Below are 55416 nucleotides of genomic sequence, written 5' to 3' on the forward strand. Positions count from 1 at the left end.
AGACTTCCCTCGACCATCGAGCGCACCGGCAACCCGGCCGGTCACTCCCACACGCCCTGACCCGCGTCCAAGATCATCGGGCTGGACCGGCCGGGCACCGAGACCTCGTCGGTGGATCAGGGCTTAGAAGTGGGCAGTGAACAACAACGCTGCCCGGCGGAGCACCAATTCAGGCCGGTCGACGAGATCGGCGATCAGGCGCTGGCGAAACTCCTCGCAGTATTTCTCGTCGAGTTCGTCAAAGAACCTGCGGGTGCCGTGGGTACCGTACCAGCGCCACATCGTCTCGGGCTCGTCCAACGCGAGTTCGACCTGGAGGTGCTGCTCGGCTACGTCGCGGAAGCCAGTCATTGCAAGGAGGCCGCGTGCATCGAAGGGTGCGTCCGTGCGGCCGTCGCGAGGCAGGTAGCGCGAGTATTCGGCGAAGAGTTCGTGGCTGCGATCGCCGGGCTCGAATCCCCTCGGCGGTGGGCCCACGACAGTGAAAGCCAGTAGCCCGCCAGGCACCATGACCCGTTTGAACTCGCGCAATGCAGCCTGCGGATCGTTCAGCAAGTGGAGCACGAAGCCGGCGGTGACCACGTCAAACGTGCCGTCGTCGAACGGAAGGGCCCCGGCTTCGGCCACCTGGACGGCTGGTAGCGACTCGGACAAGCGCGCCACCATCGCGGCTGACCCATCCACCGCACACACCTCATAGCCACGACGTCGGGCCGCAAGCGCGATCGCTCCCGCCCCCGCACCGACATCAAGCAGCCGTGCCCCCGCGGCCGGCGCGGGCAACGCGGCAACGGTCAACTCGCCAAACGAGGAAAAAAACGGCACCACGGTGTCGAACGAGTCTGCAACGCGGTCGAACAACGCGATCCAGGGATCATCCACGAACGACGATCATCCGCGCAGTCGAGATGAACTGTCCACGCAATTTGCCGCAGCCGACGTCCTCGGCTGCAGGTCATCGGCATGAGCGAGCGTGCAGGATGGGTGAACCATTGATCGCGCCGATCGCGGCTACTTGAGCGTTTACCTTGACTATCGCGAGCCGACCGCGTTGAGCGCTGCGGAGATGGGTTCGAGGTCGGCGATGAGCTGGTCGCGCTCGCTCGGCCCCAGGCTGGAGTACGCCGCTGCGGCAAGGTCGTCGGTGATCGACTCGATCCGCTCTTTGGTCTCGCGGCCGGCGTCACTGAGCAAGCCGGAGCCGTCGATGAGGCCACGGACGCGCATCCCGTCCACAACCGCGGCCAGCCGGTCCGCGGGCAGGTGGTGGACCCTGCCGAACTTCTCCGGGGGGAGGCCCTCGGACAGAGCGTGCAGCACATGGGCCTCCGTCTCGCCGATGCCGGCCGCGACCAGGGCGGCGATGTGACCGTCCCCGCGGTGCTCGCGCAGCAGGGTGGCCGCGTGCCAGAGCCGGGCCACGGGCTCCTCGGGCGCAGTCGACGCAGCACGAGAACAATCATCGAGACGATCGTCGTCCCCGTCGCGAGGCCCAGCAACAGAAGGATCATGCCTACGCCGTACATGCCGGTGTCGTCAGCCGAGGCCGCGCGACGCCGCCGTTAAGGTTGCGAAAAGTGGCGATCAGGTGAGACGGCTTCCGCGGGCCTGCGGGTACCGGGATCCTGCGGCGGGCTCTGCGATCTGAGAAAGCCCCGCCTTGCGCTGATGTACGGCGCTGGCCGTGACGAGTGTGAGGGCGAACGTCGTGCACATCGCGAGCATGGCCGGCAGGCCCTTGAGCGCGTCGGCGGAAACCCAGGGCGGATCTGCGATCCCCTGGCTCAGGGGCCACACGCTGAACAGCGAGACCCAGTCCGCGGCGACCAGTCGAGCGGCGATCGCGTAGAGCACAGTCGTCAGTTCGAGCGTGGCGAGACCGCCGACTACGAGGACCGTCACGGCGATGCGGGTGCGTCCTCGCCGGATGAGCACGGTGATCGCGGCACCCAGCGTGAGCATCGCCGCGCACCAGCACAGCGCGGACAGGAGCGTGGCCGAGCGCGTCTCGCCGAGCATGTCACCGGCGATGGGTAGATTCGCGATGGCCAGTATTCCCACGGTCAACGACGCCGGTACGGTAAGCGCCGGTGCCACCAGGTGGTGCTGCTGGGGCATTGGTAGCGCCAGCGCGACGATCGCCCCGCACACCGCCAGCACGCTCAGCGCGATCGGCACGCTGAGCACCGCAGGACTGACGTCGTAGCCGCCGTCCTTCGCGTACGTTGTGGCGATCATGAGCGCACAGACCGCCAGGGTCACCGCGGTGAGGCCGAATCCCAGCGGTGCGGCGGCGAGCCAGGCCATCCGGCGAAGCTGCGGGCGGGTGCGGGTCCACGTCCAGGTCGCCGCCTGCTCGGTCAGTGCGGATCGGCCGACATCGGCGATGTCGCGCCATGGTCGGGTCGAGTGCGCGAGCAGGTCGGTGAGCTCGGCGCCGTAGCGGTCGCGGATGGGCGCCGGGTAGATCGCCATGGCGAGGCGGATCAACGTCGCGCGCATCAGGCTGTCGCCAATCGACGCAGGCCGGTGCTGGCCATCGTGCGGATGCGCAGGAGTTCGGCCTGCAACGCCTGTGCGCCCAGATCGGTCAGGCGGTACGGCTTGCGGCGGTCCTCGTCCGGCAATTGCTCGATCAACCGATGCTCTTCCAGACGTCGGATGGCGCCGTAGAGTGTGCCCGGGCCGGGTCGCTCGCCGGTCAACGCGGCGATGTCTTCCTGCATCGCATAGCCGTGCTTGGCGCTTTCGGCCAGGCTGATCAGGATCAACAACGCCGGCTCGGAGAACCTGCCGAGCTGCCACAGTCCGGTCACACGTTCCTCCAAGTTGCTACGTTGGGCGTAGCATCGCAGGACGTAGCATCCTCGTCAACCGAGTGCCTACCGCAACGTCATCCACCCTGCTCGGCGCCAATCGCGGCCCGATGACCAGTCATGATCCGTTCGAGTCCGTCGTTTCGCCGGTCGTTTGCCGGCGGCGTCGCTTCATGCTGCTTCGACCGGTGTTTCTCGGCGTGACGAACGCGTCGCGCCGCTGCGACCGCTGAGAGATCCTGTGATTGCCGCAGGAGCGGACGCCTCGCTGGAACTCGCCGGCTGCGCTGCCGCATGAGCCGGGGGACCGTCGATCAGGGCCTCCGGCTCAATGGCAGGCTCGGCGTGCGTGTCATGCCGCTCAATCTGCGTTTGCAGCGGGTTGGGTGTGCCGCCATGACGCGGCATCCGGGCCGTCGTTCGGGTCGGGGATCATCTGGCAGGCAATGCCAATCTCTCCTTCACGGACGAGTCCCTCGATTGCTTCGATCATCGCGGTGATCCCCGGCCGAGGCGTGATGACGAGGTCCGTCGTGTAAAAATACCGGCCTCCTGCGGCTTCGCCGGTATGCGCCCATCGGCGAAGCACTGCATCGATCGCGTCGAGGGTCATGAGACTCACGTAGTAGGTCGGACCCCCGGCAACGGTCACGTAGATGTCCTGGTCCCGAAGTTGTTCAAGGTCATCCCCGTGGTCCGGGAAACGTGCGACGAACCGCTCGCGCTCGATGACGAAGAAGGGTCCGTCTTTCGTGACTTCCATGGTGAGCCTCGTTCGGAGTGTCGACGTGGTCATGATCCCGTAGGTCACGCTCAGTACAAGGTGATGATCAGGTCAAGGTCGCGCGCGGCGACCCCGCGGCAGTGCTCGGCGAAAGCGCGCAGCTGGGCCAGTACGCGGGCGAAGGCATGGTCGTCGTCCTCCTCGCGGTGCACCTTGTACAGCCCGAGGTGGTCCATCTCAGCGACCGAGAACTCCCGGCGAACCGCGGCGACATCGAGCGCGTCGATCCGCTGCACCGCTGTAGCCAGGAACGCCGCCGAAGAGCACCGCCACGCAAAACCCTGGCCGCTCGTGGCGTGCGCGGCAAAGGCCTCGTCGCCGGCGACGATCCGGTAGGCCGTCGTCCGCTCGCGCTCCTTCCAGGTCCGCGCCTCCGCACGGTACGCCACCGGGTCGAGCAGGTACTCGGCCTGCTGGAAGGAACGGTCGCCGAAGTGGCCGACCCAGGCGGCGCCGGCCGGCGCCACGGCCAGCAGCGCCCGGCTGATGTCCGGCAGCGGCTCATCGCCCCATGCGGCACAGAACGGAGGCTGCTCGCTGGCCAGCGCCCACAACTCGGGGTCGGCGCGGATCGCCCGTACCGCATCGGCATCCAGCGGCACCGCGAGACTCTTCAGGGCCATACCCACTACGGGATGCGTGCGACCGCGCAGTCCGTTGCCGTCTCCGACTCGTCCGGACGGGGCTCCGGCTCCTGCTCGGCGCGCCAGTTCGAGATCGACACCACGCCCGGGTCGAGCACCTGGAGGCCGTCGAAGAAGCGGGCAACATCGTCGTGTGTGCGCAGGTAGACCGGGATCGCTCCAGTGCGGAAGGCATGTACCGCCTCCGGCGTCAGGAAGTCGCCGGTCGAGTGCGACAGCACCAGGTAACTGCCTGACGGCAGGGCGGAGACCAGCCGGCTGACGATGCCGTGCGGGTCTTCCTCGTCGGCAATGAAGTGCAGGACCGCGATCAGCATCAACCCGATCGGGCGGCTGAAGTCCAGGATCTTCGCCGCTTCCTGCAGGATGTGCTCCGGAGAGCGGACATCGGCTTCGATGTAGCTGGTCGGGCCGGCGCCCGGCGCGACCGTGAGCAGCGCGCGGGCGTGGACCATGACCAGCGGGTCGTTATCGACGTAGACCACGCTGGACTCCGGGGCCAGGCGCTGGGCGACCTCGTGGGTGTTGTCGGCGGACGGCAGGCCCGTGCCGATGTCCAGGAACTGGCGGATGCCCAGCTCACCGGCGAGCAGCGTTACCGCGCGGCGCAGGAAGTAGCGGTTCTCGATGACGGCGGTGCGAATCGAGGGGAAGAGCGCGACGACCGCGTCTCCGGACTCCCGGTCGGCGGCGAAGTTGTCCTTGCCGCCCAGCCAGTAGTTGTACCGGCGGGCCGGGTGCGGCACGGATGTGTCCAGGCGGGATGCCATCTCCTGCGCGTCTGCCACCGCGGCCCCCTCAGTCGAGTCTGGCGCCAATCGTACGGCCGCGCATCGGAGGCCGACGATCAGGATCGCCTGGCGACCCGCTCACGCAGGGTCGCCAGGCAGTCGCACGGTATGCAAAGGTCCGCGATCGGTGCGGTGTTCAGAGGTTGTAGCCGCCGGAGACCTCGATGTCCTGGGCGGTGATCCAGCGGCAGTCCTCGGACAGCAGCGTCGCGACGACCATGCCGATGTCGTCGGGCTCGCCGATCCGGCCGAGGGCGGTCTTCGCCGCGAGGCCCGGGATCACCTCGGGGAAGCGTTCGAAGGCGTTGTCGGCGATGCGGGTGCGGGTGGAGCCGGGCGAGACGGAGTTGACGCGGATGCCGCGCGTGCTGAGCTCCTTGGCCAGGTAGCGGGTGAGCACCACCAGGCCGCCCTTCATGGTGCCGTAGGCGGAGTAGCCGGGCTCCAGACCGGAACGCAGCGCCGCGTTGCTCGTGGTGTTGACGATCGCGCCGCCGTCGGCCAGCAGCGGCAGCAACGTCTGTGTCAGGAAGTACGGGCCCTTGAGCAGGACCCGCATGAGCGTGTCGAACATGTCCTCGGTGGTGTCCTCGAACAGCGCCATCCGGCCGAACCCGGCGTTGTTGACGAGGAAGTCGAAGGTGTCCCGGGCCCACGTGTCGCGCAGCGCCGCCGCGACGGACTCGCGGAAGGGCGGAAAGGCATCGGTGTTACCGACATCCAGTGGCAGGGCGACGGCCGTGCCGCCGGCCTTGTCGATGAGCGCGAGGGTGTCCCGTGCGCCGGGCTCGTTGCCGTGGTACGTCAGGATCACCCCGGTCCCGCGCCGGGCGAGCTGCACAGCGGCGCTCTGGCCGATGCCGGAGCTGGCGCCGGTGACGATGGCGATTTTCACGGCTGGACCTCCACCGGGCGGCGGCAGTAGTAGACGAAGGCCGGCGGCACGTTCGCCCACACCGTCCGGCTGCGCACGACCTCCTCGAAGCGTGCGCGCAGCGTGCGGCGCAGCCGGCGGGCCGGTGGGGCCCAGCGCGTGTGCGTGTACGCGAAGGTGGTGAACGAGCCGTCGGGCGCCAGGCTGCCGGTCACCGCGTCGAGCAGGTCGTCCTGGCGGCCGGGCGCGAACGCCGCCCACGGCAGACCGCTCACGATCACGTCCGCGCGGCGGTGGCCGCGTTGCGCCAGGATGTCGCGCAGGTCGCGGGCGTCGGCGACGGTGACGTCGACCCCCGGGTAGCGCGCGGCCAGGCGCCCGGCGAACCGGGCGTTGAGCTCGATGGCCACGTGCCGGCCGCGGCCGGCGAGCCGCGCCTGGATGGCCGCGGTGAAGGCGCCCGTGCCGGGGCCGAGCTCCACGACCAGCGGCTCGCCGGCGCCCGGGACGGTCATGGTGACCGCCTCGGACAGCGACCGGCCGCTGGGTGTCACGGCGGCGACCGTGAACGGGTCGCGGAGGAACTCGTGCAGGAACGCGCTGCGCTCGGGTGCGAGGGTGGTCATGACGCCGCCAGCACGCGGGTGAGCCAGTTGTTGCGGGTACGGCGGGCCGCGGCGGAGACGCGGGTGTGGGGGAAGAGGGCGTCGAAGCCGTGGCAGCCGCCGGCCCAGACGTGCAGCTCGGCCTGGCCGCCGGCGGCCCAGATGCGGGTGGCGTAGGCGACGTCCTCGTCGCGGAACACCTCCGCCGTGCCCGCGTCGATGTAGGTGGTCGGCAGGCCGGACAGATCGCCGGCCGTGGCGGGGGAGACGTAGGCGGGCACGTCGGCGTCGCGGAGGTCGCCGAGCACCGACCGCCAGCCGAACTCGTTCATCTCGCGGGTCCACACGCCCGGCTCGCCGGAGTACTGCCGGCTCGATGCGGTGGTGTTGCGATGGTCGAGCATCGGGCAGATGAGCATCTGGGCGGCGATCGCCGGGGTGCCGCGGTCGCGGGCCATCAGCGTGACCCCAGCGGCGAGGCCGCCGCCGGCGCTGATGCCGGCGACGATGATCCTGTCCGGGTCGATGCCCAGCTCCGCGGCGTGCTCGGCGGTCCAGAGCAGGCCGTGGTAGCCGTCGTCGACCAGGGTCGTACCGGTGGCCTCCGGCGCCAGCCGGTAGTCCGCCGTGACCACGACGGCGCCGAACCGTTCGAGCCATTCGAGGGGGATGTCGATCTGGGAGAACCGGTCGCCCATGACCATGCCCCCGCCGTGCAGCCAGTACACGCACGGCGCCGCAGTGGAGCGTCCGACCCGCTGCGGGCTGAAGACGGACAGCGGGATGGCAGCGCCGGTGACGTCGTGCCGCTCGATCGCGCGGCCCTCGAGGAGGGTTTCGACCGGCGGCGAAGGCATCTGGCGGATCTGGGCGAGCAGTTCGGGGGTGAGCTCGGACGACAGGGGCAGGTCGGCGAGCAGCGCCCGCAGCTCGGGATCGATGTCGGGTCGGGTGAGGCTCATGCGGCGCTCCTCAAAGAGAACGTGGGCTTGCCGCCGACGGGGATCAGGTCGCTGTACTGCGACTCGCCTGCAAGCAGCGGCTGGAGCTTCGCGACGAACGCCTGCGCCGGCGCCGCGGCGAAGAACGCGGCGTGTGCCTCCTGGCTGGTCCAGCCCTCGGCGACGGAGACGACGTCGGGATCGGCGGCCGAGCGGCTCACCAGGAAGACGACGCAGTCCTCGTTCGGCAGGGACGGCGCGTCGAGCAGCAGCGCGACCAGCTCGTCGCCGTGGCCCGGCCGGGCGGTCATGACGGCGTGGAAGCCGTGGTTGACGGTCATGACGAACACTCTTGGCCGCGGCCCGGCCGCGCTCATCAGTCATCTGTCAGCGACTTCGCGAGCCGTTGCGGCCGGCGACTTAACGGGCCGGCGGAGTCACCGCTGCGTTAGGTCGTTTGACGGATGTACCGCAGCGGCCTGTGTTCAAGAATCGAGTCCGTGACGCAGCGCATCGCGCAGGCCGGCGCGCGAGGCGACGCCGAGCTTGGGGAAGATCCGGTAGAGGTGCGCGCCCACGGTGCGGTGCGACAGGTACAGCCGCTCGGCGATCTGCTTGTTGGTCAGGCCGGTGGCCGCGAGCTCGGCGATCTGGAACTCCTGCGCGGTCAGGGCCGAAGGACCGTCCGGCGGTACGTCGGTGAGCCGGTACTTCGTGGCGCGCAGCTCGGCGTGTGTGCGTTCGAGCCAGGGCACGGCGGCCATCGCTGCGAACCCGTCGCGGGCGGCGAGCAGGTGCCGGCGGGCCGGCGAAGCCGGCCCGGTGCGGCGCAGCTTCTCGCCGAGGGCGAGCCGGATCCGGGACGCCTCGAACAGCCACCGCTCGGCCGCGGGACCGGCCAGCAGCGCCTCCAGCCGTGTCGTGGCCGCGTCGTCGTCCTCGACCTCGACGAGGACGTCCGCCCCCGCCTGGATGAGCGCCATCCGGGCCGACAGCGCGGCGACGCCGGCGGCCCGCATCGCCGCGACGTGCGCCCGGGCCTCGACCGTCCGCCCGGTGCGCACCGCCGCCTCGACCAGGTCGAACATCACCCAGGTGCTGTGCGGCGCGTGCGAGGCGAGCACGCCGGGTGCGCTCATCGCGGCGGCGTGGCGGAAGGCGGCATCCCAGTCGCCCTGACCCAGGGCCGCGAGGGTGCGCGGATGATGGGCGAACAGGGCGGCGGCCGCCACGCCGCGGGGGAGCGCCCAGTGGGTCATCTCGTCGGCGAGCGCGTACGCCTCGTCGAAGCGGCCCCGGCCGGCGGCGACGATGGCCCGGTTGTACCGGAAGTACCACGCGAAGAACGAGAAGCCGCTCGCGGCGCAGACCCGCTGCCCCTCGAGCGCGAGCTGTTCGGCCTCGTCCCAGCGGCCGACGAGGAAGTCGTCCAGGCACAAATGCATCAGGGCACCGAGGTGCCGGCGGGGCGGTCCGCCGTCGCGCCCGTGCTGCACGAGCCGCCAGGAGGACTCCCGGCAGTCGCCCAGCCGGTCCAGGTAGACCGATGCCGTGCCGATCCGCACGATCCGGGTGGGATCGGCCTCGCCGGGCAGCGACTCGAGGATCGGGTCGATCAGCGGCAGCGCGGAGGCCCCGGTGCGCACGGGATCGGGAAAGGTCCGGCTCGCCAGCGCGAGGACGTCGGGCGGTTGCGGTCGCAGCCGGCCCAGCGCCTCGTAGAACGGTTCCCAGTACTGCGGGGCGCCGCCGTACCAGCACAGCAGCAGCAACGTGTGCATGGCCTCGTTCAGCGCCGGATCCTCGGTCCGGTACCCGTGCCCGCCGGTCTGGATGGCGCCGACGAGGAGGCGGTGCGCGGTGTTCACGTCACCGTCGCCGTTGAGCATCAGGAACGCGGCAGCGTTGGCCGCGTGCAGGGAACCCGCGCTGTCCGGCGCGGCCCGGCGCGCATCGGTCAGCAACGTCTTGGCGTCGTCGATGGCGCCGCTGGCCTCGGCGCCGATGTACGCGGCCTCGGCGAGCCGCCGGCCCCGGCCGGAGTTCGTCTCGCTCAGCTCGGCGGCGCGGATCAGCGCCGCGACGGCGGCGAAGGCGTCCCCGCGCAGCATCACGCGATGCGCCGCTTCCTCGAGCAGCTCGGCCACCGCCTCGTCCGGCCCGGTTGCCGCCGCCGCCAGGTGCCAGGCGCGCCGTTCCCGGTCACCGTGCAGTGCCTCGGCGAGCGCGAGGTGCGCGCAGCGGCGCTCCTCGTGCGTGGACATCGCGACGATCGCCGATCGGATCAGCGGGTGCCGGAACGCGATGCGGGCCTTGGCATCGTCCACCCGCACCAGCTGCGCCCGCTCCGCCGGGGCGAGGTCGCCGAGACCGGGCCGATCGTCGGCCGCGGCCCGCAGGACCCGGACGTCGCCGGCGCCTTCGAACGTCGCGAGCAGCAGCAGCCGGCGGGTCGGCTCCGGCAGCTCGCCGATGCGCGCGGCGAACATCGCCTGCAGCCGGTCGCTGAGCGGGACCACCTCCGCTCGCGCCGCGGCAAGGTCGAGCGTCGTGGGTAGCTCCATCAACGCCAGCGGGTTGCCCTGGGCGAGGTCCAGCAGCCGCTGCCGAATCCGGGCGGTCAGCCACGGGAAGGTGGCGTCGACCAGGCGCCCGGCCGCCTCGTCGTCGAGCGGCTCGACGACGATCTCGGGCAGCCCCCGCGGATCGAGGAGGCTCCCCGTTCCCGTCCTGGCCGACGCCAGCAGGCCGGCCCGGCAGCCGTCCAGGCGGCGGGCGACGAAGCTGAGCACGACGGCACTCGCGCGGTCGATCCACTGGACGTCGTCGACGAGCAGCACCACCGGTACTTCGGCGGCGACCGCCTTGACCAGCAGCAGCGCGGCGTTGCAGACCAGCAGCGCGTCCGGCGGCGGGCCGGCACCGAAGCCGAGCGCCACCGCCAACGCCTCCCGTGGACCGGGCGGCAGGCGGTCGAGCTCGGCGAGTACCGGCAGAAACAACTGATTGAGGCAGGAGTAGCTGACGTCGGCCTCGAACTCCGACCCGGACGCGCGCAGCGGGCGCATGCGCGCCGCGAGCGCGAGCCGCGCCGCCGCGTCCAGCAGGGATGACTTGCCGACGCCGGGCTCGCCCCAGATCAGCCGCGCGCCGCCGCGCTCACACGCGCAGTCCAGGAACTCGGCAAGCTGCTCGAGCTCGGCCCGGCGGCCGAAGAGTTCAACGGTCGCCACGAACACACATGAAACCAGCCCGGGACCCGAAGCGGCTTGCCCAAAGGTCGCGACCTCTAGCCGGATAGTCTCACGTATGGCCCTCGACGAGCTCCGCTGCCTGCTGGCCCGCCACGCGCGCCCCGACCTGAAGACCGGGATCGACGACGTGCTGATCTTCCGGGCCGACCGGCCGTACCCGCCGACGCCGGCCATCTACAGCAGGGTCCTCGCGGTGGTGGCACAGGGCACCAAGGGGCTGGCGCTGGGCGATCGCGTCTACCGCTACGGGGCCGGGCAGTACCTCATCGCCTCCGTCGACCTGCCCGTGAGCGGCCATTTCATCGAGGCCAGCCCGCAGTTCCCCGGCCTCGGGGTCGGCCTGAACCTCGATCCGGCCGCCGTCGCCGACGTGCTCCTGCAGGCGGCACCCGGCGATCTGCCGGATGTCGGCGACGACGTGCCGCCCGGCCTCGTCGTGAGCACCGCGTCCGCCGAGCTGCTGGACGCCGTCGTCCGCCTCGTGCGCCTGCTCGACCGGCCGCGCGACATCCCGGTACTCGCGCCACTGGTCAAACGCGAGATCCTCTGGCGGCTCGTGACCGGCGAGCAGGGCGCGACGGTTCGCCAGTTCGGGCTGCCCGACAGCAGCCTCAGCCACATCGCCCGGGCGGTGCGCTGGATCCGCGACAACTACATGGAGAGCTTCCTCGTCGAGGAGGTCGCCCGGCAGGCTGGGATGAGCGTTTCGGCCTTCCATCGCAACTTCCAGGCCGTGACCGCGATGAGCCCGATCCAGTTCCAGAAGCAGATCCGGCTCCAGCAGGCCCGGCTCCAGCTCGCCGCGGACGCCGGGGACGTCGCCGCCGTCAGCCGCCGCGTCGGCTACGGCAGCCTGTCGCAGTTCAGCCGCGAGTACCGCCGCCAGTTCGGCGCCCCGCCCAGCCAGGACGCCACCCGGTTGCGCGCCGGGTCCGGTGGGGTGCCGGACCCGGCGCGGGCGGGGCGGTCAGCGGCAGGCGGTGCCGTTGAGCGTGAAGCCGCTCGGCGCGGCGCCGTTGCCGGTGTGGGTGGCCTGGAAGCCGATGGTCGTCGAGCCGCCCGGCGGGATGGCGGCGTTGTAGCTGACGTTGGTCGCGGTCACCTGACCGCTCGTCGGCGCGTAGGTGGCGCTCCAGCCGGAGGTGATGTTCTGGCCTGAGGCCAGGTTGAACTTCAGCGACCAGCCGTTGATCGGGGCCGTGCCCGTGTTGGTGATGGTGATGTTGTCGGTCAGGCCGTTGTTCCAGGCGTTGACGGCGTTGGTCACCTGGCAGGTTCCGGTGCCGCCCGTCGGCGTGGACGGACCCGGCGAGCTCGGGCGCGGCGACGACGTGACCGTGGGGCCGCCGCCCTCGCTCACGGTGATGCTGGAGCTGCCGCTGCTCTGGTAGCCCTCGGTGGCCAGGATCTGGTAGTCGTGGCTGCCGAGGTTCAGGCCGAGGCTCGCCCAGGCGTTGAAGTGGTTGGCGGTGGTGATGGTGCCGCCGGTCCGCTTCTGCTGCCGCACGCTCCAGTACTGGTAGAACGTCGCGGTGCCGATGATGGAGGGCTGGTTGACGCGCTGGGTGCGGTAGATGTCGTAGGTGCTGCCATCGGTGGTGACCGAGCCCAGCCGCTGTGCGCCGGTGCTCGGGTTGTAGCTGCCGAAGTTCTCGACGATGTAGTACTCGATGAGCGGGTTGGTCGTCCAGCCGTACAGCGCCAGGTAGCCGTTGCCGTTGACGTTGAACGTGCCGGAGTAGTTCACGGTGTGGCTGGAGCCGGGCTTCCAGCCCTTGCCGACGACGGTGTTGTTGATGTTGCTCCACTGGACGCTGTACGAGCCGCCGGCGCCCAGGTTCATCGTGACGTTGCCGTTGTCCTTCCAGTACGAGAAGAAGTAGCCGTTGTGGGTGCCGGTCGTGTTCGACGTGACGGTCCGGTCGGCCTCGGCGTGGGCTGTGCCGGCCAGGACGACCGAGGTCACGGCGAGCGCGGCGGCGCAGACGCCGCCGACGAGCAGTCTCGCGCGCATTTGCGATCCCCTTCTTCGTGATGCCCTGCTATCAATTGCCGCCGAGCGTCGATGCGTCGCAGATGCGCTGTCAACGGCGAGCCGAGGTTGCGTTTGCGCCTCGTTTTCGAAAAGCCGAGAGCGGTGAAAACGGCTGCTCACGGCCGCTGAAAAAGCGATATCCCGCTGTAGTACGCCGGTCGCGGCATTTTCGAAACGAAAGTTTCAACCGCGATCACGATCGAGAGCATGTTCGAGTTTGTTCGGAGCGGAACGGTTCTGTTCTGTTCGTGGCGATCGTCTTGCGGGTCCGTTACCGATGGTCACACAGGACATCGGTCGGTTTCGGCCGCAGGGAAGGGGAGCCAGTGAGACGGTTCCGAAACGCACTCCGGGCGCTGACGGTCGTCGCGATGGCCGCCGGTGCGGCCGTCGCGGCCCCGTCGCCGGCCGGGGCGGCGACGAGCAACTACAAGGGCGTGAACTGGGCGGACGCGAGGGACAACTTCGTCAACGGCGTGTTGTACGTGTCGGGTCTGAGCGCCTCGGACACCTACGCCTCGGCGACCGCCGTCGCCAACCAGGTGGTGGGCCAGCTGTACTCCATCACCGGCGCCAACACGGTCCGGATGCCGATCAACGAGCCGACCGTGAGCGGCTACTGGGGCACGTACACGGGCGCGATCGACGCCGCCCTGGCCAAGGGCAACGTGATCCTCGCGTACTGGGCCTACAGCAACGGCAAGCCGGCGAACGCGACGGCGTTCAACCAGATGTGGGACACCGTCGTGGCGAAGTACGGCGGCAACGCCAACGCCTACTTCGAGGTCATCAACGAGCCGTACGCCTACAGCACCACCGATCTCAACAACCTCTACAACGGCTGGCTGGCGAGGTACCCGTCGGTGCCCCGCGGCCGCGTCATCCTCGACGGCGCCGGCTACGCACAGAACGTGGCGGCCGTGGGCGGCGACAGCCGGCTCAACAACACGCTGCTGGCCGCGCACGACTACTCGTTCTTCGTCAACCCGCCCTACGAGGACGAGACCGACTGGGCCAACCACATCGGCGGCTACATCGGCTCCTACGCCTCCCGCACCATCGTCACCGAGTGGGGCGGCCCGATGAGCCCGGGCAGCAAGAACGGCGTCAACTACGACACGATCAACTACAGCGTCCCCAGCGGCTCGTTCTTCGCCGACTACATCCGCGGGGTCAGCGGCAAGCTGCGCAGCCTCGGCGTCGGCAGCGTGTACTGGCCGGGCCTGCGCGACGGCGACTGGTACAGCCTGACGACGAGGACGGGCAGCGGCTCCGGCATCAGGCTCACCCTCGCCAACGCCTCGGGGCTGACCCGGCTGCAGTACGCCTGGGGCGTCGGCACCGGCGGTGGCACCTACGTCACGATCCGCAACGGCGGCACCGCCCTCGCCGCCGACGGCATGGGCCGCACCACCAACGGCGCCAACGCCGGCCAGTGGACCCTCAACAGCGGCACGAACCAGCAGTGGGTCATCGAGAACGACGGCAGCTACGTGCGGATCAGGAACCGCGCCACCGGGCTGTACCTCGACGGCATGGGCCGCACCGCCAACGGCTCCGCGGCCGGGCAGTACGGCGACACCAACGCCACCAACCAGCAGTGGACCGTCGTCACCGCCGCCAACCGGGTGCGGATCAAGAACCGGGGCACCGGGTTGTACCTCGACGGCATGGGCCGCACCGCCGACGGCGCCGACCTCGGGCAGTACGGCGACAGCAACGCCGCCAACCAGCAGTGGGCGATCGTCGCGGCCGGCTGAGCACTCGATCCCGTTCACGAAAGGAGCACTTGCATGCGACGACGACTCGCCACCATCGTCTCGGCGATGGCCGCCGTGGTGCTGATCGTCCAGCCCGCGTATGCCGCCACGGTCACGGTCACGCCGGGTGCCGTGTGGACCGACACCGGCGGCAACGTCATCCAGGCGCACGGCGAAGGGGTCACGAAGGTCGGCGACACCTACTACTGGCTGGGCGAGGACAAGACCTCCGGGTCCGCCTTCCAGAACGTGCGGTGCTACTCGTCGACCGACCTCAAGACGTGGCGGTTCGTGGCCAACGTCCTGACGCGGCAGTCCAGCGGGGACCTCGGGCCGAACCGCATCGTCGAGCGGCCGCACGTCATCTACAACGCCGCCACGTCCACCTACGTGATGTACATGCACATCGACAACACCAGCTACTCCGAACGCAAGGCCGGCGTGGCCACCAGCGGCAGCGTCTGTGGCAGCTACACGTACCGCGGCAGCTTCAAGCCGCTGGGCCACGACAGCCTGGACGACAACCTGTTCCTGGACGGCAGCACCGGTTACTTCCTCAGCGAGGACCGCACCAGCCAGAAGCTGCAGGTGTACCGCCTGTCCGCGGACTTCCTCAGCGTCGCCGCGCTGGTGAACACGCTCAACCAGTACGAGGCGCCGGCCATGGTCAAGATCGGCGGCACGTACTTCCTGTTCGGGTCGCACCTGACCGGCTGGTCGACGAACGACAACCAGTACACGACGGCCACCTCGATCACCGGCACCTGGGGCGCGTGGCGCAGCTTCGCCCCGTCCGGCACCAACACGTGCAACTCGCAGACGACGGCCATCCTGCCGGTGTCGGGCAGCGGCGGGACGAGCTACATCTTCCTCGGCGACCGCTGGAACTCTGGCAACCTGGCCGACTCCCGCTACGTATGGCAGCCGCTGACGGTGAACGGCACGACCGTGTCGATGACCTGCCAGTCGAGCTGGACGATCGACACCGCCACCGGCACGGTCGGCAGCGGCGGTGGGACCGGCACCGGCACCGGCGTCGTCCGGGGCGTGGGATCGAACCGGTGCCTGGACGTGCCCGACCACGCGACCGCCAACGGGACCCGGACCGTCATCTGGGACTGCAACGGCGGCAACAACCAGTCGTGGACCTATACGTCGGGCAGGCAGCTCATGGTGTACGGCAACAAGTGCCTCGACGTCGCGAACAGCTCCGCGACGGCCGGCGCGGCGGTGCAGATCTGGGACTGCACCGGCGCGACGAACCAGCAGTGGAACATCAACGGCAACGGCACGATCACCGGCGTGCAGTCCGGGTTGTGCCTCGACGTCACCAGCGGCGCCACGGCGAACGGATCCGCCGTCGAGATCTGGACGTGCAACGGCGGATCGAACCAGCAGTGGACCCGTTCCTAGCAACGTGTGCCGGGCCGGTCCGCGAGGACCGGCCCGGGGCCGCCGGTCATCCCATGCTGTGGCGGGCCCGCTGGTGGATGAGGTTGGCCGACAGCAGCAGGTCCCGGTCGGCGAGCACGTCGGCGGTCGGTGCGTCGGCGACGATGCGGTGCTGCTCGCTGAACACGACGCAGCGGTCGGCGAGGTCGGGCAGGGTGTCCAGGTCGTGGGTGGCCAGGACGATGGTCTTGCCGGCGGCGCGCAGCTGCTCGAGGAGCTCGATGAGCCAGAACTGTGTGCGCGGGTCGAGAGCGGCGGTCGGCTCGTCGAAGAGCAGCACCTCGGGGTTCATCACGAGGACCGACGCGATCGCGACGCGCTTCTTCTGGCCGCCGGAGAGCTGGAACGGGGCCCGGTCGGCGAGCTCGGTGATGTCGAGCATGGCCAGCACGTCGTCGACGCGCTGGTTCGTGGTGGCGCGGTCCAGGCCGAGCTGCAGGCAGCCGAAGGCGATCTCCTCGCGTACCGACGGGGAGAAGACCTGGGCGTCGGAGTTCTGGAAGACGAAGCCGACCCGGGACCGGAATCCCTGGTTGAACTGTTCGTCCTCGAGCTTGTCCTCGGTGACCTCCTCGCCGAACGCGGTGAACGTGCCGCGGTCGGCGAAGATCAGCCCGTCGAGGACCTTGAGGAGGGTGGACTTGCCGCAGCCGTTGGCGCCGAGCAGGGCCACGGTCTCGCCGTAACCGACCCGCAGGCTCACCCCGTCCAGGGCCGGGAACCGGTCCAGGTAGGAGAAATGCAGGTCGGTGCATTCGAAGACACTCATCGGCCCACCTGGTGGTCGGCGACGAGCAGCGCGACGGCGAGCGCGGCGACGGCGACGGCCCAGACGGCGTCGATGGCGCGCAGCCGGAAGCCGGTGAGGGTGCGGGCGTTGCCGGTGTAGCCGCGGGCCGTCATCGCCTGGTGTACCTCCTCCGAGAGCTGGTGCGCCTTGCCGAACAGGGTGCCGGCGCCGGCGGCCACGAAGCGGCGGCCCTCGGCGACCTGGCGTTTGCCGGTCTCGCCGGTCAGGGTGCGCGCCTTGCGGGCGGTGTACATGTCGTCGACGGCGTCGAGGAGCAGGAACAGGTAGCGATAGGCCATGCCGATGATGAGCACAAAGATCTTCGGCACGCCGAGCGCCCGCAGCGCGGCGAGGAGGCGCACCCACGGGGTGGTGAGGGTGAGCAGCACGACGAGGGAGATCGAGGTGGCGACGCGGGCGACGATGATGCCGGCGCCGTGCAGGCCCTGCTCGGTGATGCCGTGGGTGTGGCCGTGCCAGTGCCACAGCGGTACCAGGATGTCGCCCGGCGTGACGACCGACAGCGTGGCCGGCAGCACCACGATGCCGGTGAAGATCGGGATGAACAGCCAGACGCGTTTGATGAAGAACGTCAGCGACAGCCCGGAGGCCACGGCCAGCGCGACCGTGGCCACGTAGGCGCCGGCCAGCAGCGGCAGCGAGTGCACCAGCGCGACGGCGACGAGCAGCCCGATCATCGTGACGAGCTTCACCCGCGGGTCGAGTCGCTGCAGCAGGCCCTTGGCGGCCGCCACGTCCTCGGAGAACATGGCCTGCCGCAGGACCCCCGAGGCGCCCTCGAGGGTCTTGGCGACGAAGCTGCCCTTGCGCCGCTTGCCGATGCAGCCGCACGGGCACAGGCCCGGCTCCGTTTGCAGGAGCCAGGTCGGGGTCTGGGCCGGCGCGGTCATGACTGCGGTGCGGCCGCCGCCGCGGACACGGGCGGGCTGTCGAGGTCTTCGGCTTCGCGCTCGCCGCCGCGGACCTTGCCGATGAGCCAGGTGGTGCCGAAGACGACGGCGGCGACGACGACCACGCCGATCAGGGCGCTGAGGATGTACTGCCACCAGCTCCCGTCGCCGTAGCCGGGCAGCAGGGTATTTCCCCAGAAGTCGGTGTATTTCGCCAGGCCCTCGGGCACGGCCGAGAGGTGGTACTTGGCCAGGTCGAGGTCCTCGGGGGTGTCCTCGCCGAACGCACCGCCGGGTGCGAGCAGGCCGAGCGGGCTGATGACCGCGGTGATGCCCAACGCGACCAGGGCGGCCCGCAGCGGGTTGACCGGCTTGCGCCGCACCTCGGCCTCGGTCAGCGGCACCTCGGGCGCGTTGATGCGCAGCAGCGGCACGTTGGCCCGCTGCAGGTAGGCGACCACACCGGCGGTGAGCACGCCTTCCACGAAGCCCGCGATGATCAGGTGGGCGAACATCATCGCCGGGATGGCCTGCGACAGGTGGAACGGCGCGTACAGCGGGGTGCCGTCGGCCTTGTGGAACAGGTCGGGCTGGATGCCGAACTCGATCGCCGTGGCCAGGGCGGACATGTTGAGCCCGACGTACGCGCCGACCGCGCCGGCCCACACGCGCCGGCCCGAGGTGAGCGCCGTGTTCCTGGTGAGCAGCCGGTAGACGCCGTAGGCCACGAACGGCAGCACGACGGCCATGTTGAACGCGTTGGCGGGGAAGGCCAGGATGCCGCCGTCGCCGAAGAAGAGCGCCTGGATGAGCAGGGCTATCGAGACGGCTATGCAGGCCGCCCACGGTCCTAGGAGGATGGCGATCAGGCCGCCGCCGACCGCGTGCGCGGTGGTGCCGTCGGGGATCGGGATGTTGAACATCATGACGACGAACGAGAACGCAGCGCCGAGGGCGACGAGCGGCACGTAGCGGCTCTTGACGACCTTCTTCACCCGCCGGGCCGCCTGCCACCACAGCGGCAGCATGGCCACACCGAACACGGCGCTGGTCTGGGGACTGAGGTACCCGTCCGGAATGTGCATGATGTCCTCCCCCACACCGGGCGCCGCCCGCACGGCGCTTGTTGGCAGTCTTCGGCTATCGCAAGTTCTTGGCAAGAACAGCGGGCGTGCATGTGCTGTGATGAAGGCGGCAGAATGGCGAACATTGGAGGTGGCGATGCCGGACGGCCCGATGGGGCACAATCGGCGCGTGATCACGGACATCGTGCCGGGCGTGGACCGTGTGCTCGCGGAGGCGCGCCACGGCATCCGGCGGTACACCCCGCACGAAACCGTTGCCGCACGCACGCGAGGCGCGCTGATCGTCGACACCCGCACCGAATCGCAGCGGGCCGAGGCCGGTGAGCTGCCGGGCGCGGTCGTCATCGACCGCACGGTGCTCGAGTGGCGCCTGGATCCGGCCGGCGACGCGCGGATTCCCGAGGCGACCGGATACGACCTCGAGGTCGTCGTGGTGTGCCGCCAGGGCTACAGCTCGAGCCTGGCGGCGGAGAGCCTGCGCCGGATCGGCCTGCACCGGGCGACGGACATGATCGGCGGAGTGGAGGCCTGGCAGCGGGCCGGCCTGCCGCTGCACCGCGAACCCGCCGACGTCCGCCGCTGACAGCGACGTCACCCTGAGCCGGCCGGCGGACCTGGCGGCGTCCGTGGCCACCAGCCGAACCCCGCGCAGGCGGCGCCTGGCCCAGAACGGCCAGCCCATGGACCACACCCCCGCGCCCGCCTCGTGCGCATCGCCCCGCGCGGCGCCGCGGCGATCCCGGTCGCGGCCGCGATCGTCGCCGAGGTCGAGGGGGAGTGGGCCGCGCACCTCGGCGAGCGGCGCACCGCCCAGCTGCGCCAGGCCCTCACTCGCCTACGCGACATCACCGACCCCTACCGGGACGACGACGCGGCGCGATGACGTCACCGCGTCGGCCGCGGGCGCCACTACACTCTCGACGCGGGTGACCGAACTGTGGCTGGGGGTGTTCGCATCTGGTGCCGACCTGGGACGAGGCCGCGGACTGGTACGCGCAGATGGCGACTGATCCGGCCCTGGGCTACAACGCCCTCGCTGTGTCGGTGGCCCTGGGCCTCCTCGGCGACGTGCGCGGCCGCGAGGCCCTCGACCTGGGCTGCGGCGAGGGCCAGGCCGCCCGCCGGCTGGCCCGCGCGGGCGCGACGGTTACCGGCATCGACCCGACCGCGCGCCTGATCGAGCTGGCCGAGGCCGCCGAGGCCCGCGATCCGCTCGGCATCCGCTACTCGGTCGGCCGCGCCGAGCGCCTCGACGGCCTACCGGACGCCTCGATGGACGCGGTCTGCGCGGTGCTCGTGCTGCATCACACCGACCCGCTCGAGGCGGCCGTCTCGGAGGTGCGGCGCGTGCTGCGGCCCGGCGGGGTCCTCGCCGCGGTCATCCCGCACCCGGTGTTCGACCACCCCGGCGCCGGATGGTTCGAGGGCCGCCGTTACCTGGGCCGGTACGCCGAGGAGCGCCACTGGTCCACCGCCGACGGCGGCCCGGTGCGCGCGGTACACGACATCGGCTGGCACCACCGCACCCTCGCGACGTGGCTCACCGCCCTGGGCGGCGCGGGCCTGCGCGTCGAGCGCGCGGCTGAGCCGATGGGCCGCGACGCCGGCCGCCCGGACGGCGGCGGCCCCTGGCGCGACCTCCCGCGCTTCCTCGCGCTGCGCTGCACCGCCTGAGCACCGCCGCGTTCGCCGGCCGCCCGGTTCGACCTGCGGGGGCATCGTTCCGCGGCCCGTCTAAGATCAACGCGCGAAGCGGGAGAAAGGCGGACAAGAGTGCGCGAGGAGTTGGCGGGGCGGTTGCGGCAGCTGCGCGACCTGACCGGGCGTAGCCTGCGTGAGCTCGCCCGTGACGTCCACGTCAGCAGCTCCTCGCTGTCGCGCTACTTCGCCGGGCAGGCCGTCCCGCCGTGGCCGACGGTGGTGGCACTGTGCAAGGCGGCCGGGCGCGACCCCAGGCCGCTGCGCGAGCTGTGGGAGCGGGTCAAGGACGGGCCTCAGACGAGCGCGGCGCCGGCCGCGCCGCCGGTGCGCAACGACCTGCCGCACGACATCAGCGCCTTCACCGGGCGCCGGGCGGAGCTCGACGTCCTCCTCAGCGCCGCGCGGAGCACGTCCGTGGTGGCGATCGACGGCATGGGCGGGGTGGGGAAGTCCGCATTGGCGGTACACGCCGCGCACCGGCTGACCGCCGGCTTCCCCGGCGGCCAGCTGTACCTGGACCTGCACGGGTTCACGCCGGGCCGGAAGCGGGTCGAGCCCGCGGAGGCGCTGCGTGTGCTGCTGGCCGCGCTCGGGCTGCCGCCCGGCAGGATTCCCGACGGGGTTGCCGAGCGGGCCGCGCTGTGGCGCTCGGAGCTGGCGACGCGGCGCGCGATCGTGCTGCTGGACAATGCCGCCGACGCCGATCACGTGCGCGATCTGCTGCCCGGCGCCGGCCAGAGCTTTGTCGTGATCACGAGCCGGCGGCGGATGGTCGAGCTGGACGGCGTACGGCCGATCTCGCTGGACGTCCTGCCGACCGAGGAGGCGGCGGAGCTGTTCGTCGAGTCCGCGGGCGGGGCCAGGCCCGGCGACGTCGGCGAGGTGCTGCGCCGGTGCGGAAACCTGCCGCTGGCCATCCGGGTGGCCGCCGCGCGGCTGCGGCACCGGCCCGCGTGGACGCTCGACACCCTGGTGGAGCGGATGCGAGAGGGCGAGCTGGCGGTGTCGGACGTGTTCGAGATGTCGCTGCGGCAGCTCGACCCCGCGCAGCGGCGGATGTTCGGGCTGCTGGGGCTGGTGCCGGGCGACGACGTCGACGCGTACGCCGCGGCGGCCCTGGCCGGGATTCCGCTGGCCAACGCCCGGTCCCTGCTGGAGGACCTGGTCGACGTCCATCTGGTGCAGGAGCCGGCGGCGGGCCGCTACCGGATGCACGACCTGCTGCGCCAGGCCGCCCGCGCCGACGCGACCGCGGCCGATCGCGTGCCGGCGATCGCCCGGCTGGGCGACTACTACCTGAGCGGCATGCTGGCGGTGAAAGAGCTCGTCGAGATCCTCATCCCCCTGCCGGTCACCGTGGCGCAGCCGCCTCCCGCGCTGCCCGACCTCTCCGGCTTCGACACGGCCGTCGCGTGGATGGACGCCGAGTGGGTCAATCTCGTCGCGGCGTTCTCGCTCGCCGTGGAGCTGCGCATCGACGCGACGGCGGTCGGGCTCGGGCAGTTCGCGTCGATCTCCCACGCGCGCCGCGGTGGCACGGCGCAGCTGCGCCGCTGGCTCGAGATCAGCATGCCCGCCGCCGAACGGCTCGGCGAGCGCCGCGTGCTCGCCTCGCACCGGTACCTGCTCGGCGCCGTGCTCATGCGCGTCGGCCACCTGCAGGAGGCGGCGGCGGAGCTCGAGGCGGCCCGCGTCCTGATGGCGGCGGAGGGCGACCTCGTCGCCGAGGCCATCACCCTGCTGCAGCTGGCGGAGATTCGGCTGTACACCTGCGAAACGGAAGGCGCCGTCGAGCTCCTGCAGCAGGCGGCCGCGCTGCGGCCACCCAGCGAGGCCGTCCGCGTGCGGGTGCGTGCCGGTCTCGGCCTGGCCATGCTGCAGCTGGGGCAGCTCGGCGAGGCCCGCGAGGTCGTCTCGGAGGTGATCGAGACCGCGCGCGGGCTGGACCGGCAGACCGAGCGCATGTGTGTGGACGTGCTCGGCCGGGCGGCACTGGGCCTGGGCGATGCCGGGACCGCCCTCGACTTCGCCGAGCAGGCCGTCGCGCTCAACCGGCTGACGGGCAATCCGATCTTCGAGGCGGCCAGCCTCACGGACACCGCCGTCGCCCTGCGCCATCTCGGCCGCGCGGAGGAGGCGGCGGTCAGGCACGCCGAGGCCGTGCGGATCCTGGAACGGGCCGGTGAGGCGCATCGGACGGTGCGCAGCCTCCTGCCGTACGCGGAGGCATGCCTGGCCACGGGCGACCCGGACGAGGCGGCGCAGCACTTCCGGGCGGCACTCGAGATCGCCGCCGCGCACGGCCTCACCTACCAGGTGCCGGCGGCGCGTGCGGGCCTGGCCCGGGTGTCCCGTCCCGTCCCGGGACACTCGCGCAACAGCTGAGCGCTGGAGCATCAGCGCAGGTCAGCGGGCTTCCGGTCGGATGTACCGCGTCCCGGAAGGCGCGGCGTGGATTGTCCCGGACGGGCCGCGCGCCGAGGCTCTCCGTCATGCACACGACGCCATCCCTGCTCGCCGAGCTGGACGCAATGCCCGCCCGGTGGGAGGTGCAGGGGACGGTCGCCGCGCCCGTCGCATCGGTCGCCGCGCTCCTCATTGCGGTCACCGAGGGCCGGGTCGGCGACGACAACCTGCTGGTACTGGCCAGGGCTTCGGCGGCACGCCAGGGCGCGATGACGGTCGTGGCCGGGTCCGGCGCGGGCGCCTACCGCGCCGAGCTCGCCGGCCCGGTGGAGCCGGTGGAGATCCAGGTGGACCGGGCTCAGTGCCGGATGGCGGTCCAAAGTTGGTACGCCGGGGTGCACGCCGCCACCGCCTGCCCCACCGGCACCCGCGTGACCCATCGCGTCCACCGGGTCTTCCCCGACCACCCGGGGTTCGTGGCCGGGATCGCCGAGCTCGGCCTGCGTGCCCGCATGTCACGCGACCTGCGGCAGGTGCTGGGCGTGATCGCCGACCGGCTCGGCTGCTGAGCAATCCCTCCGTTCGACCAATCCCTCCGCTCAACCAGAAGGAGCACACAATCATGTCCATTTCCGAAGCGGGTCTGCGCCGACTGCGCGAGGTGCTGGCGCGGCATGTCGATTCCGGCCGGATTCCCGGGCTTGTCGCCCTGGTCAGCCAGGGCGACCAGACTCACGTCGAAGCGATCGGGACGACGCGCCATGACGGCGGCGCGCCGATGCGCCGGGACACGATCTTCCGGATGGCCTCGACGTCCAAGCCGGTCGCGGTCTCGGCGGCGATGGTCCTGCTCGACGAGTGCCGCCTGCGGCTGGACGACCCGGTGGACCAGTGGCTGCCGGAGCTCGCCGACCGCCAGGTGCTGAGGCGGATCGACGGCCCGCTGGACGACACCGTGCCGGCGCGCCGCCCGATCACCGTCCGGGACGTGCTGACCTCGACGTTCGGCCTCGGCATGGACATGACGGCGCTGGGCACGCCGATCATGGGCAAGGTCTTCGAGCTGGGCCTCACGCCCAACCTCCCGGAGCCGATGCCGGAGCCGGACGAGTGGCTGCGCCGCCTCGGCACCCTGCCGCTGATGCAGCAGCCCGGAGAGCGCTGGCAGTACCACATCGGCAGCGACCTGCTCGGCGTGCTCGTGGCCCGGGTCACGGGCCAGTCGTACGAGACGTTCCTGCGCGAGCGCATCTTCGACCCGCTGGGCATGAAGGACACCGGCTTCGACGTGCCCGCCGACAAGATCGACCGGCTGCCGCCCCTCTACGCCCCCGACCCGCAGACCGGAGAGTTCCACGTGTGGGACGAGGCCGAAGGCGGCCGCCACAGCAAGCCTCCGGCGTTTCAGGGTGGCGGCGGCGGGCTGGTCTCCACCGTCGATGACTACCACGCCTACTTCCGGATGCTGCTGAACCACGGCGTGCACGGGTCCGAGCGGATCCTGTCCCGGCCCGCCGTCGAGCTGATGACGACCAACCGCCTCACGCCCGAGCAGCAGGCCCCGCGGGACGCCATGGCCCGCAACAACGTCCACATTTCGTTCGGGCAGGGCCAGCACGGCGGCTGGGGCTTCGGGATGGCGGTGCGCACCTACCGCGGCGACTACGCGCCGATCGGCCAGTTCGGCTGGGACGGCGGCAGCGGCACGTCGACCTACGCCGACCCGGCCAACCAGCTCATCGGCATCCTGCTCACCCAGGTCGGGTCGTCCGTTCCGGACCCGATCCGGCTCATGCACGACTTCTGGACCACGCTCTACCAGGCGATCGAGGACTGACGCCGAGCCGGCGGTGGGACCGGGTGACCCGGCCCCATCGCCAACACCTAGCGACTCGGGCCGGAGGTCGGTCGCGGGCCGCATTCCGGCGGGGCGACGGCGACCCCGTGGGCCACGACGTGATCCTGGCCGTCGAGAGCGACCAGCAAGATCTCAAACACGCGGTCGCATTGGAAGCTCAGGATCGGCCCGCCGTCCTTGGACGCCGCGTTCTTCGCCGGATCCGGCGATACCTCGATCAGCAGCGAACGCGAGGCCCGGTCGGGAATCCGCACCGCGAAGAATCCGCTGTCGGCGACCGGCGCGCCGACTGCCTCCCCGCTGCGTGGGAAGGTCACCGACACCTTCCGGGCATCGACGGTCCCGGCCCGGCCGAACAGCAGGTCACCGTGCCGCAGCGTCACTGGAGTCTTGCTGCGGTGCGTACTGCTGGCAGGCCATGAAGGGTAGTTCAGCAGGCCGTGGTCGCGCACGCACTGGGCGTACTGGCGCAGCCTCGCCATCTCGGCGAATTTGAGAGAGTCAGGCGAGGGCGGTGAGCGCCGGGAGGTAGTGGCGGGCGCCGGCCGACTCGGCGGACTCGATCGCGGTGCTCACCAGCGACGGGGCGGACGGGTCGGCGCGGGCGACCGCGAGGGCCGCGGCCGCCCCGCGGGCCTCGTGGCGGCCGAGTGCCGGGCCCGTTGCCAGGGCGTCGGCCACGAGCGGAGCCGCCTCGGCGAGGCGGCCGAGGGCGACGCAGGCGAGGGCCGCGCGGGCCGCCGCCCAGCAGGCGAACAGGTCGAGGTTGGCGGAGTGGGCGAGCGAGGCGCGGAAGGCCTCCAGCGCCGCCTCGGGGTCGCAGGCGCACTGGTGGGCGAGGCCGATCGCGCGCCAGGCGGTGGCCGTCCAGCCGCGGTGGTGCAGTCGTTCGGCGATCGACAGGGCCTCGCGGGCGTCGGTCAGGGCCTCGGCGGGATGGCCGAGCGCGGAGCGGGCCTCGGAGCGGTGCCACAGTGCGTACGCCTGGCCCTCCGGGTGGCCCAGCGTCCGGGCCGCGTCGAGGGCGCGTTCGGTGTCGGCGAGGCCGTCGGCCGGGGCGCCGAGCAGGACCCGGCCGTGGCCGCAGGTCGAGCGCGGGGTGACGGCGCGCATCAGGTCGCCGGAGCTTTCGAACAGGTGCGCGGCCCGGTCGAGCTCGGCGACGCCGTCGGCGATGCGGCCGTGCAGGAAGGCGGCCATGGCGCGGGCGTCGAGGATGCGGGCGGCGCCGCGGGAGTCGCCGGTGCGCACGTACACCGACAGGGCCTCGGCGGCGCGGGCCTCGGCGCGGTCGGGGCGGTCCAGGTTCATGTCGATGACCGAGGCGACCTCGAGGGCCGGTGCGCGGGCGGCGTCGTCGGTGCCGGCCTCGACCAGGGCCAGCTCGGCGAGCTCGGCGGCGCGGCGCAGGTCGTCGGCGCCGGAGTCGAGGGCGGCGAGCTGTGCCAGGACGGCCGCGCGGGCGGGTGCGCCGCCGGGGCCGGGCGGCTGGTCGCGCAGCGCGGCGCGCAGGTCGTCGCGGGCGCCGGCGATGTCGCCGCGGCGCTTGCGGGCCTGTGCCCGGGCCTGCCGTAAGCGCGCCCGGACCGCGGTCTCGGCGGCACCGGTGTCGATCCCGGTGCCCGCGAGCCGTTCGGCCTCGGCGTCGGCCACCTGGTCGAGCGCCCGCTCCGCCGCCACCGCGAACGCCTCGGCCGCTCGCGCCGGGTCGCCGGCGCCGAGCCAATGGCGCGCCTGGTCGGCCGCGTCGGCGGCGATCGTGGCCAGCCGTGCGTGCAGGGACGCGCGGGTGCCGGCGGGCAGTTCCGCCTCGATGACTTCCGCGACCATGTCGTGGGAGGTGCGCCAGCCGTGGGCTCCCAGATGTACCAAATCGGCAGTGGCTAACCCGTCGAGCAGGGCGAGCGTGGCTGGGAGTGGCAGTTGCGCGGCGGCCGCCAGGACCCCGGTGGGTGCCTCGCGGCCCAGGAGGGCCAGGAGCCGGAGCAGGTCTGCGGCGGGGCCCTCATGAACCAGTACCCGCTCGGCGATGGCCCGGCGCTGGCCGGACCGTCCCACCTGGCGGGCCCGGTCGGCGGCGGACGCCGCGGTCGAACGCCACCGGCCGTCCCCGCGGGCCGGCGCGGCGAGGCCCTCGGCGTGCAGGACGCGCAGCACCTCGGCCACCGCCATCGGGGTGCGGTCGGTCTCCGCGGTGATCGCGTCGACGATGCCGGCGTCGTCGACGAGGTCGGCCAGCGCCGCGTCCGGCAGAGCGTCGAGCACCAGTGGCGGCGGTCCGGGCATGCGGTGCACGAGCTCATCGGGGCGGTAGGCAAGGGCCAGCCGCGGCACGCCGCCGAGGAGCCGGACGCTGGTCGGGTCGGCCCACTGCAGGTCGTCGATGATGACCACACGGTCGGTGAGCAGGCGGCGGGCGGCCTCCAGCACCAGGGCGTCGCGGGTCTCGGGGTCGAACGTGCCCGCCGGGGCGTCCAGCTCGGGCAGCAGGTGGGCCAGGGCCGTGCGCAGCCGTGGCGGGAGGGGGTCCGCGGCTGACGGGTCGTCGGCGAGGAGGCGGCGCAGCAGGGTGCGGCCGAGCGACCACGGCTCGTCCCGCTCCGCCCAGCGAGCCGCCGCGAAGAGGGACGGCACCGCCGCCGCGATCGCCTCGAGCAGGCGCGACTTGCCGGTGCCGGACCGGCCGGCGATGCGCACCACGCCGGTTGCCAGGCCGGTCAGGGCCTCCTTCACCAGGGCGTCGCGGCCGACGAAGCGCAGCGCAAAGCCCGTCGGCGCGGGGCCGAGCAGGCGGCGGTGCAGGTCGGCCAGGGCGGGGGAGGGGTCGAGGCCGAGCTCGTCGGCGATCGCGCGGCGGTACCGGTCGTAGTGTGCCAGCGCGGCCGCGCGGTCGCCGGCCGCGGCCAGGGCGCGGACCAGTGCGGCGGCGGCCGCCTCGCGCAGGGGTTCGGCGGTGGCGGCGGCGGTCGCCCACGACACGGCCAGGGCCGGCTCGCCGAGGCCGGCGGCGAGCGTCGCCGCGCTCTCCCAGGCGATCTACCGCGCCTGCAGGATCCGGATGCGGTACCCCTGTGCCCAGTCGGCGTACGTGTCCTCGGCCAGCGGATCGCCGGCCGAGCCGAGCGCCGAGCGGTAGGCGTCCAGCGCCGCACGGCCCTCGAGGCGGGCGGCCCTCTCCAGCGCCCCGACGAAGACCTCGGTGTCGACGGTGCAGGCGGGCGGGCCGGCCAGGGCGTATCCGCCGTGACCGGTGCGGATCAGCTCGGCCGAGCCGAGCGCCCGGCGGGCCCGGTTGACCAGGACCTGCAGGTTGGCGGCGGGGTTCGCGGGCGGGCCGTCGGGCCACAGCGCCTCGGCGAGCACGTCGTTGGGCACGAACCGGCCGGGGCGGGTGGCGAGGATGCGCAGCAGCGTGCGGACCTTGCGGCCCTGGTACGCGGCCTCGCCGACCTCCCGGCCGTCGAGCAGCACGGCGAAGCGGCCCATGAGGCGCACCTGCGCATGAGCCGCTAGTTCGTCGCCAGCTGCCTGCAAGGGCGCGTTCCTAACGTCGAGGCAAGACGAGACCAGGAGGGCACGATGTCCGAGCAAACCAGGTTTACCACCGCGCTGGCCACATTCGACTCCGCCGTGCGGGCGTTGCCAGGCGACCGGCTCGGGTCGCACACGCCGTGCGCCGGGTGGGACGTGCGGGCGCTGCTCAACCACGTGGTGGGGGAGGACCGGTGGGCGGTCGAGCTGCTCGCCGGGCGCAGCATCGCCGACGTCGGTGACTCCCTCGACGGGGACCTGCTGGGCGAGGACCCGTTCGCGGCGTGGGCGGCGGCGAGCGCTGCGGCCGCGGCGGCGGTCGAGGCGGCGGGGCCGGACGCGGTGGTCGGGGGGCCGACGCCGGTGGCGGAGTACCTGCGCCAGCTCGCCGCCGATCACCTCGTGCACGCGTGGGACCTGGCCACCGCCGCCGGGGTGAACCTGCGCCTGGACACGGGGCTGGTCGCGGCGGTCGCCGAGTGGTTCGCGCCGGTGGAGGAGACCTACCGCTCGTACGGGATGGTCGCGCCCCGCCCGCCGCTGGCCCGCGACGCCGAGCCGCAGGCGCGGCTGCTGGCGATGTTCGGCCGGTCGGAGGCCCTCGCCACGGTCGAGCGGTTCCAGGCGGCGTTCGACGCGGCGTTCGACGACAAGGACGTCGACGCGGTGATGGCGTGCATGACCGGCGACTGCGTGTTCGAGTCGACGGCGCCGCCGGACGGCGAGCGGCACGCCGGCGCGGGCGCGGTCCGGGCCGCGTGGGAGAAGTTCTTCGCCGGTACCACGGTGGAACACCGGATCGTGGCGGAGGAGCGCTTCGACGCCGGCGACCGGGTGGCCGTCCGGTGGCGCTACGAGTGGCCGGGTGGCCATGTGCGCGGCGTCGACCTGTTCGTAGTGCGCGGCGGCCTGGTGGCGGAGAAGCTGGCGTACGTCAAGGGCTGACCTTTCCCCGCGTGCCCTGCCCGCGCGGCCGGTGCACACTGGTGGAATGCCGGAGCGTCTGGTCGCGGTGTTGGAACGCGTGCGCCGAATCGACCTGACGCGCCGGCAGCGCCGCGCCCTCGCGTTGGCGGTGCTGGTGCTGTTCGGCGCGGTGTGGGGTGTGGCCTCGGCGCCGCCCGGGCCGCCGCTGCCGCCGCCCGAGCCGCCCTCGCCGGAGGCGGTCCAGGCGATCCTGGCCGGCCGTCCGCCCGGGTTCGACGTCGGCGGGATCGACATCTCCAGCCACGACCACCGGCGGTTCACGGTGCACTGGCCGACCGAGGTGGCCGCCGGCAGCGAGTTCGTCTACATCAAGGCGACCGAGGGCACCGCGTACGTCAACCCGCACTTCGCCGCCGACTACGCCGCGGCGCGCAAGGCCGGGCGGTACGTGGGCGCCTACGTGTACGCCCGCCCCGACAAGGGCGACCCGGTCGGGCAGGCCGAGCACTTCCTGCGCAACGCCCGGTTCACCCGCGACGCGCGGACCCTGGTGCCGTTCGTCGACCTCGAGTGGCCCTACGACGGGGTCCCGGCGGGGCCGTGCTACGACCTCACCCCGCTGCAACTGCGGGACTGGATTCACGCGTTCATCGGCCACATCGAGGCCGCCGTCGGGCGCAAGCCGATGATCTACACGAACACCTACTGGTGGAACCCGTGCACCGGCAACGACGCGTCCTTCGGCTCGTACCCGCTGGACATCGCCAACTACACGAAGAAGGACCCGAAGCTGCCGGCCGGGTGGAGCACGTTCGCCCTGTGGCAGTACATGCCGGGCGATCCGGACCGGGCGCACAGCCACGACCGCGACGTCGTCAACGGCGGCCCGGCCGGGCTGCGCGCCCTGGCCTGGCCGCCGCCGCCCGGCGGGTGAGCTCAGCGGGCGGGCACCGGGTCGAGCGCGGCCTCGACGATGAGGGTCTCCATGTCACGGGCGCACCGCTCGATCGCCTCGGGGGCGAAGCGGTGGGTGTCGCCCCACAGGGTGTACCCGATGGCGTCCGGCACGTCCTCGACGTGCAGGTAGAACGCGCCGTCGTAGGTGGGCTCCCGGACGCCCCAGCGCACCGTGGAGCGCGGGCGGGCGGCGAGGATCTCCTGCGGGGTCGGCGCCGGGCCGGCGCTCTCGTCGCGGGTCTCGCGCCGCCGGTCGTTGAGGTAGCAGGACAGGTCGAGATCGTCGCCGAGGTCGCGGCCGATGCGGGCGACGAGCTCTTGATGCGCGACGGTGTCGTAGTAGCCGTGCTTGTACGCGCCGATCGCCGCGCTCCACGCCCGCGCGACGACCTCGTCGAAGGTGCCGTCGGTGACGTCGATGACGCACACGCCGAACTGGCGCAGGCTGCCGACCGCCTCGGCGAAGCCGGGCCGGAACCGGTTGGAGACCACGACCTGCACGGCGGCCGCGTCGGCGTCGGTGAGCCGGGCGAGGGCCACGGCGTAGGCGGCGAGCAGGATCGGGCCGGAGGCCACGCCGGTGCGGGCGGCGATCGCGCGGACCGCGAGGGCCATGGCGGGGGAGACGCAGACGACCTCCCAGTGGCGCGGCTGTGACGGGTCGGCGGGCGCGACCGGCGTGCCGGCGGGGCGGGCCGGGATGCGCCTGAGCTGCCGTTCCCAGTACCGCAGCGACTTCTCGCTCTGCCGCACCGCCGCCGGTTCGCGCTGCTGGCGGGCGAGCTCCAGCGGCTGTACGCCCTCGACGGGCGAGTCCGGGCGGCCCATGTGCGCGAGGTCGCGCACGACGGCGTCGATGCCGAAGCCGTCGACGATGACGTGGTAGTACATGACGACCACGTGCGTGACCGCCGCGCGGGAGCGGATCACCGCCATGCGCACCGGCCACTCTTGGAACGGGTCGAACATCGTCGTCTGGTAGCGCACGCGGACCGCCTCGGCGACCTCGTCCGGGCCGGCGCCGCCGGGCACGTCGACGATTTCGAGGGCGATCTCGCCGCGCCCGTGCACGACCTGCAGCGGGGCCCCGCCCTCGACCGCCCGCAGCCGGGTGCGCAGCGCCTGGTGGCGGCCCATCATGTACCGCAGCAGCTCCGCGGTCCGTTCGACGGTCTCACCGTCGGCGGCGCGCACGGTGCCGCCGATGTTCATGGTCCGCCCGGTGCGGCGCATGAGGTCCCACACGTCGCGCTGCCCCCAGGTCAGCGCCTCCACGCCGGAGCCCTCGCCCCGGAAGTCGACGACGAGCTGGTTCGTTGCTGGCTCCACCGGCCGCTCCCCTCGGGTCGAGACCGCGCCGATGCTGGGCCCTGGCATCAGCCGCTGTCAATCACCCGGCCACTCGGGCGCCTCCGCCCCACCGGTTGACGTGCGCGATCGCGTGAACGCAACGATGAAAGATTCGAAGCTGGTTGAGGTCACGATGCGTCGAGCACCGCTGTGACGTAGGCCGACGCCGCCGGGCCGTACACCCGCTGCACCTCGCCGATCGCGCGCCACAGCGCCGGTACGGGCCACCCGTCGGGCAGCAGCGCGTCCGGCAGCCGAGGGCTGCGCAGCGTCTCGGTCATCGGCGTCTTGAGCAGGTCCGAATAGCGCAGCAGGGTCTCGGCGCACGGCTCGGGCGGGGCGGCGAGTTCGGCGAGGGCGGCGTTCAGCGTTTCCGTGTGTTCCGCATAGGTACGACCAAGCTCGTCCAGATCCCACGCAATGCGCGCGGCCCGGGCGGCGTCGGCGGCGTCCATTGCCAGCCGGGTGACGAACAGCTGCGCGTCGGCGGGCGGGTCCGCCAGCGCCCCGAGCTGCGCGGTGCGGTCCTCGAGGGCGATGAGCACGCCCTGCTGCAGCTGGCCGTAGCCGAGCCCGACGGCGGCGCGGCGCAGCGCGTCGCGGAAGGCGCGGCTGGACTCCGGCACCTGGTACAGCAGCGCATGGAACGAGCCCGGCCACTCCGGCTGCGCCGCCCGGTCGCCGGCGCGGACGCGGTCGAAGCGCCGCCCGTACTCCCCGGCGAGCCGGTAGCCGGCGCCACGGCCGCGCCGGATGCTCTCCACCTGGCCCTCCTGGCGCATACGCAGCAACAGGGCGCGCGCGGCCGCCTCGCTCAGCCCGAAGTCGCCGAGCAGCCGGGTGAGGCCGACGCCGGGCAGCTCGGCGCGCTGTGCGACGCCGAAGAGGAACGGCACCAGCGACACGGACCGCCCGCCGGCCGATTGAGATGATACGCTTCCGCGCACGTACGTGAGTATATTCGACTAATACGGGGAGGTCGCCATGGGACGGCGCACGAACGTTCTGCTTGGCTGGGTTGTCACGATCGTGTGCAACATCCTGCTGCCCTTCCTGACGTATGCGGTGCTGACCGACCGCGGCATGAGCGAGATCGGCGCGTTGACGGTGAGCGCGGTCTGGCCGGCGGTCGAGGTCGGCGTCCTGTTCGCGATCCGCCGGCGCGTCGACGAGTTCGGCGTGCTGACGCTCATCATTATCGCGCTCGGCGTCGTCTCGTCGCTGCTGCTGAACGACGCGCGCCTCGCCCTGATCAAGGAGTCGGCGGTGACCGGCCTGTTCGGCCTGCTGCTGCTCGGCTCGCTGTTCGCACCGCGGCCGCTGATGTTCTACTTCGGGCGCAAGTTCGCCACCGACGGCACCGCCGAGCGCATCGCCTGGTGGAACGGGCTGTGGCAGTACGAGGGGTTCCGCCGCACCCAGCGCACCCTCACCATCGTGTGGGGCGTGGTCTTCCTCGCCGAGGCGGCGGTGCGCATCGCCCTGGCCCAGGTGCTCTCGACCGAGACGATGCTCGCCGTCGGCTCGATCCTGCCCTACGTGGTGACCGGCGCCCTCGTCGCGTGGACGATTCTGTTCAGCCGCCGCGCCCAGGCTCGGGCGCGGCGCAACAACCCGGCCTCAGCAGACGTGCTCGGCGGCGGCCAGGATCTGGTCGGTCACGGCGTCGGGGTGAGTGATCAGCGTCAGGTGTGACCCGCCCGGCACGGTGCGGATCGTCGCCTTGGCCCGGTGCGCCATCGACTCCTGCGACGCCGGCGTGATGATCTTGTCGGCGCCCCCGATGACGTACCACGACGGGATGCTCTCCCACGCGGCCGCCTTCGACGGGGTGCTGAACGCGGCGGACGCGGCGGAGCGCTGGCTCGCCCACAGCACGTCGCCCTGGCCGGGCGCGAGGTCCGGCCCGAACGAGTGGACGAACACCGGCCGCTTCAGGTACAGGTCCGTGCCCACCTTGTCGAACAGCGTCGCCGGGTCTGCGCCCAATGCGGAACCGGACCCGCTCAGCTCGCCGGTCGTCTCGCCGACCGCGGGCGCGGCGGCGTCGACGTAGACCAGCGCCTTCACGTTGGCGTTGCCGGCCGCCGCATTGGTGATGACCGAGCCGCCGTAGGAGTGCCCGACCAGCACCACCGGCCCGTGCACCGACTTGAGGAACCCGGAGACGGACGCCGCGTCACTGGTCAGCCCGCGCAGCGGGTTGGCCACCGCGCGCGCCGTGTAGCTCTTGCCCTGCAGGCGGGAGACCTCCCCGCTCCAGCTCGACGTGCCCGCCCACGCGCCGTGCACCAGCACGACGGTCGGCTTCTCGCTACATCCGGCCGGTGCCGCGGGGGCCGCGGCGCCGGTGAGCGAGGTTCCCAGCAGCCCGAGGACGATCGCCGAGGCTGCGCCACCAATCGTCTTCTTCATCCGCTGGAAGTACCCCGACCGCCGGCCTTGATGTTCGCGTTGCGCTGCAGGATGTCGCCGACCGTGCTCGGGACCAGTGCAGAATCGCACTCATGACAGAGGAGCAGGCGCGCGTGCTGGCCCGGAGCGGCAACATCGCGGTCACCCAGCTGACGGGCCGGGCCTTCCCGGGCCTGCACCTGCAGGGTGACACGTTCGCCGCCGCCTACCACTCCCTGTCCGAGGCCGCCGTGCGCCTGCGTGCCGAGGGCGTGACCGGCGAGGCGATCGACGACCTTGAGTACACCCTCGGCGAGCTGCGCGACAAGCTTCGCTTCTACGAGGAGACCCTCGCCGCCAACGACATCCGCCTCCCGTACTTCCTCGACGGCGGGGCTACGCCACATGCGGGCGACGGGTGACCATGGCGGCGATCTGGGTGCGAGAGGTGAACCCGAGCTTGGTCATGATGTGGTCGACATGACCCTCGGCGGTGCGCCGGCTGATCACCAGCCGGGCGGCGATCTGCTTGTTGGTCAGCCCGTCGGCGATCAGCGCCGCGACCTGCCGCTCGCGCCGGGTGAGCGGTGAGCGCTCCGGCGGTACGATCGCGGACGCCGCCGCCGCTTCCGTGCCTGCCGGACCCTCCGCGCCTGTGCTGCGTGCCGCTTCGTCCTGCAGCGCCTCGGCGACCGCCTCATCGAAGGTGAGGGCTGCGCCGCGGTCGATGAGCTTGGTGAGAGCGTGCTCGCCGAGCGTCGCACGCAGGTGCGCCGTGCACTCCTGGTGATCGGCACGCAGATACGGCAGACCGGTGGCGCCGACGGCCTGCAGCACGCCCCGGGCCCTGCCGAGCAGGCGGGCGGCCCGTTCCGGGTCGTCGGTCGCGATGACCCAGGCCAGGAGCTCGAGGCTGTAGCCCGTGGCGAGACGGTCATCCAGCTGGACCTTGAGCCGCAGGCCCTCGACGATGAGTTTCCGTGCGCGCTGACGATCCCCCAGCTGCCACACCGCCCGGCCCAGCTGGATCAAGGCCCACGACCACAGCCAGAGATTGCCTTGCGCCCGCGATGCGTCGCGGCTGTGTTCGAAGAGCGGAACGGCGCGGGCGGCATCGCCGGACTCGAGGACCACCTTCGCCATGAACTGCTGGTCCAGGGCCGCCGCCGTGGTGTCGTGCAGCGCAAGATGCTCGGCCCGCGCCCGCTCGAGGTGCGCGGTCGCCTCGGGCAGATCGCCCTCGTTCATGGCGAGCCAGCCGGACCAGGCTTCGGCCGTGGCGTGGTTCGACCGGTCGCCCAGCGCCTCGGCCAACGCCCGGGACTCCCCTAGCAGGCGCCGGGCCGCGGGAAAGTCGGTCTGGTTGATCGCCATGAGGCCGTTGGCCCACAACGCGGCGGCCCGTGCTGGGGTTGGTTCGGTCGCCAGAGCCAGGGACCGTTCGTACCACCGGCGTCCCTCACTGACATGCCCGCCGTGGAAGTACAGCCAGACATCGTCGGAGATGGTCAGGGCGTGCTGCGCCTGGCCGGGTTCGGTCAGGCAGAACTCCAGCGCCGCGCGCACGTTGGCGTCCTCGCGCCGCAGCCGGGCCTGCCACGCGACCTGGTCGAGGCCGAACCAGTGGCTGTGGGCCGCCGCGGCGATTTGCTCGAAGTAGTCGCGGTGCCGGCGCCGCAGTGCGGCCTGCTGCCCGGCCGCGGCGAGCCAGCCGCCGCCGTACTGCGGATGCTCTCCAGCATCCGGTACCGAGGATCGCTGTGGCGCTCGACGCTGAGGATCGACTTGTCCACCAGCGCATCCACCAGGTCAAGTACGTCCTCGGCCATGATGCCTTCGCCCGCGCACACCTGCTCGGCCGCTGCCAGCTCGAACCCGCCGGAGAACACCGACGCCCGCTGCCACAGCGCCTGCTCCGGTGCGGTGCATAGGTCATAGCTCCAGTCGATGAGCGCCTGCAGCGTCTGCTGGCGCGAGGCCGCCGCCCGATTGCCGTGCGCGAGCAGGCGGAACCGATCGTCCAGCCGCTCCAGGACCTGCTCGACGGACATCGCGCGCAGCCGCACCGCCGCCAGCTCCAACGCCAGCGGGATACCGTCCAGCCGCCGGCAGATCCGCGCCACCGTCGTGCCGTTGGCCGGCGTGAGCGCAAAATCGGGGCGCACCGCTCGAGCGCGCTCCACGAACAGGGTCACCGCGTCCGAGGCGGCCAGCGCCTGGTCCGAGATCCAGACCTTGTCGGGCGTCCCACCCGGCAGCTCCGGTGTCGGCAACGGAGGCACCCGCATAGCCTGCTCGGCGGCCATGCCCAAGGACTTGTCGGCTGGTCGCCAGGATCCGCGCCTGCGGCGCCGCCGGCAGTATCACCGCGACGAACCGGGCGCAGGCGTCCACCAGATGCTCGCAGTTGTCCAGCACCAGCAGCAGGTGCCTGGATCGCAGGAACTCCGCCAGGGTGGCCATCAGCCCCCGTACCGAGTAGTCCTGGAACCCCAGCACCGTGGCGACGGTGGGCAGCAGCAGCCCCGGGTCGCCCAGATCGGCCAGCGACACCAGCCACACGCCATCGGGGTAGGCCCGCCGCAGCTGGACCGCCACCCGCAACGCCAGCCGGGTCTTGCCCACCCCGCCCGCACCGATCAGCGTCACCAGCCCGGACTCCGACAGCAACCGCCGCACCTCGGCGATCTCCTGCCGGCGGCCCACAAAGCTGGTCACCTCGACCGGAAGGTTGCCGCTGCGTTCGCGCGCTGAGTTCTCCGCCAAACGATTCATCGGCCGGTCCCGCACTCCGGGCCTGAGATCCCGAATTCGTCTGCCTACGGTCTACGGCGGCCGACCCGCCACGCCGAAGCGGCAACATCCGCCGGAACGCCAACACCGCAGTTCCGCGCGCGTCGATCGCCGCGTTGCGGACCGCCCAACTTCGCTGGCGTTCGGTGCCCGCTGGCACTACCGACGCCGAAGATGCGTAGTGGAACAGGTATTTCTCCCCGCGCCGCGGCGGCATCCCGGCACGAGGCTGGTGGTGTTGCCAGGGCAAGCCGCCGTGGGACCTCCTCAACAGCAGGGAAAGAGCATGTCTGTTCTGTGCGAAGCGTTGTTCGCCTCCGATCTGCAGCCGTCAGAGCGCCCCGGGGCGGTAGAGATCCGCGCCGCGATCACGCGCGCCGTCTCGACACTCACGTCGCACGGGTGCGTCGCCCGCATGGCGCAGGAGTTCGGCGACAATCCCCGCGCCGCGGCCGACCGCATGCAGTGGGTCAGGGACGCTGTCGACCACACGTCTCAGTACCTCGACTTCCGCCGCGATCCACCCGCGGGATGGATATGAGCACCCCGGCAAGGGCGGCGTGCAGGGCCGCCGGGACGCCGGGCTGGGCCTGGCCGCAGCGTTGGTCCGGGGCCACCACGACGGCAGCCTGCGCGCGGCTTGGGCGCCGCCGGCCCTGCCGAATCCGCCGAAGACCGTGCCGCGGCGCATCGGCGGGCGGGGTGCGTGGGGGAGCAGCGCGGCCCCGAAGGGCCGGGCGTCAGGCGGGGTTGAGGCAGAGGCAGAAGGGCTTGCCGGCCGGGTCGGTGAAGACGCGGAACGTCGTGCCGTTGCTCGGCATCTTCGTTGCGCCCAGTGCCACCGCCGCCGCCTCGCCCGCGTCCAGGTCCTCCACGAGGAGGTCGAGGTGGAGCTGCTGCGGATACGCCGGGTCGGGCCAGCGCGGGGCGCTGTAGTCGGCGACCTGCTGGAACAGGACCGGCCGGGCGCCTTCCTCGCCGATCATGGCGATGCCGGCGGCGTCGTAGGTGACGGGCTTGCCGAGCAGCTGGGAGTAGAAGGCGGCGAGCTGCGTTGCGTCGGGGCAGTCGAGCGTGACGCCCATCAGCGTGACGCCCGGGCTGTCGGGCATCAGGCACAGGTCGAAGGGGTGGCCGGCGGGGTCGGCCAGGGTGTGCCAGGCCTCGTTGCGGGCCAGGACCGTCGCGCCCAGTGACTCGGCGTGCTTCGTCGCCCCGTCCAGGTCGGGGACGCGCAGGTCGAGGTGGCCCTGCTGGGGGCGCTGCTGGCCGGGCCAATGCGGCGGCTGGTGGTCGGGTGCGAGCTGGAAGGCGATGTCCCAGCCGTCGGGCGTGCTGAGCGTCACCCAGTCGTCTTCGGCGTTGAGCTCGGTCCAGCCGGCGAAGTTGCGGTAGAAGGCGGCGAGGCCGAGGTAGTCTGCGGCGTCGAACACCACCACATCGAGCTTCCCGACCATGACATTCCCCTCGTGTTGGCTTCCACGGGCACCATATGCCCGGGGTACGACAAAAAACGGACGGGATGGCGAGAACCGCCGCCGCTTGGCAGGATGGCGGCCGTGCCTGCGACCGTGACCCTCATCGTGACCCGCGGCCCGCTGGACGGGCGGACGTTCGAGTTCGCCGAGCGGACCTCGTGCGTTCTCGGGCGCGCCGCCGACTGCCAGCCGCGGCTGCCCGACGACGACGATCACCGGAAGGTCTCGCGGCATCACTGCCTGATCGACATCAACCCGCCGGACGCGCGGATCCGCGACTTCGGCAGCCTCAACGGCACCTACCTCAACGGCAAGCGGATCGGGCAGCGGGAGCCGGGGCAGACGCCGGAGCAGGGCGCGGCCGCGAGCTTCCCGGAGCACGACCTGCGCGACGGCGACGAGATCCGCCTCGGCGACACGGTGCTGCGCGTCGACGTCAAGCGCGACGAGCGGCCGGCGCGGCTGGACCGGACCAAGGTCGTGCCGCGCTGCGTCCACTGTGGAGCCGACGTCGGCGGCGAGATCGGCGGACGCGAGGGCGAGTACGTCTGCGCCGAGTGTCGCAACTCCCCGGACGAGCTGGTCCGCGATCTGCTCGGCGGTGCGGTCGGCGGCGTGCGGTACACCATCGAGAAAGTGCTCGGCGAGGGCGGGATGGGCCGCGTCTACCTGGCCCGCAACGTCGCCACCGGGCAGGCCGTGGCGCTGAAGATGATGCTGCCGGGCGTGGCCGCCGACCCGGACGCGCGGGCCCAGTTCATGCGCGAGATCTCGGTGACGCAGGGGCTGGACCATCCGAACATCGCGCGGCTGCACGAGGCCGGCAGCCACGGCGGCGTGTTCTTCTTCACCAGTGAGTACTGCGCCGGCGGCAGCCTAGCCGACCGGGTCGCGCGGGGGCGGCTCGGCGTCGACGAGGCGGTGCCGCTGATCCTGCAGGCCCTCGACGGCCTCGAGCACGCGCACGGGCAGGGCGTCGTGCACCGCGACCTGACCCCGCACAACATCCTGCTCGCCGCCGACGGCACCGTGAAGGTCGCCGACTTCGGGCTGGCCAAGGCGTTCGACCAGGCGGGCCTGTCGGGGCTGACGCGGACGGGCACGGCGGCCGGCAAGCCGTACTTCATGCCGTACCAGCAGGTGGTGAACTTCCGCCACGCCCGGCCCGCGGTCGACGTGTGGGCGCTGGCCGCGTGCCTGTATCACCTGCTCACCCGCGACTACCCGCGCGACTTCGCCGGTGGCAAGGACCCCTGGCAGGTGGTCCTGCAGACGCAGGCGGTGCCGATCCGCCAGCGCAACCCGGATGTGCCGCGGCCGCTCGCGGAGGTGCTCGACGCGGCGCTGGTCGACCGGCCGCAGATCGGCTTCCCGACCGCGGCGGACCTGCGCCGTGCCCTGGTCGTGCGCGGGCTGTGACACCGGGGTCGATCCCAGATTCCGTCGCTCACGACAAGGAGACGCCGTGAGGCTCGCGATTGTGCGACAAGGACGCGGCCGCGAACTTCGCCGTAACTGACGATTGCCCTTGCGCCGCTTACGAGTAGCGTACCGATCATGTTGAGCCCGATCCCGGCGGGACGCACCGCCGCCATCGCCCTCGCCATCGGGATCAACTACGGCTACTTCGGCGCCGCCATGGCCGGCGCGCAGCTGTACCTCAGCCCCCAGCTCGGCCTGAGCGTGGGCGAGCAGGGGACCCTGTTCGCGGTACCGGTGCTGGGCATGCTCCTCGGCGTGCTCACCGCGAACCGGATCGTGACCGCGGCCGGGCGCCGCCCCACGCTGCTGGTCGCCTCGCTCGTCACCGCCGTGCTCGGCGCCGCCTCCCCGCTCGTGGCCAACCTCGTGTGGATCGACGGCACGCGCCTGCTCATCGGCATCGCGATGGGCGTCGTGACCGTCGTCGTGCCCGTCTACATCGCCGAGGCCGCACCGCCTGACGTGCGCGGCCGGATCGCGGTGCTGTATCAGGTCGCCATCGTCGGCGGGATCGTCGCCGCGTTCGTCGTCGCCTACGCCCTCGCGCCGAGCGGCCTGTGGCGGGTCATGCTCGCCGTCACCGCGCCGGCCGCCACCGTCTGCGTAGCCCTGCTCGTCAGGGCGCCCGACACCGTCCCCGGCGCGCGGCGCACTGCGGGCCCGAGCGTCTTCGCCGAGCTGTTCGGCCGGCGGTACCGCCCGGTGACCACGTTCGTCATCCTCCTCGGCGCGCTCGTGCAGCTCACCGGGGTCAGCGCGGTGGGCAACTTCGCGCCGCGCATCTTCGAGGGCATGGGCTTCCGCGGCCCGTTCGCCCTGCTCATCCTGCCCGCGATCGTGCAGGTCAGCGGCCTGCTGGCGGCCCTGGCCTCGTCTTCGGCGGTCGAGCGGCTGGGCCGTCGCGCCACACTGCTCGGCGGTACGGCGGTCCTCGCCGCCGGCCACGCGCTGCTGGTTGCCGCCTTCGCCACGCAGCGGGGCGGGACGGTGCTGGGCCTGGCCGGGCTGCTGCTGTTCACCGTGGGCTTCAACGCCGGCCTGGGCTCGCTGCTGTGGATCTATGCCTCCGAGGGGTACACCGACCGCCTCCGCGGCGCCGGCGCCACCGCCCTGCTGCTGCCCAACCTCGCCGTCAACTTCGTCCTCGCGCAGTTCTTCCTGGGCGCCCTGGGCACGCTGGGCGGCGCGCGCACGTTCGCCGTCCTGCTGGCCGTGTCGGTGATCGCCTGGCTGTACCTGTTCCGCCGCGCACCGGAGACCCGCGGGCGCACCCTCGAGGAGATCCACGAGTACTGGCAGAACGGCCGCACCTGGGCCGGTTAGTCGACGCCGATCCGGGTCGCCCGGCGGACGGTGTCGATGACCCACGCGTCCTCGGCCGGCTCGCGGCCCAGCGCGTGGAGCAGCCCGGCGAGCAGGCGGTCGCGCCGGCTCTCCGGTTCGCGCAGCCGCTCGATCACCTCGGCGCGGCCGGGATGGCCCTCGGCGAGGCGGGTCAGGTCGGTGCGCCACCACAGCCGGCGGTGTCGTTCGTGCCGCAGCGCCCCGCCGGCCAGCAGCGCGTCGCGGGCGTGCGCGTAGGCGCGCGGCGCCCAGCCGTGCACCCACACGGCGGCGCCGTCGCCCATGGCAGCCGTGTCGGCGAGCATCGCGTCGAGCAGCGGATGGCCGATCGGATCCGCGCCGCCGGTGCGCCGTAGTCCCTTGGCGTGCGGCGCGACCCGGCCCGCCAGGACCAGCTCGCCGAGCGCGGCGCCGGCGACCCGGACGGCCAGCACGCCGCCGTGCCACCCGAACGGCCGGTCGGCGGGGTGTGCGGCCAGCAGCAGCTCCTCGGGGAGGACCGGCCCAGCCATGTCGGTTACCGTACAGCGCTCTCCATGTGCTGTGTGCCGCATGGTACTGTGTGGCGCATGGCAAACGATGTCTTCGACAAGCTCGAGCAGGAGCTGCGCCGCGGCGTCGTCGTGCTGGCGGTGCTCTCCCAGCTGCGCGAGCCGCGCTACGGCTACGAGCTGCGGCAGTCCCTCATCGAGCGGGGCCTGCCGATCGAGGAGGGCACGCTCTACCCGCTGTTGCGCCGCCTGGAGGCGCAGGGCGTGCTGGGCAGCGAGTGGCGCACCGCGGAGGGCAAGCCGCGGCGGTACTACGGGCTCAGCGGCGAGGGCCGGGCGCTGTACGAGCGGCTGACCGGCACCTGGCGCGGCCTCAACGAGGCGATGGAGCTACTCATGGAGAGCGAGACGACGCCATGACGGCGGACCAGCTCATCGATCGATACGTGGCCGACGTCGTCGGCCTCCTCCCGCGCCGGCAGCGCCCCGACGTGGCGCTCGAGCTGCGCGCACTGCTGTCCGAGCAGGCCGCCGACCTGGACGGCGAGCCCGCCGTGCGCGAGATGCTGCGCCGCTTCGGTCACCCGGCCGAGGTCGCGGCCCGATACGGCACGCCGGTCGCCCTCATCGACCCCGTCGACACCCGCCGCTTTCTCACCCTCGCGGTGGGCGGCGCGATCGTCATCCAGCTCGGCGCCGTCCTGGCCGAGCTCATCCGCGCCGACCGCGACCTGGGCCGCGCCGCCGACGAGGCCTGGCCCGTCGTCTTCGGCTGGCTGGGCCTGCTCTTCGCGGGCTTCGCCCTCGCCGCCTGGCTGCGGCGCCGCCGCCCGCCGACGTGGCACCCCCGCCCCCTGCCGACCGACCGCGTGAACCGCGCCGGCCGCGCCGCCGCGGTGGCGTTCTTCGTGGCCGGCACCCTGGTCCTGCTCGACCCCGACGCCGCACTGCGCCTGGCCACGGGCGGGCGGGCGACGCAGCCCGCGCTCGACGCGTTCGCCTATGACGAGGGCTTCGTGCGGTACCGCGGACCGATCCTCCTCGCCGTGGTCCTCGCCGGCATCGCGATCCAGACCACGCTGCTGTGGCTGGGCCGCTGGCGCCCGACGGTGCGCACCGCCGACCTGGTACACAGCCTCGCCGTCTGCGCCGTGCTCACCTGGGTCATCGGCTCGGGCCCGATCTTCACCGCGGCACCGACCGACCGGTCGATGAAGGGCGCAATCGCCGTCATCATCCTGGCCACGCTCATCGAACTGGCCTGGCGCGCCCGACGGCTGAGCGTCGCGCACGCCCTGCGCCATCGTTAAGATCCTTCACGTGTCATACGACGTAGCCGCCCTGCGCGACCAGTTCCCCGCCTTGCGGGGCGGCACCGCGTACTTCGACGGTCCAGGCGGCACGCAGACCCCGCGCGCGGTCGGCGCCGCCATCGCCGACACGCTCACGGGCCCGCTGTCCAACCGGGGCCTGACCAGCGACTCGCAGCTGCGCGCCGACCGAGCCGTCGAGCAGTTCCGCCTCGCCTACGCCGACTTCCTCGGCGCCGAGCCGGGCGGCATCGTGTACGGCCGCAGCGCCACCCAGCTCACCTACGACCTGTCCCGCGCGATCGCCAAGACCTGGCACCCCGGCGACGAGGTCGTCGTGTCCCGCCTGGACCACGACTGCAACGTCCGCCCGTGGGTCCAGGCCGCCGAGTCCGCCGGTGCGACCGTGCGCTGGATCGACTTCGACCCGGCCACCTCCGAGGTCGACCCGGCGAGCGTCAGCGCGGCGATCACCGAGCGCACCCGCCTCGTCGCGATCGCCGGCGCGTCGAACCTGATCGGCACCCGCCCACCGGTCCGCGCGATCGCCGACGCCGCGCACGCGGTGGGCGCCCTGGTCTACGTCGACGGCGTCCACTACGCCGCCCACGTCTTCGTCGACGTGGCCGCGCTCGGCGCCGACCTGTTCGTCTGCTCGCCGTACAAGCTGCTGGGCCCGCACTGCGGCGTGCTGGCGGCGGCCCCCTCGCTGCTCGAGTCGCTGTGGCCGGACAAGCTCCTGCCGGCGACGGACGAGGTGCCGGAGCGCTTCGAGCTCGGCACCCTGCCGTACGAGATCATGGCCGGCGCCACCGCGGCCGTCGACTTCCTGGCCGGGATCGTTGCCTCGCCCGGTGGCGACCGCCGCTCCCGCTTGGCCGCGTCGTACGCCGCGATCGAGGCCCACGAGGCCCGGCTCCTGCGCCTGCTCGAAGACGGGTTCGCTGCGCTCGGAGCGCAGGTGGTGGTCCATTCGCGGGCCGCTTCGCGGACTCCGACGCTGCTGCTGTCGCTGCCGGGCCGCAAGACCTGGGACGCGTTTCAGTTCCTGGCCCGGCGCGACGTGCTGGCCCCGGCGGGTTCGTTCTACGCCTATGAGCCGTTCCGACGCCTGGCCCTGCCGGACGAGCACGGCCTGCGCCTGGGCCTTGCCCCGTACACCAACGACGACGACATCACGCGCGCCGTCGATGGCCTGGCCGCCTTCCTCACTGCCTGAGCGCATTACGGTAGCGACATGTACGAATTGAAAACGGTGCCCGACGCATGCCAGGTGTGGTGTGTCGGTGCCGTGATCATCGATGCCCGTGGACGGGCATTTCTGCAACGGCCTGCGTGCCGGACGGACGAAACGCCGAGCTCTCGGTCAGGACGAGCACGACCGGGGCGTACGCAAGCAGTGAGCCGAGCGATGCCAGCCAGACGAACGCCGTGGGGTCGTACCGCGACAGGCGTTTGCTCAACAGGCTCCAGCACGCGTGGATGAGTGCCGCAGACAACGCCAGCGCAATGGGCAGAAGTTGCACAGCTGCGGTGGGTCAGGAGGCTGCGTGCGTGGGGCGCCCGGTCAGGACCTGGGGGCCGGAAGCCGTGATGGCGACGGTGTGTTCGGAGTGGGCGGTGCGGGAGCCGTCGGCGGAGCGGATCGTCCAGCCGTCGTCGTCATACTTGATCTTGTCGGTGGAGCGGCAGAACCAGGGCTCGATGGCAATGGTGAGGCCGGGCTCGAGTTTCATGCCGCGGCGGGCGCGGCCGTTGTTGGCGACGTGCGGGGCCTCGTGCATGGTGCGGCCGATGCCGTGGCCGCCGAACTCGGCGTTGACGCCGTAGCCGTAGGAGTGGGCGACCTCGCCGATCGCGGCGGAGACGTCGCCGAGGCGGCCGCCGGGCTGGGCGGCGGTGATGGCGGCCGCCAGGGCGACCTCGGTGGCCTCGATCAGCCTCAGGTCGGCCGGGTCGGGGGTGCCGACGATGACAGAGAGTGCGGAGTCGGCGGCCCAGCCGTCGATGCCGACCGCCATGTCGATGCTGAGCAGGTCACCGTCCCGCAACACGTAGTCGTGCGGCAGGCCGTGCAGCACCGCGTCGTTGACCGACAGGCACAGCACGTTGCGGAACGGGCCGCGGCCGAACGACGGGGCGTAGTCCCAGTAGCATGATTCGGCGCCGCGTTCCTTGATCCGGCGGCGGGCGTGGTGCTCGAGGTCCATCAGGTTCACGCCGACCGCGGCGACACCGCTCAGCTCGGCGAGCAGCTCGCCGACGAACTGGCCGGCCACCGCCATCCGGCCGATCTCCTCGGCGGACTTGAGCTCGATCACGACAGCCTCCCCTTCCGGTTGTGGATATTGTTATACCGGTATTTGTATACCACGCCCGGTCGGGGAGGTCGCTCAGCAGGTGGTGACGGTGCCGTCCAACGGCAGCCAGTCGGTGGTGACCGAGTTGGCGGGCGGTGCGCTGCCGGGCGTGTACTGCAGCGCAATCACGCGCAGGATGACGTGGATCTGCAGCGTGCCGACCTGCATCGACGGCATCGTCCAGTGGTCCCCGATCAGCACGGTCTTGCCGACGGCGACCGTGTACACGTCATAGTCGACCGAGGCGTGATCGCTCTCCGTCCAGACGTCATCGGTGGAGAACCACGCCTGGACGGTCACCTGCATGTCCCTGGTGGAGTAGTTGGCCAGCGAGTAGGCGCCGTAGACCTGCCCGCCCGCGCACACGTCGAAATAGGGCGACTTGGCGCAGCCGTAGTTGTAGGTGGCGAACACGGAGGCGTAGGTCGTGCCCCCGGACGGGTGGCACAGCGGGCTCTGTGTTCCGGCGCCGCCGTCGCTGACGGGCCCGGCCGGGTCGAGGGCCGTGTTCAGGAAGGCGACGCGGTAGACGTCGCCGCTGCCCGGGTAGAAGTGCCGCAGCCCCGCCAGGTCGTCGGGCAGCGGCGTGATCATCTTGTCCGGCGACCGGTTGATCCAGGGCAGCTGCCCGTAGTTCATGAAGGCCGTGGTGTTGTCCGAGTGGGCGAGCCCGAAGGCGTGCAGGAGCTCGTGCAGCAGCTGCGGCCGGAAGTAGTAGTGATCCACGAGGTCCTTCACGCCGGCCTTGTAGAACTTGTTGCCCTGGTCCTTGTCGGTGTCGCCGGGCGTCTTGAAGTTCCAGCCCGAGATGTGGTCCAGGTCCAGGAAGCCGATGTTCGGGCTGGCCACCGTGCAGGGACTGGGCAGCGGCGGGGTTGCCGTCGACTCGAACGGCACCTCCTGCCCCACGTGCGTCACCCCGTCATCGTCCTTGATGACCGGGGCGAAGCCGAGGTGGATGGTGCCGTCCGACTCGTGGTAGCTGGTCTTGTGGTGGAACGTGGCAGTGGTCGTGGTGACGGAGCTGATGTGTGCGGTCGTCCCGCCCACCGTGTTGAACTCGTCGGTGACCGCGTCGATGGCCGCCAGCATGTTGGAGACCTGAAGGTCCGATCCGAGCAGCGACTCGGTGTGCACGACGATGTGCACGCTGCTCGGATTCTTGATCTTCCTCGACGTGCAGTCGTCGCTCGTGCTCGGCGTGTACGCCTCGGCCGGCGCGGCCATCACCCCGGCCGCGGCCAGGGCGAATCCCACCGCGATCACCAGGCGCGTCCGGCGCATCATGAGATTCATGACCGCCACAACGGGCAGGTCGCCGGCGCGGTTCACCGGGCGCGGGTAGCCGACAGCTCGACGCTCAGCGCCGGCGGAACCAGGACAGCAGGCGAGCGGCCGGCGCCTTGGGCTCGCAGGTGCACCGCTGGGACTGCGGGACGCCGGCCAGGACTGCGTCGACGTGGTTGCCGCAGCCGGTGTAGGTGGCCTTGCCGCAGCTGGAACAGGTGGCGCGTTGACACATGGTTACTCCAAGAGGTCGGTTCAGCGAGCTGGTTGCCGGAAAGCGCGAAAAGCGCGGAAAGCGCAGGCCCCGGCGGCGAGTGCCACGGCGAGACCGCTCCACAGCACCGGGCTGGCGTGCAGTTGCCGGCCGAGGACGAACAGGCCCATGGCCACGACGAACCAGCCGAACGCCTTGCGCAGCGTTTCGGCGGGGATGCGCCCGGCCAGCCGGGTGCCGAGGAGGCTGCCGGCGATCGCGGTGACGGTGACGACGGCGGCCAGGCCCGGGTCGATGCCGGCGCCGGACAGGTGGCCGGCGAACCCGGCGAACGACTGCATGGCGATGACGACCAGCGAGGTGCCGACGGCGATCGGCATCGGCAGCCCGCCGAGCAGGGCGAGCGCGGGCACGACGAGGAACCCGCCGCCGGCGCCGGCGAGGCCGGTGACCAGGCCGACGGCGACGCCGTCCGCGATGACCCGCGGCACCGGCAGGTCGTACGACACCGGCTTGTCGACGCTCGCACGGCGGCCCCGGATCATCGCGGCCGCGGTGGCGAGCATCATGACCGCGAACGCGGTGAGCAGCACGCCGGCCGGGAGGTGCCCGGCAATGCGGCCGCCGGCATAGGCGCCGGTCATGCCGGCGAGGCCGAAGATCAGGCCGGTGCGCCATCGGACGCGGCCGGCCCGCAGGTGCGGGATGACCGCGACCGCGCTGGTGGCGCCGACGACGAGCAGCGAGGTGGCGATGGCCTCCTTGGCGGGCAGGCCGGTGACGTACACCAGCAGCGGCACGGCGAGGATCGACCCGCCGCCGCCGAGCATGCCGAGGCTCACCCCGATCACGGTCGCCAGCGCGGCCGTGAGCACGAGCACCGTCACACCCGGCTCCGTGCCGTGTCGCCGGCGGCGACGGGGAGCCCGGCCGCGGCCGCGTTGGCGAAGTCGTCGTCGACGGCGACGACGCGACGGCCGCCGGCGGCGAGGACCGACGCGGCGATGGAGGCGCGGTAGCCGGACGCGCAGTGCACCCAGACCTCGCCGTCCGGGACGTCGCCGAGTCGCCGCAGCAGCTCGTGCAGGGGCACGTGGACGGTGCCGTCGACGTGCGCCGCGGCGCGTTCGAGGTCGCGCCGCACGTCCAGGACGGCGACCGGCCGGTGGTGGCGCACCTGGGCCAGGTCGGCGAACGTGGCGCGCGGATACGCCGCGAGCTCGTCGCCGCCGGTCCAGTCGGCGGCGGTACCGGTGGCATGCGCGGCCGGCCGGTCGATGCCGATGCGCACCAGCTCACGCTGGGCCCGGGCGAGCTGGTCCGGCGTCTCGGCGAGCAGGGTCAGCGGGGTGCCCCACGGGATGAGCCAGCCCAGGTAGGTGGCGAAGCTGCCGTCGAGGCCGAAGTTGAGCGTGCCGGCAACGTGCCCCGCGGCGAACGCGACCCGGTTGCGCAGGTCGACGACCCACTCGCCGGCGGCGAGCCGCTCGCGCAGCTGGCCGGCGTCGGCGCGCTGCGGCGGCGACAGGTCGGGCTCGCCCGGGCCGGCCAGGTTCACACCGGCCATGTGCGCGTAGTAGGCCGGCCAGGCGTCCAGCCCGTCGAGCAGCTCGTCGACGAACTGCCGTTCGGGCGTGGTCAGGACGGGGTTGGTCCGCTTCTCCCGCCCGATGGTGGACGTCGCGACGTCGGCCTGAGTGACGGCGCAGAAGCTGCCGAACCCGTGCGTGGGGTACACGGCGGCGGCATCGGGCAGCTCGGCGGCGAGGCCGTTGGCCGACGCGTACTGGTGGTGCACGAGCGCCTCGGTGTGCGCCGGGCCGAGCAGGTCCGGGCGCCCGACCGAGCCGTACAGCAGCGACCCGCCGGTGAACACCGCGACCTGCGCCCCGTCCGCCTCCAGGACGTACGCCAGGTGCGTGAAGGTGTGGCCCGGGGTGTGCCGGACCAGCACCCGCATGCCGTCGCCGATGCCGACGACGTCGCCGTCGCGAACCGGCCGCCGGTCGAAGGCGACGGGATCGTCGGCGTTGACGAGGTAGGCGGCGCCGGTGCGGCGGGCCAGGGCGTGCCCGCCGGTGACGTAGTCGTTGTGGACGTGCGTCTCGAAGACGTGGGTGATCGTCACGCCCTCGGCCGCGGCGAGGTCGAGCACGCGGTCGATGTCGCGCTGCGGGTCCACGACGAATGCGACCCGGCCGTCGTGGACGAGGTATGCGCGGTCGCCGAGGGTGGGCGTGTCGATCGGCAGGATCTTCGGCACGGAACCGTTCCTTTCGCACTGCGTGCAGGTTCCTCCCGAGCGTGCCAGATACCCCCGGGGGTATGCAAACGAGCCCTCGAAGCGTTACGCCAGGGACAGGAACAGCTTCTCCAGCTGGGCGATGTCCAGCTGCGGTTGCTTACCCGACTCCTGGTCCGTGACACACTGCCGCAACCCGGTGGCGATGATTTTGAAGCCGGCCCGGTCCAGTGCCCGGGAGACCGCGGCCAGTTGTGTGACGACGTCGGCGCAGTCGCGCCCCTCCTCCAGCATCGCGATCACGCCGCGGATCTGTCCCTCCGCGCGCCGCAACCGCTTGATCACGTCGCCGAGTGCCTCGCCGTCAATCTCCATACCCCCCAGGGTACGTGGCCTGGAAAGTTTCAGCCGCCGGCGCACGTCGGCGGCGGGGCGCGACGGCCACGGATTGACGCTGATCGTGCCCGAGCCCACGATGCGCAGCGAGCGGAGTCGCCGAACTCGTTACGCGAACGGAGTGTCATCCCGTGGGTCTCAAAGCTAACAGGATCAGAAGGGCCGTCGGCGGTGCCGCGGCGTTGGCCGCCGTAGCGGCCACCGCGCTCATCGCCGTCACGCTCAACGCCGGTACGGCATCCGCCGGCACCGGCACCGGCTACCTGCACACCAGCGGCAACAAGATCGTCGACTCGACCGGCGCGACGGTCCGGCTCACCGGCCTCAACTGGTTCGGCATGGAGACCGACAACCACACCTTCCATGGGCTGTGGGCGGGCCGGCCGGCGACCTGGACCCAGCAGCTGGACCACATGGCCCAGCTCGGGTTCAACACCATCCGGGTGCCGTACACCGGCGACTCGCTGCGCGCCGGCGCGGCGGCCACGAGCATCAACACCGACACCAACCCGGACCTCGTCGGGCTGTCCCCGCTGCAGATCCTGGACAAGATCGTCAACTACGCCGGCGGCAAGGGCATGCGCATCATCCTCGACCGGCACCGGCCGACGGCCGCCGGCCAGACCGCCCTGTGGTACAGCGGCTCCGCGACCGAGGCCAGCGAGATCGCCGACTGGCAGATGCTCGCGTCGCGGTACGCGAACAACCCGACCGTCGTCGGCGCGGACCTGTTCAACGAGCCGCACGCGGACGGCACGGAGCCCAACGGCGTCGGCTCCTGCTGGGGCTGCGGCGACACCGCCAAGGACTGGCGGCTGGCCGCCGAGCGGATCGGCAACGCGATCCTGCAGACCAACTCCAATTGGCTGATCTTCGTCGAGGGCGTCAGCTGCGACGGCAACGGCGGATCCCCGAACGTGTACGACAACGTGCCGGACGATCCGATGGCGTGCGGCTGGTGGGGCGGCAACCTCTCCAAGGCGGGCACCTACCCGGTCCGGCTCAACGTGGCCAACCGGCTGGTCTACTCCGCGCACGACTACGGCATCTCGGTGTACGACCGGCAGCCGTGGTTCAAGGACCCGAACTTCCCGAACAACCTGCCCGACGTCTGGGATCACTTCTGGGGGTACCTGTACAAGCAGAACATCGCCCCGGTGCTCGTCGGCGAGTTCGGCAGCACGCTGGCCAACCCGCTGGACACGCAGTGGATGACGAAGCTGATGGCGTACATGGGCAGCGGCGTCAACGGGATGTCGTTCACGTACTGGTCGTGGAACCCGGACTCGGGCGACACCGGCGGCATCGTCAGCGACGACTGGAACACCGTCAACCAGGCGAAGATGAACATCCTCGGCCCGTACCTGATCCCGCCGACCGGCGGCGGCGGACCGACCGGCGGCCCGACCTCCCAGCCGCCGAACAGCTCCCAGCCGCCGACCAGCTCGCAGCCGCCCACGAGCTCGCCGCCGCCGCCGAGCGGCGCCTGCACCGCGACGTACACGGTCACCAACCAGTGGCCGGGCTCGCCGGGCGGGTTCCAGGGCTCGGTGACGGTGAAGGCCGGGACCTCGGCCATCTCCCGGTGGACGGTCAAGTGGACGTACGCCAACGGCCAGACCATCACCCAGCTGTGGAGCGGCACCCTGAGCACGTCCGGCTCCGCGGTGACGGTGACGAACCTGGCGTACAACGGCTCCGTCCCGGCCAACGGCACGACCACGTTCGGCTTCACCGGCACGTGGAGCGGCACGAACGCCGTACCCACGCTGACCTGCACCGCCTGATCACATCCTCCTGATCACATCCTCGAGCTGATCACGTCCTCGAGCCCGGTACGGCCGGCCGCAGCAGCCGGCCGTACCGGGCCCCGGCAAGGACCGTGAGGACGGCGACCGTGGCCAGGTAGGCGCGGTCCAGCGGGCTGTCGGCGTTGGCGACCAGGCCGAAGACCGAGTGCCCCGCGAGTGCCCCGATGCACGCCGCCAACGTGTGGCGGGCGTCCAGCTGCGCCCAGGACGGCGGGCCGGGGCGGCGCGGCGGGGCGGGCCGGGCGGACGCGCACCCGCAGGGCGACGACCGCCAGGACCGCGATCGCGGCGGCAACGCCCAGGACGGCGGGCAGCGCCATGTTGTACCCCGGATCCTCGCCCGGCGGCACCGCGACCCGCAGCAGCGCGATGCCCATGAGCAGCAGGCTCGGGTAGCCGCGGCCGGTGCGGCGGACCACCTCGCGCACGAACACGGCGCCGGCGCTGTAGACGGGGGCGAAGACCAGCCACGCCCAGGCCAGCCGCAGCGGTACCGTGCCCAGCGTGACCTCGGCGACGACCGGCGCAAGGACGGCCAGCAGCAACGCGGCGCGGCAGTTGCGCGGGCGCGGATCGGGTACCGGCGGGAACGCGCCGCGGACCACCGGCCGGTTGACGGCAACGATCAGCGCCGCGAGGACGGCGAGCTGCACGCCGGCTCAGGCGTGAGCAGCGGTGCCGACACGACCACGGCCCCCGCGGCGGCGACGATCCGCCATCGCCGTGAGAAGCGTGCGGTGTAGCCGTCCGTCATGTGCCCGCCGCGCCCGCGGTCGTCGTGCGCAGGAAGTGGCCCACCTGGTCGATGGCTGCGGCGGCCTCCGGCAGGAAGGTCCAGAAGAGGTGGAAGTCGTGCGTGGGCACGGGAAAGATCGACGTTTCGACGGGTACCCCGAACGTCTCGGCGCGCTTCGCGAGTAGCTTGGCCTCCTCGAACACGGAGTCGCCGGACGCGGCGTGGATGAGGAGCGGCGGCAGCCCGGTGAGGTCGGCCCGCAGCGGATCCACGAGCGGGTCGTCGATCGGGTGGCCGTCCAGGTAGGCGTCGGCGAGCACCTTGGCCATCTGGGGCAGGAACGTGATCGGCGAGTCCTGGGACGGCCGGTGCGTGCGGCCGGCGAGATCGACCCACGGGCACAACAGCGCGGCCGCGGCCGGCAGCGCCACGCCCTGCTCCCGCAGGGTGAGCAGCGTCGACATGGCCAGCCCGCCGGCCGAGGAGTCGCACACGAAGGCGATCCGGCCCGGATCCAGGCCGCTGTCGAGCAGCCAGCGGTACGCGTTCAGCGCGTCCTCGACGGCGCACGGATAGGGGTGTTCGGGCGCGAGCCGGTAGTCGATGGCGATGGCCGGCATGCCGGCCGCCGCCGCGATGGCGCCCACGAGGTGGCGGTAGCCGAACGCGGAGCCGGCGATGTAGCCGCCGCCGTGCAGGAAGAGGATCGTGGCGTCCGACGCCTCCGGTGCGGACAGTCGCAGCGCCGGCACGCCGCCGGCGACGGTGGCGGTGACCGCGACCTCGGCCGGTGGCGAGAACCGGCCGTGCAGCTCCTCGGTGGTGGCCCGGATCCGGCCGAGGTCGGCGACGTTCGCCGTCGCCTCGACCCACGGCTGCCAGATGCTGGTCATGCGCGCGGCAAGCTCGCCGCCGACCGCCCGGGTCGCGGCGATCGCCTCGTCCGCATCGGTCAGGAGGGTGCGGGCGCGGGTCAGGAGCGCCTCACCGGCCAGGGTGAGCTCGACCCGCTGGGTCGAACGCCGGAACAGCTCGCATCCGATGAGCCGCTCCAGGCTGCGGATCTGGCGGCTGAGCGAGGGCTGGGACAGGAACAGCCGTTGCGCGGCGCGGCTGAAGTTCAGCTCGTCCGCGACCGCGACGAACGAGCGCAGGTGCCGCAGCTCGACGGTCTCCGGCGCGGGCGCGGCGATGTCGGCCATGATCCCGATTCTCGCGTACCGGCGGGTCGCGCGCGATGCGTGCGGCGTATCAACGTCATGCACGATCGGCCTTTCCCTGCGACCCGTGCCCCTTGCGAGGCTGGTGCTTATGCAAAGTCGTGACCCGCGCCTCGCGCTCGCGCTGCTGTCCGTGCCCTCGCTGTTGATCGCCATCGACATCAGCGTGCTCAGCGTCGCCCTGCCGAAGATGGCCGCCGACCTGCACCCGTCGCCGACGCAGCTGCTGTGGATGAACGACATCTACGGGTTCATGGTGGGCGGCACCATGATCACGATGGGCGCGGTGGGCGACCGGATCGGCCGGCGCCGGCTCATCCTGATCTGCTCGGCGGTCTTCGCCGCCGTTTCGGCGCTCGCGGCGTTCTCGACGACCCCGTGGATGATCATCGCGACACGGGCGGTGATGGGCGTCGCCGGCGCCGCGATCATGCCCGCCTCGATGGCGCTGATCGGCCGGCTGTTCCCGGACCCGAAGCGCAGCTTGTCGGCCATGGGCGCGTACATGACCTGCTTCCTCACCGGGATGGCCATCGCGCCGCTGCTGGGCGGCCTGATGATCGAGCACTGGTGGTGGGGTTCGGTGTTCCTGCTGGGAGTACCGGCGATGCTGCTGACCCTGGTCGCGGCGCCGCGCCTGCTGCCGGAGGTCCGCAACCCGGCCGCTGGGCGTATCGACCTGCGCAGCGCGGCGCTGTGCCTGGCCTCGATCCTGCTGGTCGTCGCCGCGCTCAAGATGACCGTGAACGGCGGCTGGTCCTGGCCGCCGCTGGTGCTCGCCGTGGTCGGGGCCGGGCTGGGGGTGTTGTTCGTCCGCCGCCAGCGAGCGCTCCCAGACCCGCTGGTCGACCTGTCGCTGCTGCGCCAGCCGGGCGTGGCCCGGGTGATGTGGGTGCTGTTCCTGACCGCGATGCTGATGGGCGGTACGTCGCTGTTCATCGCCTTCTACCTGCAGTCCGCCCGCGGCCTGTCGCCGTTGCGCGCGGCGCTGTGCCTGCTGCCCTCGATGCTCGCGATGATCGTGGCGTCGAACCTGGGACCCTGGCTGGGCCGGCACGTCCGGCCCTCTCGGGTCGTCCTGGGCGGCCTGCTGGTCATGGCCGCCGGGTTCGTGGCGTACGCCGTCATCCCGGCGGGGCCGTCCGGCGTCGCCGTCGTGATCTGCGGCAGCGTTTTGGCCACCGCGGGCATCGGGGCGGTGTTTCCGTACCTCATGAACGACGTCATCTCTCACGCACCCCAGGAGCGGGCAGGATCCGCGGCATCGTTCACCCAGACCGCCAACGAGATCGGCATCGCCACCGGGCTGGTCGTGCTCGGCAGTATCGGCACAGTCGTCTACCGCCGGCGGCTGGCCGCCGGCGCCGGGCACGCCGACGGCTCGTGGGTGGACGGCTTCCGGCGGGCGGGCGACCTGCACGATCCGGCCCTGCTGCATCACGTCCAGGACGCCTTCGTCGCCGGCTTCCGTGCGACCGGCCTCTTCGGTGTGCTGGTGATGCTCGTCGTGCTCATGTTGCGGCTGAGCCCGACCGCCGAGGACCCGGTCGCCACTCAGGGGCAGGCGGAGCAGGTGCCGGTCGCATGACGCCGATCGTCACCCGGGCGCTGCTGCTGGTGATCAGGGCACCAGGGCCAGCTTGCCGACCGTTGCGCGCGACTCCAGTTCGGTGAGCGCCTTCGGGCCGTCCGCGAGGTCGTACGCGGTGGGCCGGGTCGGCGTGAGCACCCCGGCGCCGATGAGTGCGAAGAGCTCGCCCATCACCGCGCCGAAGATCTGCGGCGCGGCCTGGATCAGCATGCCGATGTTCAGGCCGATGAGCTGGATCTGGTGCCGATAGACCAGTTCCCAGTTGGTGATCGCGGCCTCGCCGCCGGCCGTGCCGTAGACGACGACCCGGCCGGTGACCCGCTTGGCCGCGGCCAGGCTCGCGCCGAAGGTGGCGCCGCCGGCCGACTGCAGCACCAGGTCGGCGCCGGCGCCGCCGGTCAGCCCCAGGACCTCGGCGGCGAGGTCCGGGCCGCGGGAGTCGAGCACGTGGTCGGCGCCCAGCGCCCGCAGCGTCTCGTGCTTGCCCGGCGAGGCGGCGGCGATCACCGTCGCGCCGTAGTGCTTGGCCAGCTTCAGCGCGGCCTGGCCGGTGCCGCCCGCCGCCGCGTCGATGAGCACGGTCTCGCCGGCGGCGAGCCGCCCGAGCGGCCGCAGCGCCGCCAGCGCGGTCGGCCAGCTCACGACGAGGCCCAGCGCCTGCTCGTCGCTCCAGCCCGCGGGCACCGGCACCGCCGCGACGGCGGGCAGGGCCATGTACTCGGCGAACGCGCCGCCGCCGATCCCGGCGCCGATGACGTGCGCGCCGGGCCGCAGGCCGGTGACGTCGTCGCCCAC

Annotated in this window: 56 protein-coding genes and 2 pseudogenes (1 of these 58 only partly in view); 21 read left to right on the forward strand and 37 right to left on the reverse strand. The window is 72.0% G+C overall.

All coding sequences use genetic code 11. The annotated features are described in order from the left end of the window. Nucleotides 1–123: 123 nt before the first annotated feature. From ABD901_RS45495 to ABD901_RS45550, 12 genes are all read right to left on the reverse strand, one after another. Nucleotides 124–882: a class I SAM-dependent methyltransferase gene (locus tag ABD901_RS45495; RefSeq protein ID WP_345137778.1), complete on the reverse strand. Its 759-nt coding sequence runs from the start codon at nucleotides 880–882 to the stop codon at nucleotides 124–126. A gap of 150 nt (nucleotides 883–1032) precedes the next feature. Continuing rightward, the gene (locus ABD901_RS45500) at nucleotides 1033–1422 is read right to left on the reverse strand and encodes an SCO6745 family protein (protein WP_345137780.1); all 390 of its coding nucleotides are present in this window, start codon (nucleotides 1420–1422) and stop codon (nucleotides 1033–1035) included. 162 nt (nucleotides 1423–1584) lie between these two features. Beyond that, the gene (locus ABD901_RS45505) at nucleotides 1585–2502 is read right to left on the reverse strand and encodes a hypothetical protein (RefSeq protein WP_345137782.1); all 918 of its coding nucleotides are present in this window, start codon (nucleotides 2500–2502) and stop codon (nucleotides 1585–1587) included. Beyond that, on the reverse strand, nucleotides 2502–2816 hold the full coding sequence (locus ABD901_RS45510; RefSeq protein WP_345137784.1) for a PadR family transcriptional regulator: 315 nt from the start codon (nucleotides 2814–2816) through the stop codon (nucleotides 2502–2504). The genes ABD901_RS45505 and ABD901_RS45510 overlap by 1 nt, the downstream gene beginning before the upstream one ends. Nucleotides 2817–3177: 361 nt before the next feature. Then, nucleotides 3178–3579, reverse strand: a complete 402-nt coding sequence (locus ABD901_RS45515) for a hypothetical protein (RefSeq protein ID WP_345137787.1) — start codon at nucleotides 3577–3579, stop codon at nucleotides 3178–3180. A 50-nt stretch (nucleotides 3580–3629) separates the two neighbouring features. Continuing rightward, nucleotides 3630–4223, reverse strand: a complete 594-nt coding sequence (locus ABD901_RS45520; RefSeq protein WP_345137790.1) for a hypothetical protein — start codon at nucleotides 4221–4223, stop codon at nucleotides 3630–3632. Nucleotides 4224–4228: 5 nt separating this feature from the next. Beyond that, on the reverse strand, nucleotides 4229–5014 hold the full coding sequence (locus ABD901_RS45525; RefSeq protein WP_345137961.1) for an SAM-dependent methyltransferase: 786 nt from the start codon (nucleotides 5012–5014) through the stop codon (nucleotides 4229–4231). A gap of 157 nt (nucleotides 5015–5171) precedes the next feature. After that, nucleotides 5172–5930: an SDR family NAD(P)-dependent oxidoreductase gene (locus ABD901_RS45530; protein WP_345137793.1), complete on the reverse strand. Its 759-nt coding sequence runs from the start codon at nucleotides 5928–5930 to the stop codon at nucleotides 5172–5174. Next, nucleotides 5927–6535, reverse strand: coding sequence for a class I SAM-dependent methyltransferase (locus tag ABD901_RS45535; RefSeq protein WP_345137796.1), 609 nt, complete (start codon nucleotides 6533–6535; stop codon nucleotides 5927–5929). Before ABD901_RS45535 ends, ABD901_RS45530 begins: the two co-directional genes overlap by 4 nt. Next, nucleotides 6532–7476, reverse strand: coding sequence for an alpha/beta hydrolase (locus tag ABD901_RS45540; RefSeq protein ID WP_345137799.1), 945 nt, complete (start codon nucleotides 7474–7476; stop codon nucleotides 6532–6534). Before ABD901_RS45540 ends, ABD901_RS45535 begins: the two co-directional genes overlap by 4 nt. After that, nucleotides 7473–7796, reverse strand: a complete 324-nt coding sequence (locus ABD901_RS45545) for a putative quinol monooxygenase (RefSeq protein ID WP_345137802.1) — start codon at nucleotides 7794–7796, stop codon at nucleotides 7473–7475. The genes ABD901_RS45540 and ABD901_RS45545 overlap by 4 nt, the downstream gene beginning before the upstream one ends. 144 nt (nucleotides 7797–7940) lie before the next feature. Further along, nucleotides 7941–10688 carry an AAA family ATPase gene (locus ABD901_RS45550; RefSeq protein WP_345137804.1) on the reverse strand — a complete coding sequence of 916 codons (2748 nt, stop codon included), beginning with the start codon at nucleotides 10686–10688 and terminating at the stop codon, nucleotides 7941–7943. Between the two features lie 76 nt (nucleotides 10689–10764). Between ABD901_RS45550 and ABD901_RS45555 the strand changes: the two are divergent. Continuing rightward, nucleotides 10765–11604 (forward strand): annotated as a pseudogene (locus ABD901_RS45555) (AraC family transcriptional regulator); the annotation flags it as partial. A gap of 72 nt (nucleotides 11605–11676) precedes the next feature. Here the strand turns inward: ABD901_RS45555 and ABD901_RS45560 are convergent. After that, entirely contained in the window at nucleotides 11677–12723 is a 1047-nt protein-coding gene (locus ABD901_RS45560; protein WP_345137807.1) for a glycoside hydrolase family 11 protein, read from the reverse strand. Nucleotides 12724–13070: 347 nt separating this feature from the next. Between ABD901_RS45560 and ABD901_RS45565 the strand changes: the two genes are divergently transcribed. Continuing rightward, complete coding sequence (locus tag ABD901_RS45565) at nucleotides 13071–14504, forward strand: RICIN domain-containing protein (protein WP_345137810.1); 1434 nt, start codon at nucleotides 13071–13073, stop codon at nucleotides 14502–14504. Between the two features lie 33 nt (nucleotides 14505–14537). Next, nucleotides 14538–15917, forward strand: a complete 1380-nt coding sequence (locus ABD901_RS45570; protein ID WP_345137813.1) for a ricin-type beta-trefoil lectin domain protein — start codon at nucleotides 14538–14540, stop codon at nucleotides 15915–15917. Nucleotides 15918–15963: 46 nt separating this feature from the next. Here the strand turns inward: ABD901_RS45570 and ABD901_RS45575 are convergent, their stop codons facing one another. Genes ABD901_RS45575 through cbiM form a run of 3 tightly spaced genes read right to left on the reverse strand, consistent with a single transcriptional unit; the run spans nucleotide 15964 to nucleotide 18742 of the window. Then, nucleotides 15964–16725, reverse strand: a complete 762-nt coding sequence (locus tag ABD901_RS45575; protein ID WP_345137815.1) for an energy-coupling factor ABC transporter ATP-binding protein — start codon at nucleotides 16723–16725, stop codon at nucleotides 15964–15966. After that, nucleotides 16722–17657 (reverse strand): cobalt ECF transporter T component CbiQ, encoded by a 936-nt coding sequence (cbiQ, locus tag ABD901_RS45580; protein ID WP_345137817.1) that lies wholly within the window; start codon nucleotides 17655–17657, stop codon nucleotides 16722–16724. The genes ABD901_RS45575 and cbiQ overlap by 4 nt, the downstream gene beginning before the upstream one ends. Continuing rightward, nucleotides 17654–18742: a cobalt transporter CbiM gene (cbiM, locus tag ABD901_RS45585; RefSeq protein ID WP_345137819.1), complete on the reverse strand. Its 1089-nt coding sequence runs from the start codon at nucleotides 18740–18742 to the stop codon at nucleotides 17654–17656. Before cbiM ends, cbiQ begins: the two co-directional genes overlap by 4 nt. A 151-nt stretch (nucleotides 18743–18893) precedes the next feature. Between cbiM and ABD901_RS45590 the strand changes: the two genes are divergently transcribed. The 6 genes from ABD901_RS45590 to ABD901_RS45615 all read left to right on the forward strand — a co-directional run bounded on the left by ABD901_RS45590 (nucleotide 18894) and on the right by ABD901_RS45615 (nucleotide 24686). Beyond that, nucleotides 18894–19325 carry a rhodanese-like domain-containing protein gene (locus tag ABD901_RS45590; protein WP_345137963.1) on the forward strand — a complete coding sequence of 144 codons (432 nt, stop codon included), beginning with the start codon at nucleotides 18894–18896 and terminating at the stop codon, nucleotides 19323–19325. A 123-nt stretch (nucleotides 19326–19448) separates the two neighbouring features. Continuing rightward, complete coding sequence (locus tag ABD901_RS45595) at nucleotides 19449–19625, forward strand: hypothetical protein (protein ID WP_345137822.1); 177 nt, start codon at nucleotides 19449–19451, stop codon at nucleotides 19623–19625. Between the two features lie 77 nt (nucleotides 19626–19702). Further along, entirely contained in the window at nucleotides 19703–20416 is a 714-nt protein-coding gene (locus ABD901_RS45600; RefSeq protein WP_345137824.1) for a class I SAM-dependent methyltransferase, read from the forward strand. 99 nt (nucleotides 20417–20515) lie between these two features. After that, complete coding sequence (locus tag ABD901_RS45605) at nucleotides 20516–22828, forward strand: ATP-binding protein (RefSeq protein WP_345137826.1); 2313 nt, start codon at nucleotides 20516–20518, stop codon at nucleotides 22826–22828. A 107-nt stretch (nucleotides 22829–22935) separates the two neighbouring features. Beyond that, complete coding sequence (locus ABD901_RS45610; RefSeq protein WP_345137828.1) at nucleotides 22936–23418, forward strand: hypothetical protein; 483 nt, start codon at nucleotides 22936–22938, stop codon at nucleotides 23416–23418. A 53-nt stretch (nucleotides 23419–23471) separates the two neighbouring features. Continuing rightward, nucleotides 23472–24686, forward strand: a complete 1215-nt coding sequence (locus tag ABD901_RS45615) for a serine hydrolase domain-containing protein (protein WP_345137830.1) — start codon at nucleotides 23472–23474, stop codon at nucleotides 24684–24686. Between the two features lie 47 nt (nucleotides 24687–24733). Here ABD901_RS45615 and ABD901_RS45620 read toward each other — a convergent pair whose 3' ends face one another. From ABD901_RS45620 to ABD901_RS45630, 3 genes are read right to left on the reverse strand one after another with little or no spacing between them, the layout of a single operon-like run. Continuing rightward, nucleotides 24734–25189: a hypothetical protein gene (locus ABD901_RS45620; RefSeq protein ID WP_345137832.1), complete on the reverse strand. Its 456-nt coding sequence runs from the start codon at nucleotides 25187–25189 to the stop codon at nucleotides 24734–24736. Between the two features lie 19 nt (nucleotides 25190–25208). Next, nucleotides 25209–27743: a BTAD domain-containing putative transcriptional regulator gene (locus tag ABD901_RS45625; RefSeq protein WP_345137965.1), complete on the reverse strand. Its 2535-nt coding sequence runs from the start codon at nucleotides 27741–27743 to the stop codon at nucleotides 25209–25211. Continuing rightward, nucleotides 27744–28193, reverse strand: a complete 450-nt coding sequence (locus ABD901_RS45630; RefSeq protein ID WP_345137834.1) for an AfsR/SARP family transcriptional regulator — start codon at nucleotides 28191–28193, stop codon at nucleotides 27744–27746. A gap of 93 nt (nucleotides 28194–28286) precedes the next feature. On the opposite strand from ABD901_RS45630, the gene ABD901_RS45635 reads away from it, so the two are divergent. After that, nucleotides 28287–29183, forward strand: a complete 897-nt coding sequence (locus ABD901_RS45635) for a TIGR03086 family metal-binding protein (RefSeq protein WP_345137837.1) — start codon at nucleotides 28287–28289, stop codon at nucleotides 29181–29183. 46 nt (nucleotides 29184–29229) lie between these two features. Next, complete coding sequence (locus ABD901_RS45640) at nucleotides 29230–30099, forward strand: GH25 family lysozyme (protein ID WP_345137842.1); 870 nt, start codon at nucleotides 29230–29232, stop codon at nucleotides 30097–30099. A 2-nt stretch (nucleotides 30100–30101) separates the two neighbouring features. On the opposite strand, the gene ABD901_RS45645 is transcribed toward ABD901_RS45640, so the two are convergent. Both ABD901_RS45645 and ABD901_RS45650 read right to left on the reverse strand, forming a co-directional pair. Further along, entirely contained in the window at nucleotides 30102–31451 is a 1350-nt protein-coding gene (locus ABD901_RS45645) for a condensation domain-containing protein (protein WP_345137844.1), read from the reverse strand. Between the two features lie 149 nt (nucleotides 31452–31600). Further along, nucleotides 31601–32419: a PaaX family transcriptional regulator C-terminal domain-containing protein gene (locus ABD901_RS45650; RefSeq protein ID WP_345137846.1), complete on the reverse strand. Its 819-nt coding sequence runs from the start codon at nucleotides 32417–32419 to the stop codon at nucleotides 31601–31603. A gap of 37 nt (nucleotides 32420–32456) precedes the next feature. On the opposite strand from ABD901_RS45650, the gene ABD901_RS45655 reads away from it, so the two are divergent. Further along, nucleotides 32457–33167, forward strand: coding sequence for a VC0807 family protein (locus tag ABD901_RS45655; protein WP_345137848.1), 711 nt, complete (start codon nucleotides 32457–32459; stop codon nucleotides 33165–33167). On the opposite strand, the gene ABD901_RS45660 is transcribed toward ABD901_RS45655, so the two are convergent. Beyond that, nucleotides 33093–33887, reverse strand: a complete 795-nt coding sequence (locus ABD901_RS45660) for an alpha/beta hydrolase (protein WP_345137850.1) — start codon at nucleotides 33885–33887, stop codon at nucleotides 33093–33095. The two genes, ABD901_RS45655 and ABD901_RS45660, sit on opposite strands and share 75 nt — an antisense overlap. A gap of 92 nt (nucleotides 33888–33979) precedes the next feature. Between ABD901_RS45660 and ABD901_RS45665 the strand changes: the two genes are divergently transcribed. Continuing rightward, nucleotides 33980–34288 carry a DUF6959 family protein gene (locus tag ABD901_RS45665; RefSeq protein ID WP_345137852.1) on the forward strand — a complete coding sequence of 103 codons (309 nt, stop codon included), beginning with the start codon at nucleotides 33980–33982 and terminating at the stop codon, nucleotides 34286–34288. Here ABD901_RS45665 and ABD901_RS45670 read toward each other — a convergent pair. The 3 genes and pseudogenes from ABD901_RS45670 to ABD901_RS59260 all read right to left on the reverse strand — a co-directional run. Then, a complete protein-coding gene (locus ABD901_RS45670; RefSeq protein ID WP_345137856.1) occupies nucleotides 34263–35432 on the reverse strand; it encodes a LuxR C-terminal-related transcriptional regulator in 1170 nt (389 codons plus the stop codon). The genes ABD901_RS45665 and ABD901_RS45670 overlap by 26 nt on opposite strands. After that, nucleotides 35405–36172, reverse strand: coding sequence for an ATP-binding protein (locus ABD901_RS45675; RefSeq protein ID WP_345137858.1), 768 nt, complete (start codon nucleotides 36170–36172; stop codon nucleotides 35405–35407). Before ABD901_RS45675 ends, ABD901_RS45670 begins: the two co-directional genes overlap by 28 nt. A gap of 22 nt (nucleotides 36173–36194) precedes the next feature. Next, nucleotides 36195–36641 (reverse strand): annotated as a pseudogene (locus tag ABD901_RS59260) (AAA family ATPase); the annotation flags it as partial. 199 nt (nucleotides 36642–36840) lie between these two features. Between ABD901_RS59260 and ABD901_RS45680 the strand changes: the two are divergent. Next, nucleotides 36841–37200: a hypothetical protein gene (locus ABD901_RS45680; RefSeq protein WP_345137860.1), complete on the forward strand. Its 360-nt coding sequence runs from the start codon at nucleotides 36841–36843 to the stop codon at nucleotides 37198–37200. Nucleotides 37201–37399: 199 nt separating this feature from the next. Here the strand turns inward: ABD901_RS45680 and ABD901_RS45685 are convergent, their stop codons facing one another. Next, nucleotides 37400–38116: a VOC family protein gene (locus tag ABD901_RS45685; RefSeq protein ID WP_345137862.1), complete on the reverse strand. Its 717-nt coding sequence runs from the start codon at nucleotides 38114–38116 to the stop codon at nucleotides 37400–37402. Between the two features lie 102 nt (nucleotides 38117–38218). On the opposite strand from ABD901_RS45685, the gene ABD901_RS45690 reads away from it, so the two are divergent. Together ABD901_RS45690 and ABD901_RS45695 are read left to right on the forward strand one after the other, a co-directional pair. Further along, nucleotides 38219–39556 carry a protein kinase domain-containing protein gene (locus ABD901_RS45690; RefSeq protein ID WP_345137864.1) on the forward strand — a complete coding sequence of 446 codons (1338 nt, stop codon included), beginning with the start codon at nucleotides 38219–38221 and terminating at the stop codon, nucleotides 39554–39556. Between the two features lie 138 nt (nucleotides 39557–39694). Next, on the forward strand, nucleotides 39695–40942 hold the full coding sequence (locus tag ABD901_RS45695) for an MFS transporter (RefSeq protein ID WP_345137866.1): 1248 nt from the start codon (nucleotides 39695–39697) through the stop codon (nucleotides 40940–40942). Here the strand turns inward: ABD901_RS45695 and ABD901_RS45700 are convergent. After that, nucleotides 40939–41475, reverse strand: coding sequence for a GPP34 family phosphoprotein (locus ABD901_RS45700; protein ID WP_345137868.1), 537 nt, complete (start codon nucleotides 41473–41475; stop codon nucleotides 40939–40941). The two genes, ABD901_RS45695 and ABD901_RS45700, sit on opposite strands and share 4 nt — an antisense overlap. A 57-nt stretch (nucleotides 41476–41532) precedes the next feature. Here ABD901_RS45700 and ABD901_RS45705 point away from each other — a divergent pair, with 57 nt between their 5' ends. From ABD901_RS45705 to ABD901_RS45715, 3 genes are read left to right on the forward strand one after another with little or no spacing between them, the layout of a single operon-like run. Then, nucleotides 41533–41874: a PadR family transcriptional regulator gene (locus ABD901_RS45705; RefSeq protein ID WP_345137871.1), complete on the forward strand. Its 342-nt coding sequence runs from the start codon at nucleotides 41533–41535 to the stop codon at nucleotides 41872–41874. Beyond that, the gene (locus tag ABD901_RS45710; protein WP_345137873.1) at nucleotides 41871–42764 is read left to right on the forward strand and encodes an HAAS signaling domain-containing protein; all 894 of its coding nucleotides are present in this window, start codon (nucleotides 41871–41873) and stop codon (nucleotides 42762–42764) included. Before ABD901_RS45705 ends, ABD901_RS45710 begins: the two co-directional genes overlap by 4 nt. Nucleotides 42765–42774: 10 nt before the next feature. Continuing rightward, nucleotides 42775–43983, forward strand: a complete 1209-nt coding sequence (locus ABD901_RS45715; RefSeq protein ID WP_345137875.1) for a cysteine desulfurase-like protein — start codon at nucleotides 42775–42777, stop codon at nucleotides 43981–43983. Between the two features lie 76 nt (nucleotides 43984–44059). On the opposite strand, the gene ABD901_RS45720 is transcribed toward ABD901_RS45715, so the two are convergent. The 7 genes from ABD901_RS45720 to ABD901_RS45750 all read right to left on the reverse strand — a co-directional run bounded on the left by ABD901_RS45720 (nucleotide 44060) and on the right by ABD901_RS45750 (nucleotide 49242). After that, nucleotides 44060–44290 carry a hypothetical protein gene (locus ABD901_RS45720; RefSeq protein ID WP_345137877.1) on the reverse strand — a complete coding sequence of 77 codons (231 nt, stop codon included), beginning with the start codon at nucleotides 44288–44290 and terminating at the stop codon, nucleotides 44060–44062. Nucleotides 44291–44302: 12 nt separating this feature from the next. Further along, nucleotides 44303–45085 carry a type I methionyl aminopeptidase gene (gene map, locus ABD901_RS45725; RefSeq protein WP_345137879.1) on the reverse strand — a complete coding sequence of 261 codons (783 nt, stop codon included), beginning with the start codon at nucleotides 45083–45085 and terminating at the stop codon, nucleotides 44303–44305. A gap of 72 nt (nucleotides 45086–45157) precedes the next feature. Continuing rightward, entirely contained in the window at nucleotides 45158–46456 is a 1299-nt protein-coding gene (locus ABD901_RS45730; RefSeq protein ID WP_345137881.1) for a zinc metalloprotease, read from the reverse strand. Nucleotides 46457–46484: 28 nt separating this feature from the next. Beyond that, nucleotides 46485–46646, reverse strand: coding sequence for a hypothetical protein (locus tag ABD901_RS45735; protein WP_345137883.1), 162 nt, complete (start codon nucleotides 46644–46646; stop codon nucleotides 46485–46487). A gap of 20 nt (nucleotides 46647–46666) precedes the next feature. After that, the gene (locus ABD901_RS45740) at nucleotides 46667–47512 is read right to left on the reverse strand and encodes a sulfite exporter TauE/SafE family protein (RefSeq protein ID WP_345137884.1); all 846 of its coding nucleotides are present in this window, start codon (nucleotides 47510–47512) and stop codon (nucleotides 46667–46669) included. Further along, complete coding sequence (locus ABD901_RS45745; RefSeq protein ID WP_345137967.1) at nucleotides 47509–48879, reverse strand: rhodanese-like domain-containing protein; 1371 nt, start codon at nucleotides 48877–48879, stop codon at nucleotides 47509–47511. Before ABD901_RS45745 ends, ABD901_RS45740 begins: the two co-directional genes overlap by 4 nt. A 93-nt stretch (nucleotides 48880–48972) precedes the next feature. After that, nucleotides 48973–49242: a metal-sensitive transcriptional regulator gene (locus tag ABD901_RS45750; RefSeq protein WP_345137885.1), complete on the reverse strand. Its 270-nt coding sequence runs from the start codon at nucleotides 49240–49242 to the stop codon at nucleotides 48973–48975. Between the two features lie 203 nt (nucleotides 49243–49445). Between ABD901_RS45750 and ABD901_RS45755 the strand changes: the two genes are divergently transcribed. Next, nucleotides 49446–51050 carry a cellulase family glycosylhydrolase gene (locus tag ABD901_RS45755; protein ID WP_345137888.1) on the forward strand — a complete coding sequence of 535 codons (1605 nt, stop codon included), beginning with the start codon at nucleotides 49446–49448 and terminating at the stop codon, nucleotides 51048–51050. A 14-nt stretch (nucleotides 51051–51064) separates the two neighbouring features. On the opposite strand, the gene ABD901_RS45760 is transcribed toward ABD901_RS45755, so the two are convergent. Together ABD901_RS45760 and ABD901_RS45765 are read right to left on the reverse strand one after the other, a co-directional pair. Then, nucleotides 51065–51727 carry a hypothetical protein gene (locus ABD901_RS45760; RefSeq protein WP_345137889.1) on the reverse strand — a complete coding sequence of 221 codons (663 nt, stop codon included), beginning with the start codon at nucleotides 51725–51727 and terminating at the stop codon, nucleotides 51065–51067. 97 nt (nucleotides 51728–51824) lie between these two features. After that, nucleotides 51825–53012, reverse strand: a complete 1188-nt coding sequence (locus tag ABD901_RS45765) for an alpha/beta hydrolase fold domain-containing protein (RefSeq protein WP_345137891.1) — start codon at nucleotides 53010–53012, stop codon at nucleotides 51825–51827. Nucleotides 53013–53121: 109 nt separating this feature from the next. Between ABD901_RS45765 and ABD901_RS45770 the strand changes: the two genes are divergently transcribed. Further along, complete coding sequence (locus tag ABD901_RS45770; RefSeq protein ID WP_345137894.1) at nucleotides 53122–54618, forward strand: MFS transporter; 1497 nt, start codon at nucleotides 53122–53124, stop codon at nucleotides 54616–54618. 33 nt (nucleotides 54619–54651) lie between these two features. Here the strand turns inward: ABD901_RS45770 and ABD901_RS45775 are convergent, their stop codons facing one another. Then, nucleotides 54652–55416 carry the 3' portion of a zinc-binding dehydrogenase gene (locus tag ABD901_RS45775; protein WP_345137897.1) on the reverse strand. It continues 216 nt past the right edge of the window, so the window shows 765 of its 981 coding nt (coding positions 217–981); the start codon falls outside the window, past its right edge — the gene reads right to left on this strand; its stop codon occupies nucleotides 54652–54654.

This window comes from Dactylosporangium darangshiense (assembly GCF_039537565.1).
GTDB classification, from domain to species: Bacteria; Actinomycetota; Actinomycetes; order Mycobacteriales; family Micromonosporaceae; genus Dactylosporangium; species Dactylosporangium darangshiense.

Coding starts and splice junctions, on each gene's coding strand:
- ABD901_RS45655 (WP_345137848.1), top strand. CDS start 32,457: ATGGGACGGCGCACGAACGTTCTGCTTGGCTGGGTTGTCACGATCGTG.
- ABD901_RS45675 (WP_345137858.1), bottom strand. CDS start 36,172: ATGGCCGCCGAGCAGGCTATGCGGGTGCCTCCGTTGCCGACACCGGAG.
- ABD901_RS45665 (WP_345137852.1), top strand. CDS start 33,980: ATGACAGAGGAGCAGGCGCGCGTGCTGGCCCGGAGCGGCAACATCGCG.
- ABD901_RS45700 (WP_345137868.1), bottom strand. CDS start 41,475: ATGGCTGGGCCGGTCCTCCCCGAGGAGCTGCTGCTGGCCGCACACCCC.
- ABD901_RS45735 (WP_345137883.1), bottom strand. CDS start 46,646: ATGTGTCAACGCGCCACCTGTTCCAGCTGCGGCAAGGCCACCTACACC.
- ABD901_RS45570 (WP_345137813.1), top strand. CDS start 14,538: ATGCGACGACGACTCGCCACCATCGTCTCGGCGATGGCCGCCGTGGTG.
- ABD901_RS45535 (WP_345137796.1), bottom strand. CDS start 6,535: ATGACCACCCTCGCACCCGAGCGCAGCGCGTTCCTGCACGAGTTCCTC.
- cbiM (WP_345137819.1), bottom strand. CDS start 18,742: ATGCACATTCCGGACGGGTACCTCAGTCCCCAGACCAGCGCCGTGTTC.
- ABD901_RS45635 (WP_345137837.1), top strand. CDS start 28,287: ATGTCCGAGCAAACCAGGTTTACCACCGCGCTGGCCACATTCGACTCC.
- cbiQ (WP_345137817.1), bottom strand. CDS start 17,657: ATGACCGCGCCGGCCCAGACCCCGACCTGGCTCCTGCAAACGGAGCCG.
- ABD901_RS45540 (WP_345137799.1), bottom strand. CDS start 7,476: ATGAGCCTCACCCGACCCGACATCGATCCCGAGCTGCGGGCGCTGCTC.
- ABD901_RS45685 (WP_345137862.1), bottom strand. CDS start 38,116: ATGGTCGGGAAGCTCGATGTGGTGGTGTTCGACGCCGCAGACTACCTC.
- ABD901_RS45750 (WP_345137885.1), bottom strand. CDS start 49,242: ATGGAGATTGACGGCGAGGCACTCGGCGACGTGATCAAGCGGTTGCGG.
- ABD901_RS45705 (WP_345137871.1), top strand. CDS start 41,533: ATGGCAAACGATGTCTTCGACAAGCTCGAGCAGGAGCTGCGCCGCGGC.
- ABD901_RS45520 (WP_345137790.1), bottom strand. CDS start 4,223: ATGGCCCTGAAGAGTCTCGCGGTGCCGCTGGATGCCGATGCGGTACGG.
- ABD901_RS45615 (WP_345137830.1), top strand. CDS start 23,472: ATGTCCATTTCCGAAGCGGGTCTGCGCCGACTGCGCGAGGTGCTGGCG.
- ABD901_RS45505 (WP_345137782.1), bottom strand. CDS start 2,502: ATGCGCGCGACGTTGATCCGCCTCGCCATGGCGATCTACCCGGCGCCC.
- ABD901_RS45545 (WP_345137802.1), bottom strand. CDS start 7,796: ATGACCGTCAACCACGGCTTCCACGCCGTCATGACCGCCCGGCCGGGC.
- ABD901_RS45770 (WP_345137894.1), top strand. CDS start 53,122: ATGCAAAGTCGTGACCCGCGCCTCGCGCTCGCGCTGCTGTCCGTGCCC.
- ABD901_RS45765 (WP_345137891.1), bottom strand. CDS start 53,012: ATGGCCGACATCGCCGCGCCCGCGCCGGAGACCGTCGAGCTGCGGCAC.
- ABD901_RS45710 (WP_345137873.1), top strand. CDS start 41,871: ATGACGGCGGACCAGCTCATCGATCGATACGTGGCCGACGTCGTCGGC.
- ABD901_RS45525 (WP_345137961.1), bottom strand. CDS start 5,014: ATGGCATCCCGCCTGGACACATCCGTGCCGCACCCGGCCCGCCGGTAC.
- ABD901_RS45620 (WP_345137832.1), bottom strand. CDS start 25,189: ATGGCGAGGCTGCGCCAGTACGCCCAGTGCGTGCGCGACCACGGCCTG.
- ABD901_RS45515 (WP_345137787.1), bottom strand. CDS start 3,579: ATGGAAGTCACGAAAGACGGACCCTTCTTCGTCATCGAGCGCGAGCGG.
- ABD901_RS45640 (WP_345137842.1), top strand. CDS start 29,230: ATGCCGGAGCGTCTGGTCGCGGTGTTGGAACGCGTGCGCCGAATCGAC.
- ABD901_RS45560 (WP_345137807.1), bottom strand. CDS start 12,723: ATGCGCGCGAGACTGCTCGTCGGCGGCGTCTGCGCCGCCGCGCTCGCC.
- ABD901_RS45660 (WP_345137850.1), bottom strand. CDS start 33,887: ATGAAGAAGACGATTGGTGGCGCAGCCTCGGCGATCGTCCTCGGGCTG.
- ABD901_RS45575 (WP_345137815.1), bottom strand. CDS start 16,725: ATGAGTGTCTTCGAATGCACCGACCTGCATTTCTCCTACCTGGACCGG.
- ABD901_RS45695 (WP_345137866.1), top strand. CDS start 39,695: ATGTTGAGCCCGATCCCGGCGGGACGCACCGCCGCCATCGCCCTCGCC.
- ABD901_RS45610 (WP_345137828.1), top strand. CDS start 22,936: ATGCACACGACGCCATCCCTGCTCGCCGAGCTGGACGCAATGCCCGCC.
- ABD901_RS45630 (WP_345137834.1), bottom strand. CDS start 28,193: ATGGGCCGCTTCGCCGTGCTGCTCGACGGCCGGGAGGTCGGCGAGGCC.
- ABD901_RS45590 (WP_345137963.1), top strand. CDS start 18,894: ATGGGGCACAATCGGCGCGTGATCACGGACATCGTGCCGGGCGTGGAC.